The following is a 56,299-nucleotide window of genomic DNA, read 5'->3' as shown; positions in this document are numbered from 1 at the left end:
GGGCAGGCCGCGCATGATCGCCGCATAGCGCGCGACGGACGAGGGGGTATGCATGAAATGCGCGTATAGCCCGCGTGTCGAGGGTGGCAGTTCGGCGGCCAGAACGCAGGCCTGCCCGAACCGGCGGATACGATTGGGCGTGCGGTCGCGGGCCAGATCGGCCCGCCACACGCGGTAAGCCTCGGCATAGCCGGGCAGGACCTGGGCAGCAGCGCGCGCCCGCCAGACCCGCTCGGGCTCCTGATACAGGTATTCAGGCAGATAACGCACCTTGGCCTGCAACCGCTCGTGCAGGGGGTGGCGTTTCACATCGGTCGGATGGCGCAGCGACCAGATTTCGAACACGTGCCCGGCTTCTTCCAACGCTACCAGTTCCTGCGCGATGAAAGTTTCGGACAGCCGCGGCCAGCCCTTGACCAGCACGGCCAGTTTCGGGGTATCGGCGGTCATTCCGCTGCTTGGTCCTTGGCCCCGCGCAACAGGGCATCGACCCTGCGTGTCACATAATCGAGCCCGTCCAACAGCCCGTCCCCGATCGCCTGGCTCGGCAAGGGCTGGTTGGGCAGGTTGCGGATGGCGCGGATCATCGATGCGACCGTCAGCCCGTCGCGGCTCTCGTCCAGCATGCGGACAAGCCCCAGCTCCTCGGCCCGGCTGGCCCTGATCCACTGTTCCAGGCGCGGCACCGTGCGTGGCACGATCACCGCCCGCTTGTCAAAGGACAGGACCTCGCAAAACGTGTTGTAGCCGCCCATGCAGACAACCCCATCGGCGCCCGCGAACAGGGTCTCGATCTGGCTTTCGAAGCCGACCGCCGTCACCCGGCCATCGAGGGCCGCGACACGCCGTTCAAACTCGGCCCGGGTGTCGCCGGACAGGAACGGGCCATAGACCAGAACCGCGCGCGGCGACAGGTCCGGGTCCTGCTCATAGGCAGACATGACCAGGTTGACCATCGCTTCGCCGTCGCCGCCGCCCCCGGGGGTGATCAGCACATAGGGTTGTTTCGGCGGGGTGCCCACCGGTCCAAGGTCGCGCCGCAGGTAACCTGTCCAATGCATCCGGGCCTGTGCCGCCTGGCTCAGCGGCAGCCCGGCTGTGGGATCGTAGACCGAGCGCAAGCCGTATACCCAGATCTCGTCATAGAACCGTTCGGTGGCTGTCACTGCGTCCTTGCGGGCCCATTCGGCGGCCAGAACCTCGGGTTCGTCCAGTACGTCGCGCAGGCCAAGGACGAGGCGCGCGCGCCCCTTGGCCTGGAGCATTTCCAGCGTCGGGCGCAATTCGCCGCGAAACCCGGTCGGTTCCTTGTCGACGATCAGGATATCGGGGTCATACCGTTTGGCCGCGCTGCAAATCAGGTCGCTGCGCAGGTTGGTCACATCGTCAATTCCCATGCCCATGGTCTGCGAGACATAGGAGCCGTCCGAGCGTTTGGTCACGCCGGGCAGTCGCACATGGTCGACGCGCCGGGGAAAGGTAAACCGCCCGGCGACAGGCGAACCCGTCAGGATCAGCGCCGAGGCCGAAGGATCGGCGCTGGTGATGGCTGCGGCCAACGCCCGGCAGCGCCGCAGGTGGCCCAGCCCGAACGTGTCGTGACTGTAGAGCATCACCCGCGGTGCACGAACGGTCTGATGTGTTCTGCTCTCGCCCTGCATTGCTTTCGTCTACAGCCTCAGATCAGCGTCGGATTTTGGGAAAACGCCCTTGATATCGTACAAAACAGCGCCCGGGCGGCCAAAGGCCCCAATGGTCGCGGCTCCCATTTCACGGTATTCCCGATGCGCCACGGCCACAATAATGGCGTCGTAGACACCATTGCCGGGCGCGGTCACAGGGGTCAATCCGTACTCTTTGCGCACAGTACCTGCATCGACCCATGGGTCAAACACTTCTGTCGAAACAGAGTATTCCGTAAGCTCGGAAACGATGTCGGCGACGCGGGTGTTGCGGATGTCGGCGCAGTTTTCCTTGAAGGTGAAGCCCAGAACCAGCACGCGTGCGCGGCCCGGGTCGATCCGGCGCGCGATCAGTGCCTTGATCAGCTGCTGCGCCACATGCCGGCCCATGTTGTCGTTGATGCGGCGCCCGGCCAGGATCACCTTGGGGTGATAACCCGCCTGTTCGGCGCGATAGGTCAGGTAATAGGGGTCGACACCGATGCAATGACCGCCCACGAGACCGGGCTTGAACGGCAGGAAATTCCACTTGGTTCCCGCCGCCTCCAGCACTTCGAGCGTGTCGAGGCCGAGGCGCGAGAAGATCAGCGAGAATTCGTTGACCAGCGCGATGTTCAGGTCGCGCTGAGTGTTCTCGATCACCTTGGCGGCCTCGGCGGTGCGGATGGAACTGGCGCGGTGCACGCCTGCCTTGACCACCGGGGCATAGATCGCCTCGACCCGGTCCAGCGTCTCGGCATCCTGGGCCGAGATGATCTTGACCACGTTTTCCATCGAATGTTCGGCATCGCCGGGGTTCACCCGCTCGGGCGAATAGCCCAGCTTGATCTGGGAATAGAGCTCCAGCCCGCTGCCCCGGGCCAGTTCCGGGCCGCAGACCTCTTCGGTGACGCCGGGATAGACTGTGCTTTCGACGATCACCAGGTCGCCCGGGGCGAGATGTGGTGCGATCATCCGGCAGGCGCCCCGCAGCGGGTCCAGATCGGGGGTCTTGGCATCGGTGATCGGTGTCGGCACCCCGATGATGTAAACCGTGCAGTCGCCCAGATCGGATGCGTCACACGAAAATGTCGCGGTCGTCGCGGCCAGCGAGGCCTCTGATACCTCGCCGTTGCGATCATGGCCACGCCGCAGGGCGGCCACATGGGCGGCGTCCGTGTCAAACCCCAGGGTCGGATATCCGGCACGCGCCAGCCCCAGAGCCAGGGGCAGGCCGACATAGCCCAACCCGAGCACGGCGATGCGGTCCTGTGTGATATGGCGCGCCATGCGTGACTACCCGGTTTTTTCGTTTTCTGTCATTCCGGCGGCCGGGCGCTTCCGGTCGTCGCTGCCCTCTGGTTTCCCTCGGTCCGCAGGCAGCACCGTACTAGTCAAATCAAACTGTCTTGAAAACACGATTCTGATGTCTGACGGTGTCGAAGAGGGCGCGACGCGACGATCATTGCCCGAAACTTGCCGTTTGAACGCGGTTCCACAGTTATATAGGCTCTCCGGCAATCCCAAGACCGGAACCTGCCTGATGAAATCCCTGATCTTCCGACTGTGCCTGTTGTGCTTTTGTGTCCTGGGCGTGATCTCCGCGCCGGCGGCAGCGCAGGTTTCGCTTTATACCTCGTCCAAAGGCGAAGCTGCCGCGTCCGAGCAGGCGCTGGCCGATGCGATCCGCTCGGCGAGTGAGGCGGGGGCCTCGGTCATCGTGATCGACAGCGCCGGGCGGGTGGCCGGTGCCAGCGGCGCGGCGCAGCCTGACGAGGGCAGCGCAGCGAGTGCCAACCCGATGGGCGACGGCTCGCAGCTGATGAAGGCGCAGTCGCGGGTGTCGGAGTTTGTAGCGGCGCTGGAATCGCGCCTTGCCGCGATGCCCTATTCGGTTTTCGAAGTGCAGTACATCCTGCGCCAGACCAGCCCGGACGGTCGGATTATAACCTATCTGGAGGTGTTGGGCATCAATCTGGTGCTGCTGCTCATCGGGCGTTGGTTGTCGGTCGAGATATATGGCAAGCGGATCGCACGGAACTATGTGGTGTCGCGCATCAAGGAGGCGCCGCGCGGCTATCGCGAAAAGATGCCGTTCCTCGTATTTCGGTTCGTGATGGGGGTCGGCGGGACCCTGTTTGCGATGATCTTTGCCTTTATCATCGGATATCTGGTCTTTGGCCGGATGGAAGACCTGTCCATCCAGTTCACCACCACCGCCATCTTTACCGCGTTTTTCCTGATCCGTACGGCGTCGGATCTGTGGCGCATGGTGCTGTCGCCCTATCTCAGCCAATACCGGCTGCCGCCGTTTTCCGATCGCGATGCCAAGCAGCTCTATATCTGGGCGGCTGCCCTGGCGGCCTATGACATTTCCACGGTCATGTTTTCCACCTGGGTCGCGGATTTCGGGCTGAATTACAACGTCTATGCGATGGTCTACGGCTCGCTCACCGCTGTGGGCGCCTTGGGCAACCTGCTGATGGTCCTGTTCAATGGCCGGGCGATTTCCAATGCGATCCGCGGCAACCGGAGCAAGGAAGAGGTATCCTGGCTGTTGCGGCTGGTCTCGGTCAGCTGGGCGCCGGTGGTGATAGTCTACGTCAGCTACAGCTGGTTGCGGCTGGCCTTTGACCTGGTGCTGGAGCGCCCCATTCCGGTGCCGCTGATGGCGGGCACTTACGGGATCTTCATGTCGGTGGTCATCACCTATGGGGCGATGAACTATCTGCTCGAACGGTATTTCGACCGTACCCGGAAAGTGCAGCAGATGAACGAAGCCCTGGCGCAGGCCGAGGCAGACGAGACCGCGCTGGGGGGCATCTCGACCCATCGCAACCATCCGATTGCCAGCTTCGAAGACCTGGCCCGCCGGGTCGCCGGGATCCTTGCATTTGTGGTTGGCACCTATGCGCTGGTGCTGATCTGGAACCCGGATATGGATTGGACCGGCGACCTGCCGCTGGACCGGGCGCTGGACGTAATGGTCATCATCTTTCTTGGCTATATTGTCTTTCACTTCTTTCGCATCTGGATCGACAGCAAGATCGCCGAGGAAACCGTGGACACCCCCGAAGGTGAGCTGGGTGACGAGGGCGGTGTGTCCAGCGCCAGCCGGCTTGCGACCCTTCTGCCGCTGTTCCGTGGCGCAATTCTGGCTGTGGTGGTGGTCTCCATCGCGCTGATCGCGCTAATGGAGATCGGCATTAACGTCAGCCCGCTTTTTGCCGGTGCCGGTGTGGTTGGTCTGGCGGTAGGTTTCGGCTCGCAAACGCTGGTCCGTGACATTTTCTCGGGCGCGTTCTTTCTGCTCGACGATGCGTTCCGAAAGGGCGAGTACATCGACATCGGCGATGTGAAAGGCACTGTCGAGAAGATCTCTGTCCGGTCCTTCCAGCTGCGTCATCACCTGGGAGCGCTGCACACTATTCCCTTTGGCGAAATCAAGGTGCTGACGAATTTCTCGCGCGACTGGGTTATCATGAAGCTGCCGCTGCGGGTGACCTATGACACCGACGTGGAAAAGGTGCGCAAGCTTATCAAGAACCTCGGGCAGGAATTGCTCAGGGATCCGGTGATCGGCGAGAATTTCATCCAGCCGCTCAAGTCACAGGGCGTGATCGAGATGCAGGATTCCGCGATGATCATCCGGGTCAAGTTCATGACTAAGCCCGGCGATCAATGGCTGGTGCGCAAGAAAGTTTACGAAGAAATCCGGCACCTGTTCGCCCGCGAAGGCGTGAAATTCGCGCATCGCGAAGTCACCGTGCGACTAGCGGATGAACAGGCCCAAAACCTGACACCGGCACAGAAAGAGGCCGTTGCCGGGGCGGTTCAGGCCGCCATCGACGAGGACGTGCTGGATGACATGATGGAAGATGATCGCTGATCCCGGTGGGTCTGTTTCTTGATCAGCTGTAGGGATCGAGACTGTCGCGCAACCCGTCGCCCAGGAAGTTGAAGGCTAGCACCACCACGACGATGGGCAGCATCGGTATCGCTGTCCAAGGATAAAGCTCGATGCTTGCCAGGTTCTGCGCGTCGTTCAGCATCACCCCCCAGCTGACTGCCGGCGCCCGTAGGCCAAGCCCGAGGAAGCTGAGCGCGGTTTCGCCCAGGATCATCGCCGGAATCGACAGGGTGGCGCTGGCGATAAGGTGCGACATGAAGTTGGGCAGCAGGTGCCGCCGGATGACGCGGGCCGAACTGGCACCCATCATCTCGGCGGCGCGCACGTACTCCTCTTCGCGCAGGGATAGGAACTTGGCCCGGACCGAGCGGGCCAGTCCCGGCCAGTCGAGGATGCCCAGGATCACCGAGATGATGAAGAACACGGCTACCGGAGACCAGTTGGACGGCACTGCAGCCGACAGTGCCAGCCACAGCGGCAACTCCGGCAGCGAGCGCAGGATTTCAATCATCCGGTTGATCAGCCAGTCGGTCTTGCCGCCCAGATAGCCCGCGATCGAGCCGAACAGGATGCCCAGGAAGAACGATACCGATATCCCGATAAGGCCTACCGTCAGCGAAAGCTGCGCGCCATAAAGGATGCGGCTGAACACGTCGCGGCCCAGCCGGTCGGACCCCCACAGAAACAGGGTCGCACCTTCGGGTGCGCAGAACAGGTGCGTGTCGCTTTCAATTAGGCCGAAAAGCTTATAGCTGTCGCCCTCGCACAGGAACGGAATGCGAAGCGGGTTGCTTTCGTCAGGGACGAATTTCCATTGGAAAGTTTCCAGGTCCGCCTCGGCAGTGATCGGATAGATGAACGGGCCGATGAATTCGCCCTCGTGTACCCAGCGCACGGATTGTGGCGGGGCATAGAGGTGGTCGGCGTTCCGATAGTTCGGCGAATAGGGGGCGATGAACCCCATGAACGGCAGCAACAGGTAACTGAGGAGCAGAAAGACGCCCGAAACCAGGCCCAGCTTGTGCGTGCGGAACTTGCGCCAGACCAAGAGCCAGTTGGGCGCATCCAGATCGCGCCGTTCCAGCTCCAGAATCGACTGCTGTGGGTCGTACGGCGCGTCATCGACAAAGCGCCCGTCGGGAAGATCGGTCATGCGTCGCGCCCCTCGTATCGAATGCGCGGGTCAAGCATGACCAGCAGGATATCGGAAATCATGGTGCCGATGAGAGTCAGCAGGGCCACGAACATCAGCACGAAGCCGGACAGGAACATATCCTGGGTTTTCAGCGCGGTCAGCAGGGTCGGGCCGATGGTCTGCAAGCCCATCACCACCGAGACCAGAACCGAACCCGAGACCATCGAGGGCAACAGGTTGCCGATATCGGCCACGAACGGGTTGAAGGCGACCCGCAGGGGGTACTTGGCCAGCATGCGGCTGGGCGACATGCCCTTGGCGATGGCGGTTTCGACATAGGGTTTACCTAACTCATCCAACATGTTGGCGCGCAGCCGCTGCATCATCGCCGAGGCGCCGGCGGTGCCGATCACGATGGTCGGAACGATCAGGTGCACCAGCACCGACTGGATCTTGGCCCAGCTCATTGGCTGGCCCTCGAAGGCGGGGTCCATCAGCCCGCCGATGGGAATGTCGAGGTACTTGCGACCGTAATAGTAGAGGATCAGTGCCAGCAGGAAGTTCGGCGTGGCAAGCCCGAGATAGCCCACGAAAGCCGATGTGTAGTCGGCCCAGGTCCGCGCCTTGGCGGCAGCGATCACCCCCAAAGGCAGCGCCGTCGCGTAGACGAAGACAACAGCAGCCATGTTGACCAACACCGTGAGCCACAGGCTGTCGCCGACAATTTCAGACACTGGACGATCAAACTCGAAGGACCAGCCAAAATTGCCCTGGATCATACCAGAAAACCCGTGTGGGCCGGGCATGAACCCCATCCAGATCATGTATTGTTCCCACAGGGCGCGGTCGAGCGCGTATTCTTTCCTGAGGAATTCGGCCTTGGCCACACCGGCGGATTGCCCCGATGCCTTGAGCTCGTTGATCTGGTTCGAGAGATAGTCGCCCGGTGGTAGGTTGATAATGATAAAGACCAGAACCGACACCACCAACAGCGTCAGCAGCATGGTTCCAAACCGGTAGATCGAGTAGCGCAGGATTGCCATTCAGCCGGTTCCGTCAATCCACGACAAAGAATTCATCCATTCGGTGCACACCGAAATGCGCACCGGGGTCCCAGGCCCACATGCCTTTCTTGGGCACGTTGCGCATCCGGTTGGATACGACGATAGGCTGCGGCGCTTCGGCCAGTATGCCGATACCGTAGACTTCGCTGGCGTGAATGGCCAGCATTTCGGTCCAGGCGGCCGAGCGTTGGTCATCATCGGTTGCGGCTTCCCACATGGCCAGCAGTTCCATCAGGCGCTGGGCCGCCGGCAGGTCTGGCGGTTCTCCGACCTGGCCTGCCGTCTGGTAATACTGGCCCCATTTCGGCCAGGCCAGAAAGACTTGGTCGGTTGGTGCAAGATAAGCGGGCGAAGTATAGGCCTGCGGAATGCCGTTGTCCCAACCGAACCAGACCGACGCCATGGTGGTTCCGGCAAAAACACGGTTGCGCAGAATGTCCCGGTCCAGTGGCCGCATGATCAGCTTCACGCCGATCTCGCGCCACGTGTCGGTCACGATCTGAAGGGCGTTCTCCACCTCCTGCCGCTCGCCCGCGGTTTCAATCACCAGTTCCATCGGGCGGCCGTCGGGCAACAGGCGGGTGCCGTTGCCGTCCCGCTTGTCCAGGCCCATTTCATCCAGTAGCGCGTTGGCCTGCGCCGGGTCATGGGCGGCCCATGCGCTGCGGTTCTCTTCCTTGAAGAAGGGCGAAGCGGGCAGCACTGTCATTGCGCCTGGCTTGGCCAGCTTGAAAAACAGCGCTTGGTTGATCGATGCCCGGTCAATCGCCAAAGACAAGGCCCGGCGCAGACGCACGTCGCGCAACACGGTACGCCAAGCATCGTCTTCATAGTTTAGGTTTGGATAGATCGCGACTTGCGAGGCGACCCCGGTCTGCCACAGAACGGTTTTGTAGTTTCCGGTCGCCTCGCCCTTCTTCAAGATAGAGGCATCGCGGAAATCAAGTCCGCGCCCCTGAAGGTCGACCTCGCCCGCATTGGATTTCGCGGCGACCAGACCTGGGGCTACGATCTCCATCTCGACAATGTCGATATACGGAAGCTGCACCCCACGTGCGTCGATGCGGTGATAGTAGGGATTGCGCACAAAATTGTGGCGGATCTTCTTGCCTTCGCTGGCGTTGATCCAGGGTTGCAGCGTCGGCAGCTGCGCGTTGTCGAACTGGTACATATTGTCCAGCTTGTTATGCAGCGCGGCCCAGCTTTTGACCCTGTGGTCCTCGACCTCGGCGGCCAGTTTGGCAGGGTCGGCATAATCTTCGTGATACTGTTTCAGAAATTCGGCGGGCCGATAAATGAACGGCGGGCTGGCTTGTGCGAAGGATTGCAGGAAACTGGGGTTCTGGTCGTCCCACTCGTAGATCACTGTGGTTTCGTCGGGAATGCTTACGCGCGGGGGCTTGCCCTTGACCAGCAGGAAATCGGGCGGGCCTGCTGGGCTGAGAAGCGGGTTGTTCGCGACGTCTTTCCACCAGTATTCGAAATCGGCCGAGGTAAAGGCACTGCCATCGGACCATTTGTGACCCTTGCGCAGATGGAGGGTGAACTTGCGGTTACCTTCGTTTTCGAACGACTTGAGGATATCCGGGACCAGCTCGTACTTGTCGTTGTAGCCGACCAGGCGGGCATAACCATAAACCACCATCTGGCGCACGTCTTTGGACCGGGTGATCATGGTGCGCATCACACCGCCCTGCGTGCCGAATTCCCGCGCCTTGGCTTCGAGATCTACGATCAAGGGTTCCTCGGGAATGCGTCGGTCGATCGGCGGCAGATCTCCGGCCTGCACTTCGGGCTCCCAAAACGTTGTCTCCTGCAACGGTGGCAGCGACTGGGCGCCTGCCGATGACAGCCCGGCAAGCACCAGTGTCAACGCAAGCGAAAAGGATCGTCGGGGCAATTCAAACATGGCAACGTACCTTGTGTCCTGGCTCCAGTTCCACCAGCGAGGGTATCACGGAGTCGGTGAAACGGAAGGCTTCGGCCCAGGTATCCGGGGACCCTGCGCCAAGCGCGACCAGTTTCAGGTTGATGGGGCGGTCGATATCCGGTTCGGGCTGCGCCGCGATCAGCGCCTTAGTATAGGGATGCTGCGGATTGTGGAACAGAGTCTCGGGCGGCGCCTGTTCGACAACCAACCCCTGGCGCATGACGGCCACTTCGTCCGCGATGCGGGCAACCACGGCCAAGTCGTGACTGATGAACAGGTAAGATAGCTTCAATGTCTCTTGCAGTTCTTCCAGCAAATTCAGAATCTGATCCTGCACTGACACATCCAGCGCCGAGGTCGGCTCGTCGCAGACGATCATCGACGGATCGAGCATCATGGCGCGAGCGATGGACAGGCGTTGACGCTGGCCTCCGGAAAACGCGTGCGGATAGCGTTTCAGCATGTCGGGGTTCAGCCCCACCCGCGACAGCATTTCCGAGGCCCGCTCGCGTTGCTCGGCGCGGGTGCCGATTTGGTGAATCTCCAGCGGTTCGGTCATGGCATCCTGGATGCGCATGCGCGGGCTGAGTGAGCTGAACGGATCCTGGAACACCATTTGCGCCTGACGTTGGAACGCGGTGCGCTGGGCGCGGTCCATCTTGTGCACGGTTAGCGGTTCGGCTCCGGGCTGGGTGCAAAACAGCACCTCGCCGCCCGGGTCCGGCGGTTCCGCCCCCAAGGCGATCCGCGCGGCGGTGGTCTTGCCCGAGCCACTCTCGCCGACGATGGCCAATGTCCGGCCACGCGGCAGTTTGAAATCGACTCCGCGACAGGCATAGATCAGCTTTTCGGCCTTCCACCCACGTCCCGACCGCATGGTGTAGGTCTTGGATACGGCCTTCATCTCAAGGATCAGATCCTCTTGTGACGGTGGTAAGCCAACGATCTGTGCGTCCGGAATGGCCGGGGCCGCATCGAACAACTGTTGCGTATAGGGGTGCGCGGGTGATCGCAGGATGTCGGCAGCGGAACCGCTTTCCATGATGCGGCCCTTGTGCATGACCACGACCTTTTCGGCCATGTTCGCCACCACGCCCAAGTCATGGGTAACCAGGATAAGCGCCATGCCGGTTTCACGCTGAAGATCTTTGATCAGGCCCAGCACCTGCGCCTGTGTTGTCACGTCCAGCGCCGTTGTAGGCTCGTCCGCAATCAGCAGATCGGGCTTGGCCACCATCGCCATGGCGATCATCGCTCGTTGCCGCATGCCGCCCGACAGCTCGAAAGGGTAGGAGTTATAGGCGCGTTCGGGGTCGGGAAAGCCCACGCGCTCGAACTGTTCCATGACGGTCCGCCGCGCCTGCCGCTCGCTGGCTCCACGATGCAGCCATAGAACCTCGCTGACCTGGTTGCCGATCTTGTGCAGCGGCGACAACGAACGCATCGGCTCCTGAAAGATCATTGAGATACGGTTGCCACGAATTCGGCGCATCTGCCGCTCGCTGAGGTCCGACAAAATCGTTGTCCCGTCTTCGCCGTTCAGGGCTACCCGACCTGTGTGAATCTGGGCCGCCTTGGGAAGGATGCGCAGAACCGCGCGGCACGAGATCGTCTTGCCGGACCCGGATTCTCCGACCAATGCCAGGGTTTCACCAGGCATGACTTCGAAGCTGACGCCCCGAACAGCCGGTTCCGCAGCGCCAAAGCCGATGCTGAGGTTTTCAACAGACAACAAAGGGGTCATTCAGGTGTCCCACCCGACTGGCCAGAAAACGACATTATCTCTTCAGTACCCCCAGCGATCTTTTTTATATCAGCACTGTCGCGCGACCGGAGCCGGTTCGTCAAACCTCAATTTCAAGACTGACCTCACGAAAATGGCAGAATGTGTGTATCTTCGGCTACCATTGGTCCGAGCAATTTGGCATGAGGGGATGCGCGGGTGCCACAGGCCTGTGCCAGAGTGGAGAAAAGCAGACGTGACCGGGACAGAACAAAGTCGACTGGACCTTTTCATCGACCGAATGGTGTCGCAGCGAGCCTGCCTGGATCATGCCATCGCGCTGACCGCGGCGATGGCAGGCCCGGTTTACGAACTGGGGCTGGGCAACGGTCGGACCTATCACCATCTGGCCCAACACATATTCGGGCGCGATATTTTTGTCTTCGAACGTGCCGTCGCCTCGCATCCCGATTCCACTCCACCCGATGACCGGCTGGTTCTTGGCGATATCCGCGAGACGCTTCCCGCCACGCTGGCCGGCTCAGGTCCCGTCGCCAGCCTGATCCATGCCGATCTGGGCGGCCACAACCGGGAAAAGAACGACAAGTTCGCGCGCATGGTCTCGCCCCTTGTCGAACCGCACCTGGCACCTGGCGGGTTGATGGTGTCGAGCGACCGGATGTATTTCGACGGGCTGGAGGAACTGCAGCTGCCGCCCGGCGCGGTCGAAGGGCGCTGTTTCATCTACCGGCGCGGATAACGCCGGGGTGATCTGCCGTAGGGTCACGCGCGCGTATCCCTAGGCGCGGGCGCGGCGCCGTGCCTATTCTGCCGCAAGCCAGAAGGAGACGCCCGCCATGCTGTTCTACGATTGCTCCACCGCGCCGAACCCGCGCCGCGCCCGCATGTTCATCGGCGAAAAAGGGCTGACGATCGAAACACGCGACATCTCGATCGCCAAGGGCGAACAGTTGTTGCCCGCGTTCAAGGCCGTCAACCCGCGCGCCACGATCCCCGTTCTGGTGACTGACGAAGGCACGATCCTGACCGAGAATCTGGGAATTGCCGCCTATCTCGAGGCGCAATTTCCCGAGCCGCCTTTGATGGGGCGCACGGCCGATGAAAAGGGTCTGGTGATGATGTGGAACGCGATTGCCGAGCAGCAGGGCGGGATGCCCGTTGCCGAGGCGCTGCGCAACTCGCACCCCGCCTTCGCGGACCGTGCCATCCCCGGGCCGTCGAATTATGCCCAGATCCCGGAACTGGCACAGCGCGGTCTTGACCGGATCGGGCGGTTTTTCGACCTGCTGGAAGAACGCCTGTCCGATAGCCCCTACATCGCCTGCGACCACTTCACGCTGGCCGATATCTCGACCTTTGTCTTTGTCGATTTCGCACGGGTGGTGAAAATGCGCGTTCCCGAGGGGCATGCCGCCACCCAGGCCTGGTATGAGGCGATCAAAGCGCGCCCTTCGGCGCAGAAATAAGCCCCCGCCTAACGCGCCGTCGCGCGGGACAAGGCGGCAATTACCTCCTCATCCGTCACCTGATCGAACCTCTGGTAATGGAGGCCGACCGCCCGAAACGGGCGCGGTGTTGCAAGACAGATGATCTCGTCTGCCTCGCCCTGCAATTCCACCAGCGTTTCCTCAGGTCCGACGGGAACCGCCACGATCAGCCGCGCCGCCCCGCGTTTGCGCAGAGACCTGAGCGACGCGCGCATCGTCGCGCCGGTGGCGATGCCATCGTCAACGACGACAACGGTCTTGTCTTTCACCGGCACGCGCGCGCGCGTACCAAGATACTGTGCGCGCCGCCGGGCGATTGTCTCCAGCTCCGCTTGTGCCAGAACCCAGATCCGTTCGCTATCCAGCCCCGCATGCCGGGCAACCTCTTCGTTGACCGTAAGCACGGGGTTATCCCCATTGGTGACGGCTGCCACCGCCAATTCCCTTTGGCTCGGCAGTCCGACCTTGCGCACAAAGACAACATCAAGCGGCGCAGGGATCCCCTGTGCGATGATCTCGGCCACCGGTACGCCACCGCGGGGCAGGGCGATCACCACCGTCTCGGCTGGGTCGAGCGGTGGCAGTCGGTGTAACAGTTGCTGTCCGGCATCGTTCCGGTCGCGAAACATCAAGCCCCCCAGTTTCAGGATGCGGAATGCTGCCGCCAGAATACACCCAAACGGACATGGAGAATACCGCTGGGTGCCGTCACTTGCACCGCACCGGATAGGTCGTGCGGAACGGTTCATCCGCATAACGCTTGCCGGTCTCGAAACAGGTCACCCGGCCAACCCCGTCCATCCACACCAGATGCGGATCGTAATAGATTTCACCCTTGGTTTTTGACCAGCGCATGGTCTCGAAATGCAGATGCACCAGCATGCCCAGAGCGCCGGTATCGCCCATGGTGGCGATCTGCTGACCCCGCGCCAAGGTATCGCCCTCTCGCGCCAGGCGCTGGTCGAGATGCTTGTACACCGTGAAGAGCCGCTCGCCATTCGGCGCCAGGCCATGATCGATGACGATACGGTGCCCATAGGCAGGCTCGTAGAAGCTCTTGCTGACCTTGCCGGGCGCCGCCGCCAGAACCGGCGTCCCCCGCTTGCCCCAGATGTCGATCCCCTGATGGATCTTTTCGCCGTCATAGCGGAACTGTTCCGAGATATAGGGGGCGTTTGGCGGCATGATCACCTCGATTTCCTCGGGAACAAGGTGGTCGTAATAGTCCGCGCTGCCGTATTTCTCGATGCCGATACAGGCGGTCAACGTCAGAAGTAGCAACAGGATGCAGAACAATCGCACAGGTTTGGTCATGATAATCCCAGAACATAAAATGCGCGCAAATCTCAACATATCCGGCGTTTTTGGGCAAGTTGGAACGGGATTTTCAGTACTGTACATAAGTGTCTAGACAGGTTTTCCGCTTGCCACTAGCCTGCTGACATCCAATCAGGAGAGTCCGGATGAAGTCTCATTATCGCGTTGTGGTCATCGGGGGCGGCGTGGTAGGCGCCTCGGTTCTCTATCATCTGGCCAAGTTCGGCTGGACCGATGTGGTGATGCTGGAGCGGCGGCGGCTGGCGTCCGGCTCCTCTTGGCACGCGGCTGGCGGTATTCATGCGCTGAACGCCGATCCCAACATGGCGGCCTTGCAGGCCTATACCATCGACCTGCTGTCCGAGATCGAGAAAGAATCGGGCCAGAACATCGGGCTGCACATGACCGGCGGTCTGACGCTGGCGGGCACGCCCGAACGCTGGGAGTGGTTGCAGGCGAACTATCGCATCTTTCAGTCCATCGGCATCGACGATTGCGAGCTTCTGACCCCTGAAGAGGCACAGCGCCGCTGCCCGATCATGTCGACCGAAGGTGTTCTGGGCGCGATGTGGGCCGACCGCGAGGGTTACATCGACACCACCGGCACGGTGCAGGCCTATGCCACCGCCGCCCGCAAGCGCGGCGCGGAGTATTACGAGGACACCAAGGTCGAGCGTCTGGTCCAGACCGCCGATGGCTGGCAGGTGGTCACCGACAAGGGCACGATCACCTGCGAGCATGTGGTCAATGCCGCCGGTCTCTGGGCCAAGCAGGTGGGGCGCATGGCCGGCGTCGAACTGCCGCTGTCGCCGCTGAAACACCACTATCTGATCACCGATACGGTGCCCGAGGTCGCAGCGGCAGATTTCGAAATGCCGATGACCGTCGACCTCGAAGGCTTTACCTATATGCGGCAGGACCAGAAGGGAATTCTGGTCGGTATCTACGAGATCAACCATGAGCACTGGGCAATGGACGGCGCGCCGTGGAACTATGGCGAGGAGCTGTTCCAGGAACAGCTCGACCGGATCGAGAACGAGCTGATGCTGGGCTTTGCCCGCTACCCCTCGATCCAGGATGTCGGCATCAAGACCTGGGTCAACGGCGCCTTCACCTTTTCGCCCGACGGAAATCCGCTGGTCGGCCCGGTGCCGGGCAAACGCGGTTACTGGTCGGCCTGCGCGGTCATGGCCGGCTTCCTTCAGGGCGGCGGCGTCGGCAAGACGCTGGCCGAATGGATGATCCATGGCGAGCCCGAGGCGGACGCCATGTCGATGGATGTGGCGCGCTATGGCGACTACGCCCAGAACAAGCGCTATATCCGCGAAACCACCGGCCAGTTCTATTCGCGCCGCTTCGTCATGTCTTACCCGAACGAGCAGCTTCCGGCAGGCCGCCCTCTGAAAATGGCCCCGGCGCATGACGCGATGACGGCCGCGGGCTGCCGGTGGGGCATCAGCTGGGATCTCGAGGTGCCGCTCTACTTTGCGCCGTCCGAGAATTTCGTCGAGAACCTGACGCTGAAACGCTCGAACGCGCATCCGATAGTGGCCGAGGAATGCCGTGTAATCCGCAAGGGCGTGGGTCTTTTGGACATCACCGGCTTTTCCCGGTTCGAGGTCTCGGGACCCAACGCCGAAGCTTGGCTGGATAAGCTTTTTGCCACCAAGCTGCCCGCACCGGGCCGCGCGCGTCTTGCCGTGATGCTCAGCGAGACGGGCCGCCTCAAGGGCGACCTGACGCTGCTCAACTGGGGCGACGGGACATGGTGGATCATGGGGTCCTACCATCTGCGGGCCTGGCACATGCGCTGGTTCAACGATCACCTCGACGATGAGGTGTCGGTCCGTGATCTGGGCGAAGAGATCTGCGGTTTCGGTCTTGTCGGCCCCAGATCGCGTGCAGTGATCGAGAAACTGGCCGAACAGGATATCTCGGACCTGAAACTCATGGGCTGCGGCAGCTTTGACATCGGCCTGGTCCGCGCCCGCGTTGCCCGCATGTCGGTCACCGGCGAGATGGGATACGAGATCAACTGCCGCTATGGCGAGCATATCGCGCTGCGCCGGATGCTGCTGGAGGCCGGGGCGGGCGAGGGCATCCGCGAGGTCGGTTTCAACGCCCTGCTCTCGACCCGGATCGAAAAGAGCTTTGGCATCTGGTCGGCGGAGTTCACCCAGGACCGCACCCCCGGCATGACCGCCATGGACCGCTGGATCGCCTGGGACAAGGGCGATTTCATCGGCCGCGACGCGGCCATCGCCGAGCGCGACGGCAACGGCCCTGCACGGGTGCAGGTGACGCTGGAGGTTGACGCGGCCGACGCCGACGCCTCGGGTTATGAACCAGTCTGGGTCGATGGCAAGCAGATCGGCTTTGTCACCTCGGGTGCATATGGCCATTACACCGGCAAGTCGCTCGCAATGGCGCTGGTGGACAGGGACAAGGCGCAACCGGGCACGCAGGTCAGCGTGCATGTCGTGGGTGTCGAACGACCCGCCGTGATCATCGCGCCCTCGCCCTATGACCCCGAGGGCAAGGCGATGCGCGGATGAGCGCGGGGCGTCGGGGCAGGCGGGCACGGGCCGATGCCTCGGCCCCCGCCCGCAAGGTCGATTATCGCAACCTGCGCAACCCGTTTCCGCCGATGGCGGCCTTTTCCGATGACCGGATCGAGGCGCTGCACGAGGCGTCGCTGACGGTTCTCGAAGAGCTCGGCATCAAGGTGCTGCACCCCGGCGCGCGTGATCTCTACCGGCAGGGCGGTGCCCGCATCGACGGTGAGATGGCTTACATAGGCCGTGACATGGTGGCCGCAGCGTTGGCCAGCGCGCCGCGTTCCTTTGCGATGAAAGGCGCGGTACCTGAACGGGATCTGACGATGGAACTGGGCCGGATGATGTTCCAGCCCGGTGCCGGTTGCCCGCATGCCACCGACCTGACGCGCGGCCGCCGCCCCGGCACCATCGCCGATTTCCGTGAACTGGTGCAGATCACCCAGAGTTTCGACGTGCTGCACATGGTGCCGCCTTTGGTCGAGGCGCAGGACGTGCCGATGCACCTGCGCCACATGGCGATGACCGAGGTCGAGCTGACACAGTCTGACAAGGTGCCCTTTCTTTACGCGCGCGGCACCCCGCAGGTGATGGACGGGTTCGAGATGATCCGCGACTTTCGGGGTCTGTCCGATGCCGAGTTCCGCGCGCAAAGCTGGTGTTACACGATCATCAACACCAATTCCCCGCGCACCATCGACCTGCCGATGGCGCAGGGATTGATCGACTTTGCCCGCCATGGCCAGTTGGCGATCATCACCCCCTTTACCCTGATGGGGGCGATGGCGCCGGTGACGGTGGCGGGCGCCATGACGCTCAGCCATGCCGAGGCGCTGGCCGCCATCACGCTCAGCCAGCTGGCGCAGCCCGGCGCGCCGGTCTGCTATGGCACCTTTACCAGCAATGTGGACATGAAATCGGGCGCCCCTGCCTTTGGCACGCCCGAGCATTTCACAGCCTCGCTGGTGGCCGGGCAACTGGCGCGGCGCATCGGCCTGCCCTGGCGCTGCGCCGGGGGAAGTGCCGCCAATATCAACGACGCCCAGGCCGCCAACGAGACGCAGTTCGGCCTCTGGGGCTGTCTGCTGGCCGGGGCCACGGTGACGATCCATTCGGCAGGCTGGCTCGAAGGTGGACTGACCGTCTCATACGAAAAGATCATCACCGATCTGGAGGTGCTGCAAATGGTGGCCGAGCTGTGCGCGGGCACGCCCTCCACCGATGCCGATATCGCGCTGGATGCCCTGCGCGAGGTGCCACCGATGGGCCATTTCTTTGGCGCTGCACACACGATGGCTCGCTATCAGACCCAGTTCTACGAGCCGCTGGTAGGAGACTGGTCGAACTTCGGTGCCTGGACCGAGCGCGGGGCGGTCGATGCCAATCATCGTGCCACTGGCATCTGGCGCGGGATCGTGGATAATTTCGAACCACCGCCCATGGACCCGGACCGGGTCGCGGCGCTGCAAGACTTCATCGCGCGCCGAACCGCCGAAGGGGGCGCCCCGCCCGAAAGCTGAGGAGACCCGCCATGGGCAGCAAACCGATCCTGCATCGCGACGATCCCAGCGCCGAGCCACTGGTGGGCAACATTAAGGTGACGCGTGACGACTGGCTGAACGTGGCGATGGATGTGCTGGTGTCGGACGGGGTCGAGCAGGTCAAGGTCCTGAACCTGGCCGAGCAGATGGCGGTCTCGCGCTCCTCGTTCTACTGGTATTTCAAGTCGCGACAGGACCTGCTGGATGCCCTGCTGTCGAAATGGCAGGCCACCAATACCGCTGGCCTGATCGCCCAGACCGAGCTTCCGGCAGAATCCATCACCGGCGCGGTCTGCAACCTGTTTCACTGCGTGGTCGACCCGGCCCTGTTCGACACCGCGCTGGATTTTGCGGTGCGCGATTGGGCGCGCCGCTCGGGCACGGTGCGGCGGATGCTGGACCAGTCGGATACCCAACGGCTGAACGCGTTGACCGACATGTTCCTGCGCTACGGATATGCGCGGGTCGAGGCCGAAACCCGCGCCCGCGTGCTCTATTACATGCAGATCGGATATGATCTGGCGCAGCTCTACGAGCCGATCAACCAGCGGCTGTCTTTTGTGCGGCACTATCTGTTCGTGTTCACCGGCGTGCATCCGCGCGAAGAGGAGGTTGAAGCGTTCCAGTCCTTTGCGCGCGGTTTCTGGGAAGGAAGACAGAGATGAGCAATCCCGACGCGATCATCATCGGCACCGGCGTGATCGGCGCGGCCATTGCATTCGAGATGGCCAAGGCCGGGTGGAAAACCCTGTCCCTGGACCGCAACGCACAGGTGGGGCATGGCTCGACCGCCGGGTCCTGTGCCATCATCCGGATGCATTACTCCACTTTCGACGGTACCGCCTTTGCCTGGGAGGGCTACCATTACTGGCGCGACTGGGCGGTCTATCTGGGCCTGCCGTCGGATGTGCCGCTGGCGCAGTTCCGTCAGACTGGCTGTCTGGTGATGAAGACAGAGGCCAACGGCAACCTGGAAAAGCACATCCGTAATTCGGCCGATCTGGGTATCCCGTTCGAGGAATGGACCGCCGATCAGGTGCTCACCCGCCTGCCGATCTACGCGCTCGACAGTTTCGCGCCCGCGCGGCGCCTCGACGACCCGGAGTTTGGCAAACCCAACGGCGGTCGCATGGGCGGCGCGGTCTTTTGGCCGAATGGCGGCTATGTCACCGACCCCGCGCTCAGCGCGCAGAACCTGATGGCGGCGGCGGAACGGCATGGCGCAAGGGTCCGCACAGGGGCCGAGGTGGCCGCGATCCTGCAAGCGGGCGGCCGGGTATCCGGTGTCCGGCTGGCCTCGGGCAAAGAGATCCATGCGCCGGTTGTGATCAACGTCGCCGGGCCGGGCTCGTCGGTCATCAACCGAATGGCGGGTGTGACCGGGGACATGACCATCCAGACCCGCCCCCTGCGGCAAGAGGTGGTGCATGTGCCCGCGCCTGAAGGGTTCGATTTTGAGACACAGGGCACCATCGTCTCGGACAGCGATATCGCCTGCTATTGCCGTCCCGAACACGGCAATCACATCCTGATTGGGTCCGAGGACCCGGAATGCGACCCGCATCAGTGGTGCGAGGACGATATGCAGTACAACCGTGATTTCACTGACCAATGGACCACCCAGGTGATGCGCTTTGCCCAAAGGGTGCCCAGCCTCGGCATCCCCTCGAAAACCCGCGGTGTGGTCGATCTCTACGATGCCTCGACCGACTGGATCCCGATCTATGACAAGTCGTCTCTGCCCGGGTTCTACATGGCCTGCGGCACCAGCGGCAACCAGTACAAGAACGCGCCCATCGCGGGCAAGATGATGGCCGCGCTGGTGCGTTATTGCGAGGAGGGTGGCGATCACGACACCGCGCCGCTGCAATTCGACCTGCCCTATATCGGGCGCAGCATCGACGTGGGCTTCTACTCGCGCAAGCGGCCCATCAACGACGAAAGCAGCTTTTCGGTGCTGGGTTAGCCCCCCAGCGGGACAAAGCGATAGCCGTCTTCGCCGCGCTCGACCCGGCCCATGCCGCCATCGGGCAGGTGATAGCCGATCATCGTCATCTGCTCGCTTGCCAGCCGGTCCATCAAGGCGACGCGCGTCGCGGCGCCCGCCGTGAGATCCTGGTCGGCGCCCGATGGCCAGTCGGGCCGGGCAAAGGCCAGGTGGTGGTTGCCGATGGCATCCCCCACCACCATCAGCGCCTCGGAGCCGGAGCGGATCTCGAACGACATATGCCCCGGTGTATGGCCATGGGTGGCCACCGCAGCGACCCCGGGCAGGATCTCGTCGCCATCCTCAAAGGTCTCGAGGTCTTCCAGTGCTTCCAGCCGCCGCGCTGCGCCCACCGCAAACGCGGCGCGATCGGCCCCGATCGCATCGATCGTCGCCGGGTCCAGCCAATAATCCCGTTCCGCCCGCCCGATCATGTGGCGGGCATTGGCAAAGAGCGGATCGTCGAAATCGTCCAACACCCCCCACAAATGGTCCGGGTGGGCATGGGTAAAGATCACGTCAGTGATGTCGTCGGGGGCCAGTCCGACCGCATCCAGCGCATCGACCAGCTGTCCCACGCTGTCCTGAAACGCGCTGCCGGATCCTGCGTCGAACAGCACATTGCGGCCCTCGACCTGCAACAGCGTCACATTGCAGTCCGGTTTCAGGATGTCGCCCTGCAAATCAAAACGCTCCAGCAGGGGGGGCAGGTCGACCTGCGGCACCGGCCCGAACATGAAAGACGCGGGCAGGGTCAGATAACCGTCCGACAGGCTGGTGATGCGCGCCGTCCCCATTTGCGTTTCGACAGCGGACCAGACCCGCAGCGGGGCCGCGGCGCTCAGCGCCAGGCCAGCGCCAAGGCGGGACATCAGGGTGCGGCGGGTCAGTATCATGGCAGGCTCCTTCAGATATTCTCGCATTCATTAACATGAATTTTATGGTCCGGCGATAGATTTCCAGCCCCGGCAGAAGGCAATTGACATACCTGAGTTAAAAAGTCAGATATAAGAGGCAAGCCACCGGATCTCCCGGCAGCCAAAAGCTCGTTCCGCAGTTCGGGAGACCGCCAGATGACCTTTCAGACCCCACCGACCCTTGCCGGATACGCCACGCCGGTCCTGCCGTCATACTCGGCCGAAGACCTGACAAAGGGCGGCAACCTTGCCCATATCCGGCTGGGCGATCAGCTCTACACCCTGCGCATCACCCGCGCGGGCAAGCTGATCCTGACCAAATGAGTTCCGAGATTCACCGGGGGGCCGCCGCCGTCGGGCACCTGGCCGACCTGCCCGCGCTCGAGGCCTCGGCGGTGCATTGCCTGCGCTTGTGGAGCGATGCGGCCGAAGGGCACGTGGCCCTGCCCGAAGGACGCTCGACCGAGCTGTTGAAGCAGATCTGCGGGCTTTGCGCGTCCTACGGACGGCGCCCTTTGATGCGGCATGGCCTTGGTTGCGCCTGTCTGGGCGCGGACGAGGCCTGCTTTGCCCATATGGTGGCCGCCGCCGCCACCGGCGCGCGCGAGGATGCGCTGATGCTGGCGGCCCTCATCGTCCGGCACGATCTGGCGCCTGCGCTGGTGGCGCTGAGTGAACAGCTGGGACTGGCGCTGCACCGTCGCCCGATGGTCACGACGGCGCAGAGTCGCACGTTAGAGAGCCGGGCAGGGCGTTTGCACTAGCCTGCTAGCAGCATCCGCAGCCCGCGTGATGATGATCGTGATCGCAGACCGGGGCAGGCGCCCAGTCGCCGACCTCGGCCAGCACCGTGCGCAGCGCCCACAGGATCATGTCCACATCCTCGGCCTCGATGGTCAGGGGCGGGCGAATCTTCAGGATATTGTCCTTGGGCCCTTCGCTGCCGATCAGGATGCGGTGGTCGCGCATCCGGTTCTTGACGTATCGGCAGATATCGGTCCCCTCGGATCCGTCCGGGTTGATCAGCTCGACCCCCAGGAACAGCCCCATGCCGCGCACATCGCCGACACAGCCGAATTCACCCTCCAGCGCGCGCAAACCGGTCATCAGCCGCTCGCCCATCAGGCGGGCGTTCTCCTGCAAGCCCTCGTCATCGACGATATCCAGCACCTCCTTGCCGATCCGGCAGGACAGGGTCGAGCCGCCAAAGGTCGAGAAGAACTCGATACCGTTGTCGAAACTTTCGGCGATCGCCTTCGTCGTCACCAACACCCCCAACGGATGCCCGTTGCCGATGGGCTTGCCCATCACCACGATATCGGGCTCGGCGCCCTGGTGTTCGAAACCGAAGTAGTATTCACCCAGCCGCCCCAGCCCGGTCTGCACCTCGTCTGCGATACACACCCCGCCCGCCGCGCGGATCTTGTCATAGACCGCAGCCAGATAGCCCTTGGGTGGAATGATCTGGCCGCCGACACTGGGAAAGGTCTCGGCGATGAAACCGGCCACGCCGTGGCCCTTATCATGCAACCGCGCGATGGCGGGATCGACAAGATCGGCGAATTTCCGGGCGCGCTCCGCATCGTCGCGTTTGAAACGGCCGCGATAGTCGTCGGCCACCTCGACCAGTTCGACCCAATCGGCCTGACCCACGCCGCCCGGCTTGTTGAACTTGTAGGCCGAGATGGCAATCGCGCCGGTGGTATTGCCGTGATACCCGTGATCGGGCGTCACCATGCCCATGTTGCCCGTATGCGCCCGCGCCAGCCGCAGCGCCAGCTCGTTGGCTTCGGTCCCCGAGTTAACGAAGAAACAGACCTCGAACCGCGCGGGCAGTTTCGACAGCACCTTTTCGGCGAAGGCCAGTTGCGCCGGATGCAGGTATCGGGTGTTCGAATTCATCCGCTTCAGCTGATCCGCCGCCACCGCCTGAATACGCGGATGCGCGTGCCCCACATGCGGGACGTTGTTATAGGCGTCCAGATAGGGGCGACCCCATTCGTCGAACAGGTGATGTTTCCAGCCGCGCAGCAGCATCACCGGATCGTCATAGGTAAGGCTCAGGTTGCCGCCGAAATGCGCCCGCCGTCCGGCCAGCACGGCGGCCTTGGCGGTGGGGCGATAGAACACCTTGTCATCGGGCAGGTTCAGCAGCGCCGCCGGGTTGGGGCAGACTGCGTGCCACAGGTCCATCTCGTCCGGGTCGCCGACACCGGGCCAGTCGGCCTCCATGCCTTGCGTCGTCAGCGCCAGCTGGAAATGCACATGCGGCGCCCAGCCGCCGTTCTGACTGGCATCGCCCAGCCGTGCAAAACCGGCGCCCTGCGCCACCGGATCGCCCGGTTTCAGCCGATCGCAGACCTCGGGGTCCAGATGTCCGTAAAGCGTATAGAACGCATCGCCCCGCGGTGTCTCGTGATGCAGGATCACGACGCCACCATAATCCAGATGCCCGGTCCGGTTCTCGACCACCTCGACCCGTCCGCTGAGCGGCGCGTAGAGCACGGTTCCGGCAGGCGCAAACACATCCACCGCCAGATGCACGGTGCGCCGGTCGCTGGCCTTCCACGGCCCCTTGCAGAAACCCGGCTCGGCATAGATCAGGCGCGGCTCGTTGTAATAACCCAGCCACAGGCCGGTGCCGAATTCCTCGCCCACGCGCGCGGCCTCTTCCAGCGGCATGTGGAACGGGTTCTGCGGCCAGGTTGAATTCTCGACCGAGAGAGAGCCCATCGGCGTCGCGCCCAGATCGGTGCCGAACATCTGCGCGAAACTGCCCCGGTGCGCGTCCAGATAGGCCTGCACCCGCTCGGCCCCATCGGTCACCGGCAAGCCGCAGGCCACCCGCAGCCGCGCCGCCATCAGCCCGCCATTGACCGAGGCGTTTTCCAGTAACCGCCAGGCCGGGGCCTGGCTGATCGTCACATAGGGGTCGTCCGGGTTTTCCGCCGCCATCAGGGTCGAGTTCACCACCGACACGGCCAGCCGCATCCGGAGCAGGGGCCAGATCAGATCGACCTCCTCCGCGCTCAGCCGGTTGGCCGCGTGATAACCGCGCACCAGCGCCGCCAAGGCGCGCTCGGGCTTTGGGTGGTCCAGCACCACATAGGCCCCGGCAATCGCCAGATCGCAGACGCGCGGCGCGGCGCACATGTCGCCCAGGTCGATCAGGCCCGAGACCTTGCGGGTCTCGTTCAGCCCACCCTCAACCAGGATGTTGTAATCGTTGACATCATTGTGGATCGCCTGCACCGGCAGGGCGGCCAGTTGGTCGCGCAGCCCGGAAGAATCTGCTGCAATCTTCTCCAACAGCGCCCGCCGCGTCGGATCAGCAATCGCCTGCAACTCGGCGCCGATCCAGCCCGCCTGCATCAGGTTCCATTTGAAATCCCGCGCCAGCCCGTCATGTTCGAACCCCTCCAGCGCCCGGTCGGTGGCACCCAGCACCCGACCCAGCTTTAGGATCAGATCCTCGGAATGCGGCAAGGCCCGCGCGTAACAGCGCCCCGGCAGCCGTTCCAAAAGCCAGACCCGGCGCGGCGCGCCCGTCTCATCCGCGATCTCGGGCAGCATGCCACCGTCCAGCGCGGCAAAGACCTTGGGAAAGGGCAGGCCGGGCGCGGCCTCGGCGATATGCTCCAGCGCCGCCACCTGCATCTCGACCAACCCGGCCTCGCATCCGGGCCGCATCACCTTCAGCACATAGTCCCGCCCGTTCCGGCCCCGGGCCAGAAAGTTCAGGTCATATTCGCCATCGAGCCGCTCCAGCGCCGCCTCGATCCCCCAATGCGTCCGCAGGGCCTCTGCCCAGAACTCCGTCAGCACCGCCGGTCTCCCATCACCTTCGTGCCGAGGCGGCCATTGCCCCCCGGTTCTTCATTTCGCCAAAAATACTCCGGGGGAGTCCCCGCAGGGGACGGGGGCAGCGCCCCCTTTGCCTCAGCCCAGCTTGCGCAACCGCGCCAGCAGGCTCGAGGTGTCCCAGCGCCCGCCGCCCATCTTTTGCACATCCTTGTAGAACTGGTCGACCAGCGCCGTAACCGGCAGGCTGGCGCCGGTCTCGTCGGCGGTGTCCAGGCAGATGCCCAGATCCTTGCGCATCCAGTCGACCGCAAAGCCATGGGTCCAGTGGTCGTCCAGCATGGTCTCGTACCGGTTGGCCATCTGCCAGCTGCCAGCGGCGCCCTGGCTGATCACCTCGACCACCGCGCGCCCGTCCAAACCGGCCTTCTCAGCGAAATGCAGCGATTCCGCGAGGCCCTGCACCAGACCCGCGATGGCGATCTGGTTGCACATCTTGGTGACTTGTCCGGCACCGCTCTCGCCGATGCGGCGGCAGATGCGGGCATAAGCGGCGATCACCGGTTCGGCGCGATCATACTCGGCCTGGTCGCCGCCGCACATCACCGACAGAACCCCGTTCTCGGCCCCGGCCTGACCGCCTGAGACAGGCGCGTCGACAAAGCTCGCGCCGCCCGCCTTGGCGGCGGCATAAAGTTCGCGGGTGACCTTGGCCGACACCGTCGTATGGTCGACAAACACGCTGCCCGCGGCCATGCCCGCCAGCGCGCCATCCGGCCCGTTGCAGACGCCGCGCAGATCGTCATCGTTGCCGACACAGGCCATCACGAATTCGGCGCCCTCGGCGGCCTCGCGCGGCGTCGCGGCCATCGCACCGCCATGCTGGGTCACCCATTTCTCCGACTTCGCCGCGGTGCGGTTATAGACGGTCACCTCATGACCGGCGGCCTTCAGGTGCCCCGCCATCGGATAGCCCATAACTCCCAGGCCAAGGAATGCAACTTTTGCCATGTCCGGATCCTCTCTGTTGCCCGGCGGCTCCCCCCGTCCGGGATATCCCCGAGAGACAAAGCAAAACGCAGGTCAAAGGGCAACCCCGCGCGTCAGCTTTCCCCGCCCAGATCGCGCAGGATCGGGCAATCGGGTCGCTGATCGCCCGCGCAGGCATCGACCAGTTCCGTCAGCGTCTCGCGCATGGCGATCAGATCGGCGAGTTTGGTCTCGATCCGGACCAGGTGATCGCGTGCCACCTGTTTGACATCGGCGCTGGCGCGGCTCTGATCCTCGTACAGTGCAAGCAGGGTGCGGCAGTCTTCGATGGTGAACCCCAGCGCCCGGGCCCGACCCAGGAAATTCAGCTTGTGCAGGTCCCGTTCACGGAACCTGCGGTATCCGTTCAGGTCGCGCTGCGGCGCGATCAGGCCGATATCCTCGTAATAGCGGATGGTCTTGGCCGGCAGGCCGCTGCGGGTCGCAACATCTCCGATGTTCATGCCAGTCTCCTCATTCCGCCGGGGCAGGGGTCGCTGCTGGGGTCTGGGTCGCGGCCTGCCGCGTGGCAGGCAACGCGGCCCGCACCCGCCGCAGACGCAAGGCGTTGGTGACGACAAAGACGCTCGACAAGGCCATCGCACCCGCCGCCAGCACTGGTGACAGCATCGGCCCGCCAAACGGATAGAGCACGCCTGCTGCCACCGGGATCAGCAGCACGTTATAGCCAAAGGCCCAGCCCAGGTTCTGGCGGATGTTGCCCATGGTGGCGCGGCTGACCTCCAGCGCGTTGGCCACCCCGCGCAAATCGCCCGACATCAGCACCACATCGGCGGCCTCGATGGCTACATCGGTGCCGGTGCCAACCGCAATGCCGGTATCGGCATGGGCCAAGGCGGGGGCGTCATTGATGCCGTCGCCGACAAAGGCCAGCGCGCCATGATCCCCCCGCAGCGCATCCAGCGCCGCGACCTTGCCTTCGGGCATCACCTCGGCGGTGACCGCGTCGATCCCCAGTTTCGCCGCCAGCGCCTGTGCCGTGCGAGTGTTGTCGCCGGTGATCATGGCAACCGTCAGCCCCATCTGGTGAAACCGCTCGATCGCCTCGGCCGTGCCGGGTTTCACCGGGTCCGAGACCGCCAGCACCGCCGCCGCACGCCCTCCGACCGAGGCATAAAGCGGTGTCTTGCCCTCGGCGGCCCAACCCGCCCCGATCTCGGCCAGCGGGCCCAGGTCGATACCTTCGCGGGCGAACAGCCGGTCGGCGCCGACCAGCACGTCCTGGCCCTCGACCACGGCGCGGGCGCCCAGCCCGGTCAGGCTCTGGAACCCGTCCACCGCAGGCACGCCGCCCTTGGCCGCGCGGGCAATGGCCGAGGCAATCGGGTGTTCCGAGTGCGCCTCGACCGCTGCCGCCAGACGCAGCACGCCATCACGGTCGAACCCTTGGGCAGGGGTCAGGTGGGTCAGTTCAGGCCGGCCCAGCGTCAGCGTGCCGGTCTTGTCAAAGGCGATGACGCGCGCCTCTTGCAGCCGTTGCAGCGCGTCGCCCTTGCGGAACAGCACGCCCAGTTCGGCGGCCCGGCCCGTGCCGACCATGATCGAGGTCGGGGTGGCAAGTCCCATGGCACAGGGACAGGCGATGATCAGCACCGCAACACCGGCGACAAGGGCATGACCCAGTGCGGGCGAGGGGCCAAAGGCCAGCCAGACCAACACGGTCAGCGCGGCGATCCCCATCACGATGGGGACAAACCACAGGGTGATCCGGTCCACCATAGACTGGATCGGCAGCTTGGCGCCCTGTGCCTGTTCCACCATGCGGATGATCTGGGCCAGCACCGTGTCGGCGCCCACCTTTTCGGCCCGCGCCCGCAGGGCACCTGCCGTGTTCACGGTGCCGCCCACCAGTGTATCGCCCGCCGCCTTGGCGACCGGCACCGGCTCGCCGGTAATCATGCTCTCGTCAACATGGCTTTGTCCGTCCTGCACCACCGCATCCGCCGGGATGCGTTCACCGGGTCGGATGATCAGTGTGTCGCCCGTTTGAATGTCGGCGATGTCAACCTCGACCGCCTGTCCATTACGCTCGACGCGCGCATGGCGGGGTTGCAGCCCCACCAGCGCCTCGATTGCGGCGCCAGTGCGCCCGCGCGCCCGCGCCTCCAGCCAGCGGCCCAGCAGGATCAGCACAACGATGACGGCGGCGGCCTCGAAATAGACATTGGCGGTTCCCGCAGGCAGCAGGCCGGGGGCAAAGGTTGCCACCACCGAGAAGCCATAGGCGGCCCCCGTGCCCAAAGCCACCAGCGCGTTCATGTCGGGTGCGCCGCGCAGCAGGGCGGGGATGCCCCGCGCATAGAACACGCGCCCCGGCCCGAACAGCAGAACGGTGGTCAGCGCGAACTGGATCAGCTGGCTGGTGTACATCCCGATCGTTCCCGCGATCCAATGGTGAAAGGCCGGGATCACATGGCCGCCCATCTCCAGCAGGAACACCGGCAGTGCCAGCGCGGCCGCAAACAGCGTACTGCGCTGCAACTCGGCGATTTCCGCCTGTGCGTGATCATGCGCCGGCGCATCATCCCCGGCCTCGGCATGCGGACGCGCGGCATATCCCGCCGCTGTCGATACCGCGGCCAGCGCGACCGGATCGGTCGCGCCCATGGCATAGGTCACCCGCGCGCTGCGATTGGCCAGGTTCACCTGCGCCTCGACCACGCCGGTTGCCGCGTTCAGCGCCCGCTCGACCCGGCCCACGCACGAGGCGCAGTTCAGCCCCTCGACATCCAGAACCGCCTCGGTCAGTTCCGCAGGATAGCCTGCCTTGGCGGCGGCCTGGGTCAGATCGGCCACCGGCCCCTCATGCGTGATTTGCGCCGTCCGGTTGGCGAAATTGACGCTCGCTTCGGCCACGCCCGGAACCGCCTGCAAGGCGCGTTCCACCCGGCCCACGCAGCCGGCACAGCTCATGCCGGTGATCTTCAGCGATGTGGTTTGTGCTGACATGCGACTCGTCCTTGTCCTCTGGTCACCCTCCAGATGGGGCTTCCAGTCACGGGAAGGTCAAGGGGTGTGCCGGAAAAAATCTCACCCGCGCCCGATATTGCGTTCCATCAGGCGCTGATAAAGACCCGGCGACAGCCGGTTGATCCACCAGGCCAGCTGTGCCACCCGACCCACCGGGATCATGTCACGCCCGCGGTCGAGGCCGTGTAGGATGGTGGCCGCCGCAGCCTCGGGCGTCATGTAATCCATCCCGTCGGTGGCAGACCCCGGCCGTGCGATGCCATCGGGCTGCGCCTCCGCATTGCCCAGATTGGTGGCCACAAACGAGGGAGCCGCGATCTGTACCCGCACGCCATGCGCGCGCTCCTCGGACCGCAACGATTTGAAAAACCCCTCCAGAGCGTGTTTCGACGCGGCATAGGATGTGCGGCTATAAAGCGGCGCAAACCCCGCCACAGAAGAGATCGCCAGATGGGTGCCGCGCGCCTGCCGCACCGGGTCGAGCAGGGCGCGGGTCATGTTCACGGCAGCGAAGTAGTTGATCTCGAACACCCGGCGGTGGCTGGCTTCGTCGCCATCGGCAAACAGGCCGATCTGAGTGATGCCCGCATTGTAGACAGCTAGGTCCACCCCTTGCGGGCCGACGGCAAGGGCGCAGGCCGCGGCCAGTTGACCGGGGTCGGTCAGGTCGCATTGAATGACCCGCTGGGTCTCGCCGGGCTCGATGGTCGAGATATCGCGGTCGAGCAGCGTTACATGCCAGCCGCGCGCTTGCAGCGCATCCGACAGCGCCCGACCCAGCCCGCCAGCTCCCCCTGAGATCACCGCGCGCTTCACAGCCCCGCCTCGCGCCGCCAGAGGTCGAAGACCTCGGCGCTGGTCAGCTCGGGCACATAGCCGAACACCTGTTTCAGCGCGTCATTGGCCAGCACCGGGCGGTATTGCAGGAAGCGCACCTGTTCGGGTCCATAGCGCGACAGGCCCAGCGGGCGCGCCAGCGCAAGTGCCGCCTTTACCGCCAGTGCAGGCAGACGCTGCACCGGCTTGCCCATGGCGCGTGCAAGGTCACTGACCCCCATCACCCCGTCGCCCGCAACGTTGTAGATACCCGCAGGTCCATCGCCCGCCGCCCGGGCCAGAATACGGGCCAGATCGCGGGTCCAGATAAAGACAAACGGGCTTTCCGACCCAAGCACCGCCAACAGACGGGGCTTGCGGAACAGGGCGGTGATCTGGTTCTCGGTCCCCTTGCCCAGAACCGTGCCCACGCGGAGCACCACCTGTTCCAGCTGAGGCGCATCCCGACGCGCCTCGGCCAACATCTCCTCAACCTGCCGTTTGTGATCGGCATAGGGGAACTCGGGGTTGCCGCGCAGTGGGTCGCTTTCGCGCAGCGGAACCGGATTGTCGGCATGGTATCCGTAAGCCGCGCCCGACGAGGTCACCACCAGCCGCCGCACCCCATGCGCCAGGCAGGCATCCAGAACCGCCCGTGTGCCGCCCACATCGACGCGATGCGCGACCTCGCGCGCCACACCCGGCGTCACGATAGAGGCGAGGTGGATCACCACATCCGGCCGCACCTTGGCAATGACCCGGTCAGGATCACCCCCCGTCACATCCATCTTGAAATAGACCGCCCCCTCGGGCAGCGGATCGGGCCGCGCAAGATCGGTGGCAAAGACCTGCTGGCCCGACAGTTCGGCCAACAGCGCCTGTCCCACCATGCCCGCCGCGCCGGTGATCAGGATGCGGCTCATCGCCTGGCCTCGGTTCGCGACATGAGCATGGCCAGCCCAAGGCCCGAGATCGCGTGCCAGATCCCCCAGAAGGCCGCCGCCACTGCCATGCCGCCCAGCCCCTGAAAAAAGGCAAAGATCAACACCAGTCCAAGGCCCGAGTTCTGGATACCGGTTTCAATCGTCACCGCGCGCCGGTCATAAGGGGACAGCCGGGTCAGAGTGGCCACAACCCAGCCGCCCCCCAGGGCCAGGGCATTGTGAACGATCACAAGCCCGGCGACAGCTCCGGCGAAACTCAGGAAGAACCCCCAGTTCGCAGCCAGAGCGAGTATGATGAACGCGATGAATATCCCCATCGAGATCAGTTGCAGAGGCCGCCGAAGCCGCGCGGTCAGCGAGGGGCGGCGCATGTTCAGCACAACCCCCAGGATCAGCGGCAGGATCAGCATCAGCCCAACGGTGATGGCGATCTGCACCGGGTCGATACGGGTCTCTTGCAGGATGGCGCGGGTGGGCGGATACAGGCTCCCCCACAGCGCGATATTGGCGGGGGTCATGATAATGGCGCCAACGGTGGCGAAGGCAGTCATCGACACCGACAGCGCCGCATTGCCACCCGCCCGATGGGTGATGAAGTTCGAGATATTGCCGCCCGGACAAGCCGCCACCAGAATGAGGCCCAGCGCGATGGACGGGCGCGGCGTGGTCACCCAGACCAGCGCGAACGTCAGCACCGGCAGCACCACGAATTGCGAGAAGAGCCCCACCAGCACCGGTTTCGGCCCGCGCGACAGGCGGCGGAAATCCTCGACCGTCAGGTCGATGGCGATGGAGAACATCACCACCGCCAGAATCGCGTTCAGCAGCATCAGCGAGGCTGGCGAGAAATTCAGCAGGATATCGTCGATGCCGGTCATGCCCGCGCCTCCCTCAGCCGTTTGATCCAGCCGGTGACCGCGCCGCGATAGGTGGCCTTGTCCACGTAATAGGCCATGCGCGCCAGCTTGAGGTAGTTCATGCCGCCGGTCGCCCGTTCGAACCCTGCCGCCTTGGCCGCTTTAAGCTCTGTCGCCGCTGCGCTGCCCCTGCGCAACCCAGTGATATAGCGGGCCACCATCTCGGCCTGTTCATGCCGGCCCTGCCAGCCCAGCCCGCTGGCCTCGACCATACCCAGAACAAAGAGGTCGTCGCGCTCGGGATGCATCGCATTGAGGTAAAGATGCGGCGCATCGCCCTGCCAGTTCAGCAGGTCGCGGTCGATGAACGGGTAATGCAGCTTGTATCCGGTGGCGGCGAGGATCATATCGTACTCCTCCTTGCTGCCGTCGGTGAAGTGTACAAAACGGTCATTCAGCCGCTCGATGTCGGTACGAATCCGCAAATCTCCGTGTCCGGCGTGGTACAAAACCAGCGAGTTGACCACCGGGTGGCTTTCGTAAAGCTGGTAGTCGGGCTTGGGAAATCCATATTTCTGCGGATCGCCCACGAACCATTTCAGGATCATCCCGTCGACCCGCCGTTTCAGCCACATCGGCAGCTTGATCATGCCGCCCAGCGTATCGGCTGGTTTGCCAAAGACATATTTCGGTACAAAATAGTATCCGCGCCGCATCGACAGGTCGCACATCACCCCGTGATGGATCGCATCCACCGCGATGTCACAGCCGGAATTGCCCGCGCCCACGATCAGCACCCGCTTGCCGTCGAATTGCGAGGGATGCCGGTAGGTCGAGGAATGGATCAGTTCGCCGTCAAATTTTCCCTTGAATTCCGGCATGTTGGGTTCTGACAGCGTGCCATTGGCGATCATCACCCCGGCATAGGTGCTCGCCTGCTCCCCCTCTGCGTCGCGCCATGTGACACGCCATCCGTCACCCGGCCCACCCAGCGGCTCACACCGCAGCACCTCGGCCCCGAACCGGTAATGCTCGCGCAGCCCGAAATGGTCGGCAAAGGAGTTGAAGTACCGCTTCAGCTCCCGGTGCGAGGGGTATTCGGCAACCCCATCCTCCATCGGGAAATCGGCGAATTCGGTCATCCGCTTGGAGGAGATCAGATGCGCGGTGTCGTACATGGTCGAGCGCGGCCCGTCGATGTCCCAAAGCCCGCCCACATCCGAATGCAGCTCGAACCCGTCAAAGGCGATGCCCTGTTCCAGCATCACCTTTGCCATGGCCAGCCCCATCGGACCTGCCCCGATCAGGGCAAATCTGTCGCGCGTTTCGGTCATCTGTATCCTCCCGTTGTTCTTAAGTTGAACGACTGTTCAAAATAAGGCAAGATAATTTGCAAAAGGGATGTTTGTTTTGGAAAAACAACGGCAAAGGGCGCCATCGGCGCGATCCTTGCAGACACGGGCGCGTATTCTGGATGCGGCGGAGCAGCTCTTTGCCGCGCGCGGCTTCGAGGGCGCGTCGATTCGCGACATCGCCAAAGCGGCGGGGGTGCAGGGCGGGCTGGTGGCCCATCACGGTGGCAGCAAGGAAGAGCTGTTTCACCTGATCGTCGCGCGCCGTGCGGGGGAATTGTCGCGCCTCCGCATAGATGCGCTGGAGGCCGCCCGCGCTCGCGGTCCGCTCGATCTGGCGTGCATCCTCGACTGTTTCATTCGGCCTTACGTGGAGCTGGCGCAGGGGGGGGACCCGCATTGGGTCGCTTATGGCCGGTTGGTGGCGCATGTCTCGGCCGACCCGCGTTGGCACGATCTGGCGGCCGAATGTTTCGACCCGACCGCACAGCGCTTCATTGCCGAGATTGCGGCCCTGTTCCCCGGTGCCGCACCGGGCACCGTCGCCGCAGGCCAGGTCTATGCGGTATCGGCCATGCTGGCGCATGTGCATTCGGCCTGGCGGATTGGCGCGCTCAGCCCCGGCAGCGATGCGGTCGGACTGGACCGGCTGATCGCATTCTGCACGGCGGGCGTTTATGCGATCCTGACCTCGGACGGGTAACCGCGCCGGATTACAAAGGACTGCCTTCGCGCATCTTCGCCTGTTCCGAAGGGGTTGGCGTGTGGTTAAAGACAAAGGCGGTGCGACAGGCCTCCTCGCCCCCCAGCTCCTCGATCCGGCGCCGCTGATCGGCAAAGGCGCGGGCATTGACCGCGTCCGGATCGCAGATCGCTCGCAGGCGCCGCTCGCCTTCGGCCAGGGCGGCCGCAATCGCGGGGTCGTTTACCCCCTCCCTCGCGCGATTGACCAGTTCATGCGGGTCCGAGGCCAGATCGAATAGCTGCGGCGGGTGGCCAACGTAATGGACATATTTCCAGTCCCGCCACCGGACCATGAAGGATCCGGTTTTTGACCCGCCATCGTGGTATTCGCTGAACCCGGTCCGGTCGGGGTCATAGGGCGAATTGGCCAGCTTGCGCAGCGATATGCCGGGTTGGCCCGCATTTCCGGCGTCATCGGCAAGACCACACACATCCCGCGCGGTAGCGGCGATATCGGTCAGGTTGCTGCATGTTGCCACCTTTTGGCCGGCGGGTATGCCCGGCCCGGCTGCGATCATCGGCACGCCGGCGCTGGCCTCGTACATCACCTGCTTGGTCCAGAAGCCCTGATCGCCCATCATGTCGCCGTGGTCGGAGACATAGACCACGACCGTGTTCTCTAGCTGCCCGCTGGCCTTTAGCGCCGCGATCACGCGGCCAATGCAGTGGTCCATGAAGGAGGTCAGGCCGTAATAGGCGGCCTTGGCCTCGCGCATCTTCTGTTCGTCGAAATAGTCGTCGTAATTGTAAAATGCGCCGATGTTGCGCAGCTCGGCATGGTCGGGCAGGCCCGCGCCATACCCCACCGGCAGGTCCATGGCGGCGGGATCGTACAGATTGTACCATTCCTCCGGACAGGTCAGCGGATAATGCGGACTGACCAGCGAAACGAACGCAACCCAGGGCTGGCCGCGCCGGGCCGGATCGGCAAGCCAGACCTCGGCTGCTGCCGTAATGTCCAGATCGTAATCTGTATATGTACTGGACCCGATACCGACATCGGCGGCCAGCTCCGCCGCCGAGTCATAGGGCGGCGGATTGTCCCGCAGCAGGCCAACGGCCCAGCCGACACCGCCAACGACATGCATCGGCAGGATTTCCGCGGAAAACCCGTTGTCGTCCTCGGCCGAGCGGAAATGCAGCTTGCCGATGGACACGACCTCGCGCCCGGTATCGCGCAGCTGGCGCATCCAACTGCGGGGCTGACCTGCGTAAGGCGTGGCGCTGTCCCAGTGACCGGTCTTGTGCACCCAGTCGCCGGTCGCCAGTGCGGCGCGGGTGGGTACGCACATGGGAGAGGGCGTATAGGCCGCCGCGAACATCGTTCCCCGCGCCGCCAGGGCATCGAGGTTCGGGGTCTTGACGATCGTATGACCGGCGCAACCCATGACATCCTTGCGGTGTTCGTCGGAAATCAGAACCAGGAAATTCAGGGCACGGGACATGTCTTTGCTCCATCGGCTAGACCCCTATCCTTGACCGGTTGTCCGGCTTGCGCTGGCCCGTTTGCGACGCATCGGGTGGTTGCGACGGTTGTTGCCGCATTCAAAAACCGGCATAACTTTCCAAGCACGACGGGAAGGGGAGAGGCCGGATGCAGAAACGGAAACTGGGGCGGAACGGGCCCGAGATCTCGGCGCTTGGTTTCGGGGCCATGTCGTTCACGAACTTCTATGGGCCGACGACCGAACAGGACAGTCATGCCGTTCTCGATCTGGCGATAGAGGCCGGTGTTACCCATCTGGATACGGCAAATGTCTATGGCATGGGCCGATCGGAGGAGGTGATCGGCAGTTATTTCAAGAAAAACCCGGGCGCGCGCGATCATTTCGTGATCGCCACAAAGGCGACGATCACTCGGGATGCGGAGGGCAAGCGCAAGTTTGACAACTCCCAGACCCATCTCGAAGCCGAACTGGACAAGTCGCTGCAACGTCTGGGCGTGGACTGTGTCGACCTGTTTTATGCACATCGCCGCGACCCGTCGATGAGCATCGAGGAAGCCACAGGAAACCTGTCGCGACTGGTCGAAGCGGGCAAGGCCCGTGCTATCGGCTTTTCCGAGATTGCGCCCTCGTCGTTGCGCCGGGCGGTTGCGGTGCATCCGGTGGCGGCGGTGCAATCGGAATACTCGCTGTCGACCCGTTTTCCCGATCTTGGCCTGGTGCAGACCACCGCCGAATTGGGGGTGGCGATGGTCGCCTTCTCGCCGGTGGGGCGGTCGTTTCTCACAGATACGCCGCTGTCGCTCGATGCGGTGCAATCGCTGGACTTCCTGCGCCCGAACCCCCGGTTCAACGAACCGAATTACTCGGCCAACATCGCCCTGACCGACAGGTTCCGGGCGCTTGCTGCCGAGATGGGCATACCGGCGGCGGGGCTGGCCATTGCCTGGCTTCTGCACCGCGGCGACCATGTCATCCCAATCCCCGGCACGCGGTCGGTTGAGCATTTCAAGGAGCTTTTGACCGGCACCGAACGGGTTCTCAGCGATGAAGACATGGCCCGGATCGAGGCCGTCCTGCCGGTCGGCTGGGCCCATGGCGACCGTTACAGCGACGAACAATGGGTTGGACCCGAGCGATATTGCTGAGCGGGTCAAGTCAGGCTTGCCTTTCGGGCTGCATCGGCATATACCGCGCGACGTCGACAAGGCGAAGTGAGCCATAGAAAAAAGAGACGAGCAGGGTCGGGAACACCGGCCCTCTTTGTTTTATGGCAAGAAAAGCGCGACGCCTGACCAATCCGTTCCGCTCAAGGCGGGCATGAATCAAGACCGGCGGAGACAACCGCTCGGCCAGAAAAACGTAGATAGTTAGGAAAACGACGCCACATGGCAAACACAATGGAAGAGTTTGAAGCGCTCCTTAACGAAAGCTTCGAGATGGACACCCCCGAAGAGGGTTCGGTTGTCAAAGGCAAGGTCATCGCGATCGAAGCGGGCCAGGCCATTATCGATGTCGGCTACAAGATGGAAGGCCGCGTCGATCTGAAAGAATTCGCAAACCCTGGCGAAGCTCCCGAGATTGCCGTCGGTGACGAGGTCGAAGTTTACCTGCGCGCCGCCGAGAACGCCCGTGGCGAAGCCGTCATCTCGCGCGAGATGGCCCGCCGCGAGGAAGCTTGGGACCGTCTGGAAAAAGCCTATGCCGACGATCAGCGCGTCGAAGGCGCGATCTTTGGCCGCGTCAAAGGTGGCTTTACCGTCGATCTGGGCGGTGCCGTGGCCTTCCTGCCCGGTTCGCAGGTCGATGTGCGCCCCGTGCGCGACGCCGGCCCGCTGATGGGTCTCAAGCAGCCCTTCCAGATCCTGAAAATGGACCGTCGCCGTGGCAACATCGTTGTGTCGCGCCGCGCCATCCTGGAAGAAAGCCGCGCCGAACAGCGCGCCGAGGTTATCGGCAACCTGACCGAAGGTCAGACCGTCGATGGCGTGGTCAAGAACATCACCGAGTACGGTGCGTTTGTTGACTTGGGCGGTGTGGACGGCCTGCTGCACGTGACCGACATGGCATGGCGCCGGGTGAACCACCCCAACGAGATCCTGAACATCGGCGAGACCGTCAAGGTCCAGGTGATCAAGATCAACAAGGACACCCACCGTATCAGCCTGGGCATGAAGCAGCTGCAAGAAGATCCGTGGGATCTGGTTGGTGCCAAGTATCCGCTGGAATCGGTGCATACGGGCCGCGTGACCAACATCACCGACTACGGCGCGTTCGTCGAGCTGGAGCCGGGTGTCGAAGGTCTGGTGCACGTCTCGGAAATGTCCTGGACCAAGAAGAACGTCCACCCCGGCAAGATCGTTTCGACCAGCCAGGAAGTGGAAGTCATGGTTCTGGAAATCGACGGCGCCAAGCGTCGCGTTTCGCTGGGCCTCAAGCAGACCATGCGCAACCCGTGGGAAGTCTTTGCCGAGACCCATCCCGAGGGCACCGAGGTCGAAGGCGAAGTAAAGAACATCACCGAATTCGGTCTGTTCATCGGCCTTCCCGGCGACATCGACGGCATGGTTCACCTCTCGGACCTCAGCTGGGACGAGCGGGGCGAGGACGCGATCCAGAACTATCGCAAGGGCGACATGGTCAAGGCAGTGGTCTCCGAAGTCGACATCGACAAGGAGCGCATCTCGCTCTCGATCAAGGCGCTGGGCGGCGACAAGTTCGCCGAAGCCGTTGGCGGCGTGAAGCGCGGCTCGGTCATCACCGTGAACGTGACCGCGATCGAAGATGGCGGCATCGAGGTGGAATACGAAGGCATGAAATCCTTCATCCGCCGTTCGGATCTGTCGCGCGACCGTGCCGATCAGCGCCCCGAGCGTTTCTCGGTCGGTGACAAGGTCGATGTCCGTGTGACCAACGTGGACAGCAAGACCCGTCGTCTGGGCCTGTCGATCAAGGCGCGCGAGATCGCAGAAGAGAAGGAAGCCGTGGAACAGTACGGCTCGTCCGATTCGGGCGCATCGCTGGGCGATATCCTGGGTGCCGCGCTGAAAGGCGACAAGTAAGTCCACCCTGACTGCCAAATGACAAAGAGCCCCGCAGGTGCGATCCTGCGGGGCTTTTCGTTTCGCTGTGGTCGCTCGGCGCCGTCCTATCCAAAGATCGACCAGCCCGTCTCGCGCGCCAGATGCTCCGCGGCAAGGGTTCCAAGGGCAGAGTTTCCGTGCTGGTTCAGCCCCGGGGACCAAACCGCAACGGACGCCCTGCCCGGTGCGATGACCAGAATCCCGCCACCGACACCGCTCTTGCCGGGAAGACCCACGCGATAGCCGAAATCGCCCGACCCGTCATTGTGCCCGCAAGTCAGCATCAAGGCATTGATGCGGCGCACGCTGTCGCGTGAGATCAGATTGGGTGTGCCCGGGCCACCGACAAGGAAACGTCCCGCCATGGCCAGTTGCCGCACCGTCATTTCGATCGCGCATTGATGGAAGTAAGTGCCGCAGGTCAGTTCTGGGCTGTTCACGAAATTGCCATGCGCGGCGAGGAAATACGCCAGCGCCATGTTGCGCTGGCCATGTTCGGTTTCGGACCGCGCCACCGCCTCGTCGATATGGATATGCTCGTCATCGGCGGCGGCACGCACAAAGCGCAATATCTCCCCCAGAACTTCGCGCGGCTGGTGGCCGGCGAGAATGGCGTCGGTGACCACCAGCGCACCGGCATTGATGAAGGGAATGCGCGGGATCCCTTCCTCATGCTCAAGCTGAAGGATGGAATTGAACGGCAGGCCCGATGGTTCCCGTCCAACCCGATGCCAAAGCCGGTCACCCAACCGGCCGAGCGCCAGGGCAAGCGTAAAGACCTTGGAAACCGACTGGATGGAGAACGGCGTGTCTGCGTTCCCCGCGGCAAAGCAGCGGCCGTCGGCCAGGGCTAATGAGATGCCAAACTGATCGAGGTCGACCGAGGCGAGTTCGGGGATGTAATCGGCGACCCGGCCCTTGTCAGGGGCGGTCCGCATCCTCGCAACGATACCCTCCAGAAGGGTGGTGAATTCCATGGTAGGGGCCTTCTCCGGGCCGGTTTCAACGTCAGGTCATAGCCGTATCCTCTTGCCGTGGCAAAATGGAAGTTCCTGCAAAGTTCTGGTTGGGTGGTGCACCCCGCTGCCTGATCCGGGTGATCCGAATCAAGCGCTTTCGCACTTGCGGCAATTGGTCCGCGAAGCAATCTGACCCGGGCTGTCGATCGGTATTCAGGCCCAAACGTTCTGGTGGTTGGCCGGTTTGTTGCCGGTTATTTGCCTCCAATGTCGAAATATGGCTTTGTGGAGACCGGTAACCTGTTTCCGCAGAACGGTTTTCTGCCTATAGTTCCAAAAAGAAAAGAGACGACCTTTGGCGTTGGGAGGGCCAGGCGCATGATCCGATCGGAACTGATCCAGATGATTGCCGACGAGAACCCGCATCTCTATCAGCGGGATGTCGAGCGGATCGTAAACACCGTTTTTGAAGAGGTCACCGATGCGATGGCTCGCGGCGACCGGGTGGAACTGCGCGGATTTGGCGCTTTTTCGGTCAAGAAGCGGGACGCGCGCATTGGTCGCAATCCCAGAACCGGCGATACAGTCGATGTAGAGGAAAAGCACGTGCCGTTCTTCAAGACCGGCAAGCTGCTCAGGGATCGTCTGAACGGAAAAGCCTGAACTCATGATGCGTTACATTCGCTACGCCTTTCTCGGAACACTTGGAATCATTCTGGTTTCGGTGTCGCTGGCCAATCGCCAGGTGGTAACATTGCAATTGCTGCCCGAGGATCTGGCCCACCTGCTTGGCTTCAACTTCGCACTGACATTGCCGCTGTTTCTGGTGGTGCTCGGCGGCATCGCCGCCGGTGTCGTCATCGGGTTCGTCTGGGAATGGCTGCGAGAGCACAAGCATCGGCGCACGGCGGATGTCAAACACCGCGAAGTGCGCAAGCTTGAGCGGGAGGTGAAGTCGCTGAAACAGAAGCAGAGCGGCGACAAGGACGATATTCTGGCGCTTCTCGATGATGTAGCCTGACGACGGATGCCTTCTGACATCTCGGTCAAGATCTGCGGGTTGTCCGAACCCGCCCATGTCGACGCGGCGGTTGAGGCCGGGGCGCGCTATGTGGGTTTTGTGTTTTTTCCCAAATCGCCAAGGCATCTGGATCTGCGCCGAGCGATCGACCTGGCGGTAGGCGTTCCTGGCGGCGTGGCCAAGGTGGCACTGACGGTGAACGCCTCGGACGCGGAACTGGACGCCATCGTCGATTCGGTACCGCTGGACATGTTGCAACTGCACGGCAAGGAGACACCCGGCAGGGTGACGGAAATCAAGACGCGCTACGGTCTGCCGGTGATGAAAGCCATCGGAATTGCCGAGGCGTCGGATCTGGCGCAGATCGACCTCTATTCGGACGTTGCCGATCAGTTGCTGATCGACGCCAAACCGCCCCGAGGGGCGGAGTTGCCCGGCGGGAACGGGCTGGCCTTTGACTGGCGCTTGCTGGCCGGGCGGAAGTACTGGCGCAAGCCTTGGATGCTGGCCGGAGGCTTGACCCCGGAGAATGTTGCGGAGGCGATCCATCTGACCGGGGCACGACAGGTCGACGTCTCTTCTGGCGTCGAGACAGCACCGGGGATCAAGGATTCTGGGTTGATCCAGGCGTTTCTAGCGGCTGTAAAAGCAGAGTAATCGTTTTTTTGCCGAGATTCTCGCAGGGTGTCGGTCTGAATTGCGCCTTGCCGCCCCAGACCCCGGAACAATGGTTTGACCATCTGTTCACTGCCAAATCGGCCCGCGCTGGCAGCGTGGTGCGTCGCAAAGTGCGCGACATGGAACGATGGGTCGGGCGCGATGCGTTTCTGACCGAGATCAAGCGCCGTGGCTTTTCCCCCTGTCGATAAAGCCGGGCAGGTGAACGTATTCTGCAATGCCGAACCGGTTCGCTTGATCACCGCGTCAGAACAAGCTTTCATGAAAGTCTGACCGCTTTACCTTTGAGCGTTGTCCCGTTAGTGCTGAACCGCGATACAAGGGAGCACGCCATGGCCAACGACCTTTTCAATTCCTTTATGTCCGGGCCTGACGAACAGGGCCGGTTTGGCATTTTCGGAGGGCGCTTTGTCAGCGAAACACTGATGCCGCTGATCTTGTCGCTGGAAGAGGAATACGAGAAGGCTAAGACCGACCCAAGTTTTTGGGCGGAGATGGATGATCTCTGGGCCAATTATGTGGGTCGACCATCGCCGCTCTATTTTGCCCAGCGTCTGACGGAACATTTGGGCGGCGCCAAGGTCTATATGAAGCGGGATGAGCTGAACCATACCGGCGCGCACAAGATCAACAACGTGCTGGGCCAGATCATCCTGGCGCGCCGAATGGGCAAGACCCGGATCATCGCCGAAACCGGTGCTGGACAGCATGGTGTGGCGACCGCGACGGTCTGCGCCAAGTTTGGCCTGAAATGTGTGGTCTACATGGGTGCCCATGACGTGCGCCGCCAGGCGCCAAACGTGTTCCGCATGCGTTTGCTCGGTGCCGAGGTGATCCCGGTCACCTCGGGACGGGGCACGCTCAAGGATGCTATGAATGACGCGCTGCGCGACTGGGTGACCAATGTCCGCGACACGTTCTACTGCATCGGCACGGTTGCGGGCCCGCACCCCTATCCGGCGATGGTGCGCGATTTCCAGTCGATCATTGGCAAGGAAGCCAAGGAACAGATGATGAAAGCCGAGGGCCGTCTGCCTGACACCATCATCGCGGCCATCGGTGGTGGATCGAACGCCATGGGCCTGTTCTATCCCTTCCTTGACGACAAATCGGTCAACATCATTGGGGTCGAAGCCGGCGGCAAGGGCGTCAACGAGAAGATGGAGCATTGCGCTTCGCTGACCGGTGGGCGCCCGGGCGTGCTGCATGGCAACCGGACCTATCTGCTACAGGACGACGATGGTCAGATCCTCGAAGGGTATTCGATCTCGGCGGGGCTCGACTATCCAGGTATCGGGCCCGAGCATTCTTGGCTGCACGAGGTCGGCCGCGCAAAATACGTTTCGATCACCGATAAAGAAGCGTTGGAGGCGTTCCAGCTTTGCTGCGCGACCGAGGGGATCATCCCGGCGCTTGAACCCAGCCATGCCCTCGCTCATGTAATGAAGATCGCACCTGAATTGCCCAAGGATCACATCATCATCATGAACATGTGTGGCCGGGGTGACAAAGACATCTTTACCGTGGCCAAGTTCCTGGGCTTTGACATGTCCGACACCGAAGGGCGCGATGCGGACGACTGAGTCGCGCTTTCCAGGCGCATATTGGCGAGCGGTTTTGACCCCGCCAGGATAAACCAAAGGGTTACGACAGCGGCTGTTGGGGCCGCTGTTTTCGTTCTCAGGGTCAGTATTCTTGGAGGCACTTTCTTCGAACGCATTGATAAAAAATGAAAACATTTGTTTATTTCCTGCAGTTCGCCCTGTTGCTGCCTTTCTAAACAGCAGACCCATTTCAACGTCGCGCCAGGCGTGCAGCCTGACCTCTTCCGGTTGGTTTCCAACGGCATGCATTGGTGACGGAGGTATAAAATGCGAAAGACGATGACATCCAGGGTTGCGATTTTGGCCGGGGCAATCCTTGTCGGCGGGCTGGTTGGTCTGGCCGAGGCAAGTGTGGTGCAGACCGACATGATTGCACCTAACCAAACTGGCCTGACCGCCGCGGCTGCGGAAACCGCGGTCGGGAGCTTTGCGCTTGCAAGTCGTGAGGACGACGGGCGCGGCCGGGGTCGTGGACGTGGCGCGGATGATGGTCCGGGTCACGATGCGGGTGACGACCATGGTGGAGGTGGAGCAGATGATGGTCCGGACCACGATGCAGGGGATGACCATGGCGGGCGCGGACGTGGGGCGGATGACGGTCCAGACCACGAAGCGGGGGATGACCACGGCGGGCGCGGGCGTGGCGCCGATGATGGCCCGGGTCATGACGCGGGCGATGATCATGGTGGGCATGGGGATGACGGCCCAGGCGACGATGATTGACAGACCGGGGGTTGCCATGACCCTTGGAAGCGGCAAGCTGGCCGCAGCTCCTGCCCTGACCCGGGCAGGAGCATTGTTGACCGGGTAAGCAAATGCATCGCAGAAGCTTTATCATGTCGGTTTTCGCGTTGCCTCTCGGGGCCGGTGCGGCCGAGGCGCAATCGGCGACGGATGCCATCACCCGGCAGCTCAGGGCGCAGGGTTACAGGTCAATCGAGGTCAGCCGAACGCTGCTTGGACGCGCGCGCATCGTCGCGCGGCGGCCGGGCGAGCAGCGAGAGATCATCGTCAATCCGCGCACTGGCGAGATTTTGCGGGATTACTGGCAGAGTGGCAAAACCTCCACTGGTGGGGGTTTGCTCGACCGGTCGTCGGAAACCGAGACGGAGACTGAGACCGAGACAGAGGATGACGGGGGCCAGGGCCGGGGGCGTGGTCGTGGCCGAGGTGGCGAGGATTCGAGTTCCGGGTCGGGCTCTGATGGCGAGGACGGAGGCGACGACGGCGGGAACAGCGGTCACGGCGGTGATGACGGTAACAGCGGCTCGGGCAGTGACGGTGATGATTGACCGAGTACACACCATCGACGGTCGGATGGAAAGCACATGAAGGGCGCTGGGATCCTGTTGGCGATAGCCCTGGTGCAGACGGTGTGTGCCGTCTTCTTCGTGTCCGATATTCTGCTGACGGTGATCGGGCTGCGTACCACCCCGATCAGTTGGCAGACCCGCGAGTTGCTGGAAATAGGGGCGGCGGTTGGCCTGCTTCTAGGAGTAGTCCTGGGCTGGCTGGCGCTCAGCCGGACCTGGCGCCGGGCGCGCCGGGCCGAGGCAAAGCTACGCGCGGCATCGGGCGCGTTCATGGAGTTGCTGGATGAAAGGTTCGACGACTGGGGTCTGACGGCGGCCGAACGGGACGTGGCGCTCTTTGCGATAAAGGGGTGCAGCCTTCAGGAAATCGGGGCTTTGCGCAATACGTCAGAAGGGACAGTCAAGGCGCAGACCAACGCGATCTATCGCAAGGCGGGCGTGTCGGGGCGGCCGCAGCTGCTGGGCCTGTTCATCGAGTATCTGATGGCGGGTGACCTGGTGCCGGAGCAAAAGGACAAGGATCAGTCGCGCCGGACCGCGTGACGTTCCAGAACCTCCAACGGGACAACCTCCAGCGCGCGTCTGTGGGTCGCCTCCAGATGCACCTGCGGGCCGCAGCCCTCGTCGGCGGCTTGCATGAAACGAGCCGCACACAGGCACCAGCGGTCGCCGGGTTTTAGCCCGGCAAAGTCGAACTCGGGCCGGGGTGTGCTCAGGTCGTTGCCCACATATTTGGAATAGGCCAGAAACTCGGCCGTCATCACCGCACAGACGGTATGGCTGCCTCGATCCTGCAAGCAGGTATTGCAATGCCCGTCGCGGAAAAATCCGGTAACAGGATTGGTCGAGCAGGACGCCAGCGCCCCGCCCAGAACATTGAGACTCGGGTCGGGTATCATGATCCGATCCTAGAGGTTTTCCGCGATCTTGCGGAACATTTCTATGTTGGCCTCGTTCACGCCCTTGCCGCGAAAGCCGCGATCAGCACCGGTGGTGACGATCACAACCCCGCGCGGCTGGTCGAAATAGATGTATTGGCCATAAACGCCACGGGCTAGGAACTCGCCCGGACCGGCACCCACCGGGATCCACCATTGATAGCCATAGCCAATCTTGTCTGGGGCCGTCGGGGCGCTGGCGGTGGTCGAGGCGGTGAGCCAATCCGCCGGCACCACCTGTTTGCCGCCATAAGCGCCGTTCTGAATGATCATCTGGCCGAACCGGGCATAGTCTCGGGTGGTGAAATTGAGCCCGCCCAGCACAAACGCGACGCCAGCACCGTCGGTGATGCAATAGCCGTCGCGTTCCAGCCCCAGCGGCGCGATGATCTTTTCCGCCAGCAAGTCGGTCACGCTGCGCCCCGTAGCGCCACGGATCACCATGCCGATCACATGGGTGTCGATCGAGACGTATTGCCAGGTCTCGCCCGGGGCGGCGAAACTTTCGGTAAAGCTGGCGGCGAAATCGTCCAGCGTGCCGCCCAAGGCCACCACCCGACCCATCCGGTTGATGTCGGAATTCTTGTCGAAATAATCCTCGTCAAAGGTGACGCCGCTGGCCATGTTCAGCACGTTGCGGATGCTCGCGGGCTCATAGGCGCTGCCCTTGAGCTGGGGGGCGTATTTCACAACCGGATCGTCGATCGAGGCGATGGCGCCCTCGTCCAGCAACACCCCGAACAAGGCCGATATGTAACTCTTGGCAATCGACCAGGAGATCCGACGATCGTCCGGGCCGGTGCCCAGAAAATACTCCTCATAGCGGATCTGGCCGTTCTTGAGGATCAGCAGAGAGGTCACTGCGCGATCCTCAATCCAGTCTGCTCCGCCTGACGGCAGTTCAAAGGGTTCCCCGAAAGGCAGATCAGAGGTTGGCAGCGGCCCGCGCGGTACGGATGCGGTCAGAAACGCGGCGTCCATATGCGAGAAGTTATCGACGATCTTTTCAGCGGAGAACAGCGAGTTCACCGCCAGAAGCCGGGTGATCTCCTCGCGCTTCCAGAAGCCGACGACAGCGGCCGCCAGTACCAGTGCAAGCAGAATGCGCCCCAACCATTTGCCGAATGTTCTCATCGTTTTCTCCCGCGCGTTTTACAGCACAGAGTGGCGACGCCGTCGCCATACGGCAACACCTACGTGGCGGCAGCCGTCACTTGAACCGGTCGACCAGTTTCTGAAGCGGGCTGCGATTGTCCACGGGGGCGGGGCCTGGGTCTTCCGCTTTGATGGTCTTGGCCTCGGTCTGCCGCTCTGTTCCGGTCGAGGATCTGGGCGGAGCGGTGCGCAGGGCAACGGCGTTCATGAACCGGGCGCCGTCATCGGCGGCAAGGGCGGCCGCTCCGTCCGAAATACCGCGCAGTACGTTTTCAAGCCAGTCCTCGTCGGCACGGGCAAAATCGTGCAGGACGTAGCCTGCGACGGCTTCCTTGCGGCCGGGATGGCCGATACCCAGCCTGACACGATCATACGCCGCGCCGATATGGTCGTGGATCGACCGCAGCCCGTTATGGCCCGCATGACCTCCGCCCGCCTTCACCCGCACCTTGCCCGGTGCCAGGTCCAGTTCGTCATGCAGCACGGTCACATCGGTGCTGTCGAGCTTGTAGAACCGCATCGCCTCGCCCACCGACTGCCCAGAGCGGTTCATGAATGTCTCGGGCTTCAAAAGCAGAACTTTCTCGGTGCCCAGGCGACCTTCGGAAATCTGCCCCTGGAACTTTGTTTTCCAGGGGGCGAACCCGTGGTCCTCGGCAATCCGGTCCACGGCCATAAAGCCGATGTTGTGCCGGTTGCGGGCATATTTTGCGCCCGGATTTCCCAGTCCGACGAACAGTCGCATGTCGGGCCTCTTGCTTTGCCTGTGGTGGGTTCTTCTTGCCGCCTGTGAACCAAAAAGGCCAGATGTTGCCGGGGCACGGCAAATGAAAAAGGCGGGGCCTCATATGCCCCGCCTTCGTTTCTGTTGACGCCTGCGAAGATTACTCCTCGGTTTCGCCGTCCTCGTCTTGCCCTTCCTCTTCATCCGAAGAGGCGGCCAGACCCGACGGGGCCGAGATATTGGCGATCACAAAGTCGCGGTCGATCGTCGGCTTCACGCCTTCGGGCAGGTCGACCATCGAGATGGTGACGACATCGCCGATGTTCAGGCCGGTCAGGTCCACGGTGATCTTTTCCGGAATGTCACCGGCGGTAACTTCCAGTTCGACTTCGGGACGAACCACGGTCAAAACGCCACCGCGCTTGATGCCGGGTGCCGCTGCGTGGTTAATGAAATCAACGTGGATGAACAGGTTGATCCGGCTGGTGCGGCGCAGGCGCATCAGGTCCAGGTGGGTCGGCAGGTCCTTGACGACATCGCGCTGCACATTGCGGCAGATCACGCGCACGTCTTCGTGGCCTTCGACCTTGAGGTTGAACAACTGCGACTTGAAACGGCCTGCTTTCAGCATCTTCAGCAGTCTGTTGAACGGGATGTTGATCGGCAGCGGGTCGTTGTCGCCACCGTAAACGATCCCCGGAACCATGCCGTCGCGGCGCGCCTGACGAGCGGCGCCCTTGCCTGTCCCCGTCCGTTCCAGAGCTACGAGATCAGTAATCTCTCCAGCCATGTTGGTATCTCCAATGTTAGGGCGGGGCTCCTCCAAGGCTGTAGCCCCGCGTGAAGCCGCGCTCTTACAGCGGATCCCGTCGAAAGGAAAGGGGGGATTTGCCCAAATTCCTCCTGATTGCCGGATCAGGCCCAGCGGCCGCCGAAATCTTCGGGCACCAGCAGGTTGTGACGGCCGAGATTGGCCACGTTCTTTTCGCCGCACAGCGCCATGGTGGTGTCCAGCTCCTTGTGGATCACCTCTAGCGCGGTGGATACACCCTTTTGCCCCATGGCGCCCAGACCATAGACAAAGGCGCGCCCGATCATGGTGCCCTTGGCCCCCAGTGCCAGCGCCTTGAGCACGTCCTGACCCGAGCGGATGCCGCTGTCCAGATGCACCTCGATATCGCCGCCCACTGCGTCCATGATTTCGGGCAGGACCCGGATCGAACTCAGCGCGCCATCAAGCTGCCGGCCACCGTGGTTTGACACCACGATAGCATCGGCGCCCAACTTGACTGCCATCTTGGCGTCCTCGGCATCCAGGATGCCTTTCAGAATTACCTTGCCGTCCCATTGCTCCATCAGCTTGGCGACCTTGCCCCAGTCGAGCGTCGGGTCGAACTGTTCAGCCGTCCAGGCACCCAGGTTGGCGGTGTCGGACACACCCTGCACATGGCCCACGATATTGCCGAAGTTGCGCCGCTTGGCGCCCAGCATCTCGATCCCCCAGGCCCATTTCGTCATCAGGTTGGCGATGGTTCTGGGTGTCAGTTTCGGCGGGGCGGACAGGCCGTTCTTCAGGTCCTTGTGGCGCTGGCCCAGGATTTGCAGGTCAAGCGTTATCACCAATGCCGAGCATTTCGCGGCCTTGGCCCGCTGAATCAGACGGCTGGTATAGTCGGTGTCGCGCATGGTGTAGAGCTGGAACCAGAATGGGCGGCCCGTGGCCTCGGCGACCTCCTCGATCGAGTTGATCGACATGGTCGAGAGCGTAAAGGGCACACCAAATTCATTGGCGGCGTGGGCGGCTTTGATCTCACCATCCGCATGCTGCATGCCCGTCAGCCCCACGGGCGCCAGCGCCACCGGCATCGCCACGTCCTGTCCTACCATCTGGCTGGCGGTCGAGCGGCCCGACATGTCCACCGCCACCCGCTGGCGCAGGCGGATCAGGTCGAAGTCAGAAGAGTTCTCGCGAAAGGTCTGCTCGGTCCAGCTGCCGCTCTCGGCATAGTCGTAGAACATGCGCGGCACGCGGCGTTCGTATATCCGCTTGAGGTCTTCGATATTGGTAATGACGGCCATGTGCAGTTCCTCGAAATTGGTTAGTTTTGTTTACCAATCATTTCATCGCTTGGCAATCCGCCCCGACCGCGACACTGTGCCCCTGACGATCAAGCTTGGGCAAGTGGCATGACAAAGTATTGGGAGGATTTTCCCGTTGGCTTCCGCTACGAATCGGAGCCTTGGGAGATGACCGGCGAAGAGATCATGGATTTCGCGCGCAAATGGGACCCACAGCCGTTCCATATCGACCCCGAGGCGGCCAAAGACGGACCCTTCGGTGGCATCATCGCCAGCGGCTGGCACACGCTCGTCACCGCGTTCGAGCGCTGGTATGCCTCTGGCCTCTGGGCAGAGGCCTCGATGGGTTCGCCGGGTATGACCGATGTAAAGTGGGTGGTGCCCGTGCGCCCGGGCGACATGCTGCGCGTCGTGGCGACGGTTACCGAAAGCATGGCGTCGCGATCGCGACCCGACCGGGGCCGGATCACGGTGCTCAGCGAGATCTACAATCAGGATGGCCAGAAGGTCGCCGAATACTCGGGCTTCAACATCCTACGGCGTCGGCCCTGACGGTCAGGCGCTGTGCGCGCCGTCCGCCAGGGTTTTGACAAAGGCCAGCACCTCGGCCACCGGCTTGCCCGCGCCGATTTGGGCCACGATGGCCGAACCGACAACGGCGCCGTCGGCAACGCTGGCGATGGCGCGTGATTTCTCGGGCGTGTTGATGCCGAACCCCACGATCACCGGCAGATCGGTCGCAGCCTTGATCCTGGCTACTTCGGGGCCGACATCGGTCGCCTGCGCCTCGGCCGACCCGGTGATCCCGGTGATCGACACGTAATAGACAAAGCCCGAGGTGTTTTGCAGCACGCGCGGCAGGCGCTTGTCGTCGGTCGTCGGCGTCGCCAGACGGATAAAGTTCAGCCCGGCCGCCTGTGCGGGCAGACACAACTCGGCGTCTTCCTCGGGCGGCAGGTCCACCACGATCAGCCCGTCGATCCCGGCGGCCTTGGCATCTGCCAGGAACCGGTCGACGCCGCGGCTGTAGATCGGGTTGTAATAGCCCATCATCACGATGGGAGTGATGTCATCGGTCTTGCGGAACTCGGTCGCCAGATCCAGCGTCCGCTGCAAGGTCATGCCACCATCCAGCGCCCGCTGACCCGCCAGCTGGATGGTCGGGCCGTCCGCCATCGGGTCGGTAAAGGGCAGGCCCAGTTCGATGATATCCACACCCGCGCCGGGCAGGCCCTTGACCAGCTCCAGCGAGGTATCGAAATCCGGATCCCCTGCCATCACATAAGAGACAAAGGCCTTTTTGCCTTGGGCTTTCAACTCGGCGAATTTGGCATCGATACGGGTCATCGGGCGTCCTTGCGTTCTGCTATCGGCCCGATGTGCAGAAAACCGCTCGGAAAATCAATCCCACACCCGCGAGACGGATCAGAAAGAGCGGTGAAACCGCAGCAGGACCGTGTTGACGCCGGGGTTGAACTCGGACACCGAGGCGTTCGACTTGTGCGTGATCGCCAGCGACACGGCATCACCATTGTTGAATCGATAGCCCACGCCCAGAAGGCTGCGGACCTCGAACTGGCTGCCCAGTGTGTTGCTGTCTTCGCCTTCAAAGTAGACGCCGGGTAGAACGCTCGCCTCGATGAACCAGTTGCGATCAAACGCATATTCTCCCGAAACACCCCCACCCAGATGAAAATCGCCGTTGCTGTGAAGTGTGGCCGCTGCCGCCAAACGGGCACTGAATCGGCCGCGTTCCCAGAACGGCTTGTGCTGGTACTCCAGTGACAGGACGGCCTGATCCTCTGACCGTTCATATTGGAAATCTGCGTACCCCGTTCCAAGGATCAGGGATTGCGCATGGAGCGGAGCGGCACAGCAGGTTGCCAGCAGAGCGATGTGTGCGAAAAATTTCATGGCGGCCTTCGATCGGGAATGTTGCTTCCGCCCTCAAATGGTGTACCGACCTGTAAACCCGCAAGGCATCCAGGTTTCACGATTGCTCGACGTTTCGTGAGCGCGCCGCCGTGTGGTTTGGCCACATGGCTTGCGCATTTGCCCGCTCCCGCCTAGAAGGCCCCGTCGGATGGCATCAGGAGACGGTCATGGGTTTCAAAATGGGTATCGTGGGTCTGCCGAACGTGGGCAAATCGACCCTGTTCAACGCATTGACCCGCACCGCAGCGGCGCAGGCGGCAAACTTCCCCTTTTGCACCATCGAGCCCAATGTGGGCGAGGTGGGCGTGCCCGATGCCCGGCTGGACAAGCTGGCCGCGATTGCCAAGTCGAAACAGATCATCCCGACCCGCATGACATTTGTGGACATCGCCGGTCTGGTCAAAGGCGCCTCCAAGGGCGAGGGGCTGGGCAACCAGTTCCTGGCCAACATCCGCGAGGTCGACGCCATCGCCCATGTGCTGCGCTGTTTCGAGGATGGCGATGTGACCCATGTCGAGGGCCGCGTCGACCCGGTGGCCGATGCCGAGACCATCGAGACCGAATTGATGCTCGCCGATCTGGAAAGTATCGAGAAGCGTCGCGCCAATCTGGTGCGCAAGCTCAAGGGCAATGACAAGGACGCGCAACAGCAGGACCGGCTGCTGGCCATGGCGCAAACCGCGCTGGAAGAGGGCAAGCCCGCCCGCGTGGTCGAAGTCAGCGACGAAGACGCAAAGGCGTGGAAGATGCTGCAACTGTTGACCACCAAGCCGGTGCTCTATGTCTGCAACGTGGGCGAGGCCGAGGCGGCCGAGGGCAACGCCCATTCAGCCCGCGTCGCCGAAATGGCTGCCGCTCAGGGCAACAGCCACGTGATCATCTCGGCCCAGATCGAGGAAGAAATCAGCCAGCTCGAAGATGACGAAGCCGCCATGTTCCTCGAAGAGATGGGGTTGGAAGAGGCCGGACTCGACCGGCTGATCAAGGCGGGCTATGCGCTGTTGCACCTGGAAACCTATTTCACCGTCGGCCCGAAAGAGGCGCGCGCCTGGACCATCCGTCAGGGCACCGCTGCGCCGCAGGCCGCGGGGGTGATCCATGGTGATTTCGAAAAGGGCTTCATTCGCGCCGAAACCATCGCCTATGACGACTATATCGCTTGTAACGGCGAGCAGGGCGCCAAAGAGGCTGGCAAGATGCGGTCCGAAGGCAAAAGCTACATCGTCAAGGATGGCGACGTACTGCACTTCCTGTTCAACACCTGATCCTTGAGGCCGCCCAACCGGCGCTTGACCGAATCCGCGACTATGTTAGCGTGCTAACGAGTTTCTCGTTTCGCGGAGGGCGCCATGTCGGGCAAGCTTGTGATTACCAATATTGGCCTGTTGCTGTCGGGCAAGATGGAAGAGCCGATCTATGACGGCGATTGCGTCATCGCCATCGACGGGCGGATCTCGGATTGGGGATACGAGGCCGATCTGGACACCGAAGGCGCCGACACGCTGATCGACGCCAATGGCGTCGCCCTGGCGCCGGGCCTGATCGACAGCCATGTCCACCCGGTGGTGGGCGACTATACCCCGCGCCAGCAGCAGCTCCACTGGATCGACAGCACCCTGCATGGCGGCGTGACCACGCTGATTTCTGCGGGCGAGGTGCATATGCCGGGCCGTCCCAAGGATATCGTCGGCCTCAAGGCGATGGCGATCGCGGCACAGCGCTGGTACGAGAATTTCCGCCCCTCGGGTGTCAAGGTGATGGCCGGCGCCCCGGTGATCGAGCACGGTATGGTCGAGCAGGATTTCAAGGAACTGGCTGATGCCGGGGTGAAGCTGCTGGGCGAGGTCGGTCTGGGCACCGTCAAGGACGGCAAGACCGCTCGTCAGATGGTCGATTGGGCGCGCAAATACGGCATCCAGTCCACCATTCATACCGGTGGCCCCTCGATCCCGGGATCGGGCCTGATAGACGCCGACATGGTGTTGGAAACCGGTACTGACGTGATCGGCCATATCAACGGCGGCCATTCGGCGTTGCCGGACGATCAGATCATGTGCCTGTGCGAAAGCTGCACCGCCGGGCTTGAGATCGTGCATAACGGCAACGAGCGCGCGGCGCTTTTGACGCTGAACACCGCGCGCGAGTTGAAGCAGATGGACCGGATCATTCTGGGCACCGATGGGCCTGCGGGCTCGGGCGTGCAGCCGCTGGGCATCCTGCGGATGGTGGCGATACTGTCGGCGCTGGGCAATGTCCCGGCCGAGATCGCGTTCTGCTTTGCCAACGGCAACACCGCCCGTCAGCGCGAGCTGGATACCGGCCTGCTGGAACGGGGCTATGCCGCCGATTTCGTGCTGATGGATCAGGCGCAGCATGCGCCGGGCAAGACCATTCTTGAATCGGTGCAGTTGGGTAACCTGCCCGGCGTCGGCATGACTGTGATCGACGGGGTGGTGCGCAGTGAACGCAGCCGCAATACCCCGCCCGCAACCCGCTTGCCCCGGATCGTCAGCTAGGGCAGAACCTGCCCTGACGTCACCGGCAGGGAAAGGGCAGGAAATATGAGCGCACCGTTGCAAGGGCTGAAAGTGGTCGAACTGGCCCGTATTCTGGCGGGGCCGTGGATTGGCCAGACCCTGGCCGATTTGGGCGCCGAAGTGCTCAAGATCGAAAGCCCCGAGGGTGACGACACCCGCAAATGGGGCCCCCCTTTCATCGAGCGCGAGGGCGACCGCTCGGCCGCCTATTTCCATGGCGCCAACCGGGGCAAGACCTCGATCGCGCTGGATTTCGGGGATGCGGGGGACCGCGACAAACTGCTCGACCTGATCCGCGAGGCGGATGTACTGATCGAGAATTTCAAGGTCGGCGGGCTTAAGAAATTCGGCCTCGACTATGACAGCGTCAAAGAGGTCAATCCGCGCCTTGTCTACTGCTCGGTCACCGGGTTCGGACAGGATGGCCCCTATGCTCATCGGGCGGGCTATGACTTTCTGATCCAGGGCATGAGCGGCATCATGGACCTGACCGGCGATCCGGCGGGCGAGCCGCAAAAGATCGGCGTTGCCTTTGCCGATATCTTTACCGGGCTTTACGGCGTCATCGGCATTCAGGCGGCATTGGCCGAACGCGAGCGCTCGGGCCTTGGCCAGCATGTGGATCTCAGCCTGCTCGACTGCATGACCGGGGTGCTGGCCAACCAGGCGATGAACTTTCTCGCTTCGGGGCAATGCCCGACGCGGCTGGGCAATGCCCATCCCAATATCGTGCCCTATCAGGTGTTTCCGGTGGCCGATGGCCATATCATCATCGCCTGCGGCAATGACCGGCAGTATGGCACGCTCTGCACCATCCTCGGGGTGGCCGAACTGATCAATGACCCACGCTTTGCCACCAATCCCGACCGGGTCGCACATCGAACAGAGATGACCGAGCAGCTCACCGCAGCCTGCCTGAAATGGACCAAAGCCGACCTTCTGGAAGCACTGGAAAAGGGCGGCGTACCGGGTGGGCCGATCAATTCGGTGGCCGAGGCGCTGGCCGACCCGCAGATCGCCCATCGCGGCATGCGGATCGACCCCGAGGGCGTGCCGGGGCTGCGCACACCGATCCGGTTTTCGCGTTCCGAACTTGTGTTGGATCGGGCCTCGCCGAAGAAGCCCGCCCGGTCATGAGATCTTCTGCAAGAGCCGGATCAGGTTGCGCTGCTCGGCCGGGCTGAGCGGCGCCAGCGTCTCTTCGGTAATCCGCGCGCCCACCTCTTTCATGCGCGCGACCAGCGCTTCGCCTTCAGGCGACAGCGAAATCAGCGTCCGGCGCTTGTCGTCGGGGTCGGGCTCTGTCAGCGTAAACCCCTTTTGCCGCAGCCGGTCGACCACGCCCTTGATGGTGGCGACATCCATCGCCGCCAGCCGTCCCAGCCGGTTTTGAGAACATTTGCCATGCTCTGACAGGCGGACCAGCGCGGCGAACTGGGTGGCGGTCAACCCTTCGACGGCATGAGTCTGAAAGATCGCCGCGTGGCGCTGGCTGGCCAGACGCAGGATGTAGCCCACCTGATCGTCAAGCAGGTAGGGTCCGCTGTCATGGTCTGCCTTGTCGTCCATCTGTTCTTCTCTCCGGTCAGTACCGCGCCCGCAAAGGTGCGCGTCTCTCGCCCAATGGCCAGTCACACGGCAAGGTATTTGGTTGAAATCTCTGGATTCGCATCCAGGTCCGAAAACTTCCCCTCGTACCGCATCGTCCCCTTTTCGATGATATAGGCCCGGTCCGACACCTCGCGCGCAAAATGCAGGTTCTGTTCCGAGATCAGCACCGACAGCCCCTCGCGTTTGAGCTCTGAAATCACGTTGGCCATCTGCTCGACGATTACCGGGGCGATGCCTTCGCTGGGTTCATCCAGCAGCACCAGCGAGGGGTTGCCCATCAGCGTCCGCGCGATGGTCAGCATCTGTTGTTCCCCGCCCGACAGTTGCTTGCCCAGGTTGCGCCGCCGTTCCGCGAGGTTCGGGAACAGTTGGAACAGATGTTCGGTGGTCCATTGCGGGGCGCCCTCGCGGGCGGGGCGGCGGCCCACTTCCAGGTTTTCCTCTACCGTCAGTTCCCCAAAGATGCGCCTGTCTTCGGGTACGTATCCGATGCCCGCACGGCAGATGGTGTGGGACGCTCGTCCTCTGATCTCTTGCCCGTCGTGGCGAATGCTGCCGCCGGTCTGGCGCACCAGACCCATCACCGATTTCATCGTGGTGGACTTGCCCGCACCGTTGCGACCCAAGAGCGCCACCACCTCGTTGTCGCCCAGTGTCAGCGACACGCCGTTCAGGATCTGCGCGCGCCCGTAGCGGGCGGTCAGGCCGTCGATCTCAAGCATTGCCGCGCTCCTTCTCGAACAGGCGACCACCGCCCAGATAGACCTCTTGCACCAGCGGGTTAGAGCGGATTTCGGCACCCGTGCCTTCGGCGATCAACCGGCCGCGATTGAGCACCAGAATGCGGTGGGCATGGGCGAACACCACGTCCATGTCATGTTCGGTAAAGACCACCGAGACCTTGCCGCGTGCCACAATATCCGCCGTCAGCCCCATTAGCGCCACGCGCTCGGACGGGGCCATTCCGGCGGTGGGTTCGTCCATCAACAAGAGCGCCGGCTCATGCGCCAGCGCAATCGCCAGTTCCAGCCGCTTCAAGTCGCCATAGGCCAGTTCCGAACAGGGCCGGTCCGCCTGTTCGCGCATCGACACCAGATCGAGCAGCGCCATCGCCTCGTCCAGATACATCCGCGTCGCCCGCGAAAACAGGTCATAGACCTGGCGGTGATGCGAGATCAGCGCCATCTGCACATTCTCCCGCACCGTCATCGACAAAAAGGTCGCGGTGATCTGAAAGGTGCGCCCGACCCCCAGCCGCCAGATCCGGCGCGGCGGGGTGCCGATCAACTCGCGCCCGTTCAGTTTGACCGAACCCGCGCTGGGCGGCAGATAGCCGTTGAGCATGTTGAAACAGGTGGTCTTGCCCGCGCCATTGGGGCCGATCAGGGCGAGGAACTCTCCCTGTCGCAACTCAAAGCTGACATCGTCGACCGCC

At 62.9% G+C, this 56,299-nt stretch carries 53 protein-coding genes (2 of these 53 only partly in view); 23 read left to right on the top strand and 30 right to left on the bottom strand.

Annotation, left to right across the window (positions count from 1 at the left end):
• The 3 genes in view from OEZ49_RS08270 to OEZ49_RS08260 are tightly spaced (at most 9 nt apart) and all read right to left on the bottom strand, a layout consistent with a single transcriptional unit that may run on beyond the window.
• Window positions 1–450: the start of a glycosyltransferase family 4 protein gene (locus OEZ49_RS08270; RefSeq protein ID WP_263387868.1), read on the bottom strand. Its footprint begins 795 nt before the window's first position; only the first 450 of its 1,245 coding nucleotides appear in the window; its start codon is at window positions 448–450; its stop codon lies beyond the left edge, outside the window.
• A complete protein-coding gene (locus OEZ49_RS08265; RefSeq protein WP_263387867.1) occupies window positions 447–1,661 on the bottom strand; it encodes a glycosyltransferase family protein in 1,215 nt (404 codons plus the stop codon). The genes OEZ49_RS08270 and OEZ49_RS08265 overlap by 4 nt, the downstream gene beginning before the upstream one ends.
• A 9-nt stretch (window positions 1,662–1,670) precedes the next feature.
• Entirely contained in the window at window positions 1,671–2,951 is a 1,281-nt protein-coding gene (locus OEZ49_RS08260; protein WP_263387866.1) for a nucleotide sugar dehydrogenase, read from the bottom strand.
• A gap of 253 nt (window positions 2,952–3,204) precedes the next feature.
• Here OEZ49_RS08260 and OEZ49_RS08255 point away from each other — a divergent pair, with 253 nt between their 5' ends.
• The gene (locus OEZ49_RS08255) at window positions 3,205–5,550 is read left to right on the top strand and encodes a mechanosensitive ion channel family protein (RefSeq protein ID WP_263387865.1); all 2,346 of its coding nucleotides are present in this window, start codon (window positions 3,205–3,207) and stop codon (window positions 5,548–5,550) included.
• 22 nt (window positions 5,551–5,572) lie between these two features.
• Here OEZ49_RS08255 and OEZ49_RS08250 read toward each other — a convergent pair whose 3' ends face one another.
• From OEZ49_RS08250 to OEZ49_RS08235, 4 genes are read right to left on the bottom strand one after another with little or no spacing between them, the layout of a single operon-like run.
• Window positions 5,573–6,724 carry an ABC transporter permease gene (locus OEZ49_RS08250; RefSeq protein WP_263387864.1) on the bottom strand — a complete coding sequence of 384 codons (1,152 nt, stop codon included), beginning with the start codon at window positions 6,722–6,724 and terminating at the stop codon, window positions 5,573–5,575.
• Window positions 6,721–7,749, bottom strand: coding sequence for an ABC transporter permease (locus tag OEZ49_RS08245; RefSeq protein WP_263387863.1), 1,029 nt, complete (start codon window positions 7,747–7,749; stop codon window positions 6,721–6,723). The genes OEZ49_RS08250 and OEZ49_RS08245 overlap by 4 nt, the downstream gene beginning before the upstream one ends.
• Before the next feature lie 13 nt (window positions 7,750–7,762).
• Window positions 7,763–9,679, bottom strand: a complete 1,917-nt coding sequence (locus tag OEZ49_RS08240; RefSeq protein ID WP_263387862.1) for an ABC transporter substrate-binding protein — start codon at window positions 9,677–9,679, stop codon at window positions 7,763–7,765.
• Complete coding sequence (locus OEZ49_RS08235) at window positions 9,672–11,444, bottom strand: ABC transporter ATP-binding protein (RefSeq protein WP_263387861.1); 1,773 nt, start codon at window positions 11,442–11,444, stop codon at window positions 9,672–9,674. The genes OEZ49_RS08240 and OEZ49_RS08235 overlap by 8 nt, the downstream gene beginning before the upstream one ends.
• Window positions 11,445–11,679: 235 nt before the next feature.
• Between OEZ49_RS08235 and OEZ49_RS08230 the strand changes: the two genes are divergently transcribed.
• The gene (locus tag OEZ49_RS08230; protein WP_263387860.1) at window positions 11,680–12,183 is read left to right on the top strand and encodes a class I SAM-dependent methyltransferase; all 504 of its coding nucleotides are present in this window, start codon (window positions 11,680–11,682) and stop codon (window positions 12,181–12,183) included.
• Between the two features lie 97 nt (window positions 12,184–12,280).
• A complete protein-coding gene (locus tag OEZ49_RS08225; protein WP_263387859.1) occupies window positions 12,281–12,910 on the top strand; it encodes a glutathione S-transferase family protein in 630 nt (209 codons plus the stop codon).
• Window positions 12,911–12,918: 8 nt separating this feature from the next.
• Here OEZ49_RS08225 and OEZ49_RS08220 read toward each other — a convergent pair whose 3' ends face one another.
• Together OEZ49_RS08220 and OEZ49_RS08215 are read right to left on the bottom strand one after the other, a co-directional pair.
• A complete protein-coding gene (locus OEZ49_RS08220) occupies window positions 12,919–13,560 on the bottom strand; it encodes a phosphoribosyltransferase (protein ID WP_263387858.1) in 642 nt (213 codons plus the stop codon).
• A 79-nt stretch (window positions 13,561–13,639) separates the two neighbouring features.
• Complete coding sequence (locus OEZ49_RS08215; RefSeq protein ID WP_263387857.1) at window positions 13,640–14,245, bottom strand: M23 family metallopeptidase; 606 nt, start codon at window positions 14,243–14,245, stop codon at window positions 13,640–13,642.
• Window positions 14,246–14,394: 149 nt separating this feature from the next.
• Here OEZ49_RS08215 and OEZ49_RS08210 point away from each other — a divergent pair, with 149 nt between their 5' ends.
• The 4 genes from OEZ49_RS08210 to OEZ49_RS08195 are packed head-to-tail and all read left to right on the top strand — an operon-like array spanning window position 14,395 to window position 20,310.
• Window positions 14,395–16,803 (top strand): GcvT family protein, encoded by a 2,409-nt coding sequence (locus OEZ49_RS08210; RefSeq protein ID WP_263387856.1) that lies wholly within the window; start codon window positions 14,395–14,397, stop codon window positions 16,801–16,803.
• Entirely contained in the window at window positions 16,800–18,323 is a 1,524-nt protein-coding gene (locus OEZ49_RS08205; protein ID WP_263387855.1) for a trimethylamine methyltransferase family protein, read from the top strand. The genes OEZ49_RS08210 and OEZ49_RS08205 overlap by 4 nt, the downstream gene beginning before the upstream one ends.
• A gap of 11 nt (window positions 18,324–18,334) precedes the next feature.
• Window positions 18,335–19,009 (top strand): TetR/AcrR family transcriptional regulator, encoded by a 675-nt coding sequence (locus tag OEZ49_RS08200; RefSeq protein ID WP_263387854.1) that lies wholly within the window; start codon window positions 18,335–18,337, stop codon window positions 19,007–19,009.
• The gene (locus OEZ49_RS08195; protein WP_263387853.1) at window positions 19,006–20,310 is read left to right on the top strand and encodes an NAD(P)/FAD-dependent oxidoreductase; all 1,305 of its coding nucleotides are present in this window, start codon (window positions 19,006–19,008) and stop codon (window positions 20,308–20,310) included. The genes OEZ49_RS08200 and OEZ49_RS08195 overlap by 4 nt, the downstream gene beginning before the upstream one ends.
• Here OEZ49_RS08195 and OEZ49_RS08190 read toward each other — a convergent pair.
• Window positions 20,307–21,227 (bottom strand): MBL fold metallo-hydrolase, encoded by a 921-nt coding sequence (locus OEZ49_RS08190; protein WP_263387852.1) that lies wholly within the window; start codon window positions 21,225–21,227, stop codon window positions 20,307–20,309. The two genes, OEZ49_RS08195 and OEZ49_RS08190, sit on opposite strands and share 4 nt — an antisense overlap.
• Before the next feature lie 177 nt (window positions 21,228–21,404).
• On the opposite strand from OEZ49_RS08190, the gene hemP reads away from it, so the two are divergent.
• On the top strand, window positions 21,405–21,572 hold the full coding sequence (gene hemP / locus OEZ49_RS08185) for a hemin uptake protein HemP (protein ID WP_263387851.1): 168 nt from the start codon (window positions 21,405–21,407) through the stop codon (window positions 21,570–21,572).
• Window positions 21,569–22,012, top strand: a complete 444-nt coding sequence (locus OEZ49_RS08180; protein WP_263387850.1) for a hypothetical protein — start codon at window positions 21,569–21,571, stop codon at window positions 22,010–22,012. The genes hemP and OEZ49_RS08180 overlap by 4 nt, the downstream gene beginning before the upstream one ends.
• Window positions 22,013–22,016: 4 nt before the next feature.
• Here the strand turns inward: OEZ49_RS08180 and OEZ49_RS08175 are convergent, their stop codons facing one another.
• The 8 genes from OEZ49_RS08175 to OEZ49_RS08140 form a co-directional block, all read right to left on the bottom strand.
• The gene (locus OEZ49_RS08175; protein WP_263387849.1) at window positions 22,017–25,073 is read right to left on the bottom strand and encodes an aminotransferase class III-fold pyridoxal phosphate-dependent enzyme; all 3,057 of its coding nucleotides are present in this window, start codon (window positions 25,071–25,073) and stop codon (window positions 22,017–22,019) included.
• A 114-nt stretch (window positions 25,074–25,187) separates the two neighbouring features.
• Complete coding sequence (locus tag OEZ49_RS08170; RefSeq protein ID WP_263387848.1) at window positions 25,188–26,060, bottom strand: NAD(P)-dependent oxidoreductase; 873 nt, start codon at window positions 26,058–26,060, stop codon at window positions 25,188–25,190.
• Between the two features lie 92 nt (window positions 26,061–26,152).
• Complete coding sequence (gene cueR, locus OEZ49_RS08165; RefSeq protein ID WP_164129012.1) at window positions 26,153–26,542, bottom strand: Cu(I)-responsive transcriptional regulator; 390 nt, start codon at window positions 26,540–26,542, stop codon at window positions 26,153–26,155.
• A 10-nt stretch (window positions 26,543–26,552) separates the two neighbouring features.
• On the bottom strand, window positions 26,553–29,048 hold the full coding sequence (locus OEZ49_RS08160; protein ID WP_263387847.1) for a heavy metal translocating P-type ATPase: 2,496 nt from the start codon (window positions 29,046–29,048) through the stop codon (window positions 26,553–26,555).
• 81 nt (window positions 29,049–29,129) lie between these two features.
• A complete protein-coding gene (locus OEZ49_RS08155; RefSeq protein WP_263387846.1) occupies window positions 29,130–29,885 on the bottom strand; it encodes an SDR family NAD(P)-dependent oxidoreductase in 756 nt (251 codons plus the stop codon).
• Entirely contained in the window at window positions 29,882–30,808 is a 927-nt protein-coding gene (locus OEZ49_RS08150; RefSeq protein WP_263387845.1) for an SDR family oxidoreductase, read from the bottom strand. Before OEZ49_RS08150 ends, OEZ49_RS08155 begins: the two co-directional genes overlap by 4 nt.
• Entirely contained in the window at window positions 30,805–31,707 is a 903-nt protein-coding gene (locus tag OEZ49_RS08145) for a bile acid:sodium symporter family protein (protein WP_263387844.1), read from the bottom strand. Before OEZ49_RS08145 ends, OEZ49_RS08150 begins: the two co-directional genes overlap by 4 nt.
• Window positions 31,704–33,020 (bottom strand): flavin-containing monooxygenase, encoded by a 1,317-nt coding sequence (locus OEZ49_RS08140; RefSeq protein WP_263387843.1) that lies wholly within the window; start codon window positions 33,018–33,020, stop codon window positions 31,704–31,706. The genes OEZ49_RS08145 and OEZ49_RS08140 overlap by 4 nt, the downstream gene beginning before the upstream one ends.
• A gap of 115 nt (window positions 33,021–33,135) precedes the next feature.
• Here OEZ49_RS08140 and OEZ49_RS08135 point away from each other — a divergent pair, with 115 nt between their 5' ends.
• Window positions 33,136–33,741, top strand: coding sequence for a TetR/AcrR family transcriptional regulator (locus OEZ49_RS08135; protein WP_317853162.1), 606 nt, complete (start codon window positions 33,136–33,138; stop codon window positions 33,739–33,741).
• A 10-nt stretch (window positions 33,742–33,751) separates the two neighbouring features.
• On the opposite strand, the gene OEZ49_RS08130 is transcribed toward OEZ49_RS08135, so the two are convergent.
• Window positions 33,752–35,227, bottom strand: coding sequence for a sulfatase-like hydrolase/transferase (locus tag OEZ49_RS08130; protein WP_263387841.1), 1,476 nt, complete (start codon window positions 35,225–35,227; stop codon window positions 33,752–33,754).
• Window positions 35,228–35,376: 149 nt separating this feature from the next.
• Here OEZ49_RS08130 and OEZ49_RS08125 point away from each other — a divergent pair, with 149 nt between their 5' ends.
• Together OEZ49_RS08125 and rpsA are read left to right on the top strand one after the other, a co-directional pair.
• Window positions 35,377–36,375: an aldo/keto reductase gene (locus OEZ49_RS08125; RefSeq protein ID WP_263387840.1), complete on the top strand. Its 999-nt coding sequence runs from the start codon at window positions 35,377–35,379 to the stop codon at window positions 36,373–36,375.
• 240 nt (window positions 36,376–36,615) lie between these two features.
• The gene (rpsA, locus tag OEZ49_RS08120) at window positions 36,616–38,289 is read left to right on the top strand and encodes a 30S ribosomal protein S1 (protein WP_263387839.1); all 1,674 of its coding nucleotides are present in this window, start codon (window positions 36,616–36,618) and stop codon (window positions 38,287–38,289) included.
• Window positions 38,290–38,375: 86 nt separating this feature from the next.
• Here the strand turns inward: rpsA and OEZ49_RS08115 are convergent, their stop codons facing one another.
• Window positions 38,376–39,287 (bottom strand): glutaminase, encoded by a 912-nt coding sequence (locus OEZ49_RS08115; RefSeq protein WP_263387838.1) that lies wholly within the window; start codon window positions 39,285–39,287, stop codon window positions 38,376–38,378.
• Between the two features lie 360 nt (window positions 39,288–39,647).
• Between OEZ49_RS08115 and ihfB the strand changes: the two genes are divergently transcribed.
• The 7 genes from ihfB to OEZ49_RS08075 all read left to right on the top strand — a co-directional run bounded on the left by ihfB (window position 39,648) and on the right by OEZ49_RS08075 (window position 44,428).
• Window positions 39,648–39,932: an integration host factor subunit beta gene (ihfB, locus tag OEZ49_RS08110; RefSeq protein ID WP_263387837.1), complete on the top strand. Its 285-nt coding sequence runs from the start codon at window positions 39,648–39,650 to the stop codon at window positions 39,930–39,932.
• Window positions 39,933–39,939: 7 nt separating this feature from the next.
• Window positions 39,940–40,290, top strand: a complete 351-nt coding sequence (locus OEZ49_RS08105; RefSeq protein ID WP_263387882.1) for a LapA family protein — start codon at window positions 39,940–39,942, stop codon at window positions 40,288–40,290.
• A gap of 6 nt (window positions 40,291–40,296) precedes the next feature.
• Window positions 40,297–40,947, top strand: a complete 651-nt coding sequence (locus tag OEZ49_RS08100; RefSeq protein ID WP_263387836.1) for a phosphoribosylanthranilate isomerase — start codon at window positions 40,297–40,299, stop codon at window positions 40,945–40,947.
• A gap of 353 nt (window positions 40,948–41,300) precedes the next feature.
• Complete coding sequence (gene trpB, locus OEZ49_RS08090) at window positions 41,301–42,551, top strand: tryptophan synthase subunit beta (protein WP_263387835.1); 1,251 nt, start codon at window positions 41,301–41,303, stop codon at window positions 42,549–42,551.
• 454 nt (window positions 42,552–43,005) lie between these two features.
• Entirely contained in the window at window positions 43,006–43,383 is a 378-nt protein-coding gene (locus tag OEZ49_RS08085) for a hypothetical protein (protein ID WP_263387834.1), read from the top strand.
• Window positions 43,384–43,408: 25 nt separating this feature from the next.
• Window positions 43,409–43,864, top strand: coding sequence for a hypothetical protein (locus OEZ49_RS08080; RefSeq protein WP_263387833.1), 456 nt, complete (start codon window positions 43,409–43,411; stop codon window positions 43,862–43,864).
• A 36-nt stretch (window positions 43,865–43,900) separates the two neighbouring features.
• A complete protein-coding gene (locus OEZ49_RS08075; RefSeq protein WP_263387832.1) occupies window positions 43,901–44,428 on the top strand; it encodes a helix-turn-helix transcriptional regulator in 528 nt (175 codons plus the stop codon).
• On the opposite strand, the gene OEZ49_RS08070 is transcribed toward OEZ49_RS08075, so the two are convergent.
• The 5 genes from OEZ49_RS08070 to OEZ49_RS08050 form a co-directional block, all read right to left on the bottom strand.
• Window positions 44,407–44,784 carry a DUF2237 family protein gene (locus tag OEZ49_RS08070; protein ID WP_263387831.1) on the bottom strand — a complete coding sequence of 126 codons (378 nt, stop codon included), beginning with the start codon at window positions 44,782–44,784 and terminating at the stop codon, window positions 44,407–44,409. The two genes, OEZ49_RS08075 and OEZ49_RS08070, sit on opposite strands and share 22 nt — an antisense overlap.
• 9 nt (window positions 44,785–44,793) lie before the next feature.
• Window positions 44,794–45,957, bottom strand: a complete 1,164-nt coding sequence (locus OEZ49_RS08065; protein ID WP_263387830.1) for a serine hydrolase domain-containing protein — start codon at window positions 45,955–45,957, stop codon at window positions 44,794–44,796.
• A 76-nt stretch (window positions 45,958–46,033) separates the two neighbouring features.
• Window positions 46,034–46,723, bottom strand: coding sequence for an aminoacyl-tRNA hydrolase (gene pth, locus OEZ49_RS08060; protein WP_263387829.1), 690 nt, complete (start codon window positions 46,721–46,723; stop codon window positions 46,034–46,036).
• Between the two features lie 139 nt (window positions 46,724–46,862).
• Complete coding sequence (locus OEZ49_RS08055) at window positions 46,863–47,492, bottom strand: 50S ribosomal protein L25/general stress protein Ctc (protein ID WP_263387828.1); 630 nt, start codon at window positions 47,490–47,492, stop codon at window positions 46,863–46,865.
• Between the two features lie 125 nt (window positions 47,493–47,617).
• Window positions 47,618–48,781 (bottom strand): alpha-hydroxy acid oxidase, encoded by a 1,164-nt coding sequence (locus OEZ49_RS08050; protein ID WP_263387827.1) that lies wholly within the window; start codon window positions 48,779–48,781, stop codon window positions 47,618–47,620.
• Window positions 48,782–48,889: 108 nt separating this feature from the next.
• On the opposite strand from OEZ49_RS08050, the gene OEZ49_RS08045 reads away from it, so the two are divergent.
• The gene (locus tag OEZ49_RS08045; RefSeq protein WP_263387826.1) at window positions 48,890–49,333 is read left to right on the top strand and encodes a MaoC family dehydratase; all 444 of its coding nucleotides are present in this window, start codon (window positions 48,890–48,892) and stop codon (window positions 49,331–49,333) included.
• A gap of 3 nt (window positions 49,334–49,336) precedes the next feature.
• Here OEZ49_RS08045 and trpA read toward each other — a convergent pair whose 3' ends face one another.
• Window positions 49,337–50,128, bottom strand: a complete 792-nt coding sequence (gene trpA, locus OEZ49_RS08040) for a tryptophan synthase subunit alpha (protein WP_263387825.1) — start codon at window positions 50,126–50,128, stop codon at window positions 49,337–49,339.
• Between the two features lie 78 nt (window positions 50,129–50,206).
• Window positions 50,207–50,695, bottom strand: coding sequence for an acyloxyacyl hydrolase (locus tag OEZ49_RS08035; RefSeq protein ID WP_263387824.1), 489 nt, complete (start codon window positions 50,693–50,695; stop codon window positions 50,207–50,209).
• Window positions 50,696–50,883: 188 nt separating this feature from the next.
• On the opposite strand from OEZ49_RS08035, the gene ychF reads away from it, so the two are divergent.
• The 3 genes from ychF (at window position 50,884) to OEZ49_RS08020 (ending at window position 54,390) form a co-directional block, all read left to right on the top strand.
• Window positions 50,884–51,981 carry a redox-regulated ATPase YchF gene (gene ychF / locus OEZ49_RS08030; protein WP_164128989.1) on the top strand — a complete coding sequence of 366 codons (1,098 nt, stop codon included), beginning with the start codon at window positions 50,884–50,886 and terminating at the stop codon, window positions 51,979–51,981.
• A gap of 84 nt (window positions 51,982–52,065) precedes the next feature.
• A complete protein-coding gene (locus OEZ49_RS08025; protein ID WP_263387823.1) occupies window positions 52,066–53,232 on the top strand; it encodes an amidohydrolase family protein in 1,167 nt (388 codons plus the stop codon).
• A gap of 45 nt (window positions 53,233–53,277) precedes the next feature.
• Complete coding sequence (locus tag OEZ49_RS08020; protein ID WP_263387822.1) at window positions 53,278–54,390, top strand: CaiB/BaiF CoA transferase family protein; 1,113 nt, start codon at window positions 53,278–53,280, stop codon at window positions 54,388–54,390.
• On the opposite strand, the gene OEZ49_RS08015 is transcribed toward OEZ49_RS08020, so the two are convergent.
• The 3 genes from OEZ49_RS08015 to OEZ49_RS08005 all read right to left on the bottom strand — a co-directional run.
• Complete coding sequence (locus tag OEZ49_RS08015) at window positions 54,385–54,822, bottom strand: MarR family winged helix-turn-helix transcriptional regulator (RefSeq protein WP_263387821.1); 438 nt, start codon at window positions 54,820–54,822, stop codon at window positions 54,385–54,387. The genes OEZ49_RS08020 and OEZ49_RS08015 overlap by 6 nt on opposite strands.
• Before the next feature lie 62 nt (window positions 54,823–54,884).
• The gene (locus OEZ49_RS08010; RefSeq protein WP_164128986.1) at window positions 54,885–55,586 is read right to left on the bottom strand and encodes an ABC transporter ATP-binding protein; all 702 of its coding nucleotides are present in this window, start codon (window positions 55,584–55,586) and stop codon (window positions 54,885–54,887) included.
• Window positions 55,579–56,299 carry the 3' portion of an ABC transporter ATP-binding protein gene (locus OEZ49_RS08005; RefSeq protein ID WP_263387820.1) on the bottom strand. Its footprint extends 53 nt past the window's final position, so the window shows 721 of its 774 coding nt (coding positions 54–774); the start codon falls outside the window, past its right edge; the stop codon is at window positions 55,579–55,581. The genes OEZ49_RS08010 and OEZ49_RS08005 overlap by 8 nt, the downstream gene beginning before the upstream one ends.

The organism is Ruegeria marisflavi, assembly GCF_025673445.1.
Classification (GTDB): Bacteria; Pseudomonadota; Alphaproteobacteria; order Rhodobacterales; family Rhodobacteraceae; genus Ruegeria_B; species Ruegeria_B marisflavi.
This window is presented reverse-complemented; position numbering and strand designations above follow the sequence as displayed.

Bases quoted from the DNA above. Each gene is read 5' to 3' on its own strand.
- OEZ49_RS08145 (WP_263387844.1), bottom strand. From the start codon at position 31,707: ATGACCGGCATCGACGATATCCTGCTGAATTTCTCGCCAGCCTCGCTG.
- OEZ49_RS08105 (WP_263387882.1), top strand. From the start codon at position 39,940: ATGCGTTACATTCGCTACGCCTTTCTCGGAACACTTGGAATCATTCTG.
- OEZ49_RS08115 (WP_263387838.1), bottom strand. From the start codon at position 39,287: ATGGAATTCACCACCCTTCTGGAGGGTATCGTTGCGAGGATGCGGACC.
- hemP (WP_263387851.1), top strand. From the start codon at position 21,405: ATGACCTTTCAGACCCCACCGACCCTTGCCGGATACGCCACGCCGGTC.
- OEZ49_RS08225 (WP_263387859.1), top strand. From the start codon at position 12,281: ATGCTGTTCTACGATTGCTCCACCGCGCCGAACCCGCGCCGCGCCCGC.
- OEZ49_RS08210 (WP_263387856.1), top strand. From the start codon at position 14,395: ATGAAGTCTCATTATCGCGTTGTGGTCATCGGGGGCGGCGTGGTAGGC.
- trpA (WP_263387825.1), bottom strand. From the start codon at position 50,128: ATGACCCGTATCGATGCCAAATTCGCCGAGTTGAAAGCCCAAGGCAAA.
- OEZ49_RS08075 (WP_263387832.1), top strand. From the start codon at position 43,901: ATGAAGGGCGCTGGGATCCTGTTGGCGATAGCCCTGGTGCAGACGGTG.
- OEZ49_RS08215 (WP_263387857.1), bottom strand. From the start codon at position 14,245: ATGACCAAACCTGTGCGATTGTTCTGCATCCTGTTGCTACTTCTGACG.
- OEZ49_RS08240 (WP_263387862.1), bottom strand. From the start codon at position 9,679: ATGTTTGAATTGCCCCGACGATCCTTTTCGCTTGCGTTGACACTGGTG.
- rpsA (WP_263387839.1), top strand. From the start codon at position 36,616: ATGGCAAACACAATGGAAGAGTTTGAAGCGCTCCTTAACGAAAGCTTC.
- OEZ49_RS08160 (WP_263387847.1), bottom strand. From the start codon at position 29,048: ATGTCAGCACAAACCACATCGCTGAAGATCACCGGCATGAGCTGTGCC.
- OEZ49_RS08070 (WP_263387831.1), bottom strand. From the start codon at position 44,784: ATGATACCCGACCCGAGTCTCAATGTTCTGGGCGGGGCGCTGGCGTCC.
- OEZ49_RS08205 (WP_263387855.1), top strand. From the start codon at position 16,800: ATGAGCGCGGGGCGTCGGGGCAGGCGGGCACGGGCCGATGCCTCGGCC.
- OEZ49_RS08100 (WP_263387836.1), top strand. From the start codon at position 40,297: ATGCCTTCTGACATCTCGGTCAAGATCTGCGGGTTGTCCGAACCCGCC.
- cueR (WP_164129012.1), bottom strand. From the start codon at position 26,542: ATGAACATCGGAGATGTTGCGACCCGCAGCGGCCTGCCGGCCAAGACC.
- OEZ49_RS08045 (WP_263387826.1), top strand. From the start codon at position 48,890: ATGACAAAGTATTGGGAGGATTTTCCCGTTGGCTTCCGCTACGAATCG.
- OEZ49_RS08035 (WP_263387824.1), bottom strand. From the start codon at position 50,695: ATGAAATTTTTCGCACACATCGCTCTGCTGGCAACCTGCTGTGCCGCT.
- OEZ49_RS08020 (WP_263387822.1), top strand. From the start codon at position 53,278: ATGAGCGCACCGTTGCAAGGGCTGAAAGTGGTCGAACTGGCCCGTATT.
- OEZ49_RS08195 (WP_263387853.1), top strand. From the start codon at position 19,006: ATGAGCAATCCCGACGCGATCATCATCGGCACCGGCGTGATCGGCGCG.
- OEZ49_RS08235 (WP_263387861.1), bottom strand. From the start codon at position 11,444: ATGACCCCTTTGTTGTCTGTTGAAAACCTCAGCATCGGCTTTGGCGCT.
- OEZ49_RS08050 (WP_263387827.1), bottom strand. From the start codon at position 48,781: ATGGCCGTCATTACCAATATCGAAGACCTCAAGCGGATATACGAACGC.
- OEZ49_RS08010 (WP_164128986.1), bottom strand. From the start codon at position 55,586: ATGCTTGAGATCGACGGCCTGACCGCCCGCTACGGGCGCGCGCAGATC.
- OEZ49_RS08190 (WP_263387852.1), bottom strand. From the start codon at position 21,227: ATGATACTGACCCGCCGCACCCTGATGTCCCGCCTTGGCGCTGGCCTG.
- pth (WP_263387829.1), bottom strand. From the start codon at position 46,723: ATGCGACTGTTCGTCGGACTGGGAAATCCGGGCGCAAAATATGCCCGC.
- OEZ49_RS08025 (WP_263387823.1), top strand. From the start codon at position 52,066: ATGTCGGGCAAGCTTGTGATTACCAATATTGGCCTGTTGCTGTCGGGC.
- OEZ49_RS08180 (WP_263387850.1), top strand. From the start codon at position 21,569: ATGAGTTCCGAGATTCACCGGGGGGCCGCCGCCGTCGGGCACCTGGCC.
- OEZ49_RS08080 (WP_263387833.1), top strand. From the start codon at position 43,409: ATGTCGGTTTTCGCGTTGCCTCTCGGGGCCGGTGCGGCCGAGGCGCAA.
- OEZ49_RS08065 (WP_263387830.1), bottom strand. From the start codon at position 45,957: ATGAGAACATTCGGCAAATGGTTGGGGCGCATTCTGCTTGCACTGGTA.
- OEZ49_RS08140 (WP_263387843.1), bottom strand. From the start codon at position 33,020: ATGACCGAAACGCGCGACAGATTTGCCCTGATCGGGGCAGGTCCGATG.
- OEZ49_RS08255 (WP_263387865.1), top strand. From the start codon at position 3,205: ATGAAATCCCTGATCTTCCGACTGTGCCTGTTGTGCTTTTGTGTCCTG.
- OEZ49_RS08170 (WP_263387848.1), bottom strand. From the start codon at position 26,060: ATGGCAAAAGTTGCATTCCTTGGCCTGGGAGTTATGGGCTATCCGATG.
- trpB (WP_263387835.1), top strand. From the start codon at position 41,301: ATGGCCAACGACCTTTTCAATTCCTTTATGTCCGGGCCTGACGAACAG.
- OEZ49_RS08055 (WP_263387828.1), bottom strand. From the start codon at position 47,492: ATGGCTGGAGAGATTACTGATCTCGTAGCTCTGGAACGGACGGGGACA.
- OEZ49_RS08260 (WP_263387866.1), bottom strand. From the start codon at position 2,951: ATGGCGCGCCATATCACACAGGACCGCATCGCCGTGCTCGGGTTGGGC.
- ihfB (WP_263387837.1), top strand. From the start codon at position 39,648: ATGATCCGATCGGAACTGATCCAGATGATTGCCGACGAGAACCCGCAT.
- OEZ49_RS08245 (WP_263387863.1), bottom strand. From the start codon at position 7,749: ATGGCAATCCTGCGCTACTCGATCTACCGGTTTGGAACCATGCTGCTG.
- ychF (WP_164128989.1), top strand. From the start codon at position 50,884: ATGGGTTTCAAAATGGGTATCGTGGGTCTGCCGAACGTGGGCAAATCG.
- OEZ49_RS08265 (WP_263387867.1), bottom strand. From the start codon at position 1,661: ATGCAGGGCGAGAGCAGAACACATCAGACCGTTCGTGCACCGCGGGTG.
- OEZ49_RS08150 (WP_263387845.1), bottom strand. From the start codon at position 30,808: ATGAGCCGCATCCTGATCACCGGCGCGGCGGGCATGGTGGGACAGGCG.
- OEZ49_RS08125 (WP_263387840.1), top strand. From the start codon at position 35,377: ATGCAGAAACGGAAACTGGGGCGGAACGGGCCCGAGATCTCGGCGCTT.
- OEZ49_RS08130 (WP_263387841.1), bottom strand. From the start codon at position 35,227: ATGTCCCGTGCCCTGAATTTCCTGGTTCTGATTTCCGACGAACACCGC.
- OEZ49_RS08250 (WP_263387864.1), bottom strand. From the start codon at position 6,724: ATGACCGATCTTCCCGACGGGCGCTTTGTCGATGACGCGCCGTACGAC.
- OEZ49_RS08220 (WP_263387858.1), bottom strand. From the start codon at position 13,560: ATGTTTCGCGACCGGAACGATGCCGGACAGCAACTGTTACACCGACTG.
- OEZ49_RS08015 (WP_263387821.1), bottom strand. From the start codon at position 54,822: ATGGACGACAAGGCAGACCATGACAGCGGACCCTACCTGCTTGACGAT.
- OEZ49_RS08200 (WP_263387854.1), top strand. From the start codon at position 18,335: ATGGGCAGCAAACCGATCCTGCATCGCGACGATCCCAGCGCCGAGCCA.